This window comes from Actinoplanes campanulatus (assembly GCF_014647795.1).
GTDB classification, from domain to species: Bacteria; Actinomycetota; Actinomycetes; order Mycobacteriales; family Micromonosporaceae; genus Actinoplanes; species Actinoplanes campanulatus.
The window spans coordinates 167,650-223,814 of sequence record NZ_BMPW01000012.1; the positions used below are offsets into that span (position 1 = coordinate 167,650).

Annotated in this window: 56 protein-coding genes, 1 tRNA gene and 1 other RNA gene (2 of these 58 only partly in view); 32 read left to right on the forward strand and 26 right to left on the reverse strand. The window is 71.4% G+C overall.

Going from position 1 to position 56,165, the window contains the following annotated elements; translation table 11 throughout:
- The 5 genes from fabF to IEZ13_RS23795 form a co-directional block, all read right to left on the reverse strand.
- A protein-coding gene (fabF, locus tag IEZ13_RS23775) for a beta-ketoacyl-ACP synthase II (protein ID WP_183226130.1) crosses the window boundary here: on the reverse strand, positions 1–411 show its start. It extends 816 nt beyond the left edge of the window; 411 of the gene's 1,227 nt are visible here — the first part of the coding sequence; the start codon lies at positions 409–411; its stop codon lies off the left edge, out of view.
- Position 412: 1 nt separating this feature from the next.
- Entirely contained in the window at positions 413–655 is a 243-nt protein-coding gene (locus IEZ13_RS23780; RefSeq protein ID WP_183226129.1) for an acyl carrier protein, read from the reverse strand.
- A gap of 56 nt (positions 656–711) precedes the next feature.
- Positions 712–1,662 (reverse strand): beta-ketoacyl-ACP synthase III, encoded by a 951-nt coding sequence (locus tag IEZ13_RS23785; protein ID WP_183226128.1) that lies wholly within the window; start codon positions 1,660–1,662, stop codon positions 712–714.
- On the reverse strand, positions 1,659–2,588 hold the full coding sequence (locus IEZ13_RS23790) for an ACP S-malonyltransferase (RefSeq protein WP_183226127.1): 930 nt from the start codon (positions 2,586–2,588) through the stop codon (positions 1,659–1,661). Before IEZ13_RS23790 ends, IEZ13_RS23785 begins: the two co-directional genes overlap by 4 nt.
- 159 nt (positions 2,589–2,747) lie before the next feature.
- Positions 2,748–3,902, reverse strand: coding sequence for a PucR family transcriptional regulator (locus IEZ13_RS23795; protein WP_183226158.1), 1,155 nt, complete (start codon positions 3,900–3,902; stop codon positions 2,748–2,750).
- A gap of 326 nt (positions 3,903–4,228) precedes the next feature.
- Here IEZ13_RS23795 and IEZ13_RS23800 point away from each other — a divergent pair, with 326 nt between their 5' ends.
- Positions 4,229–4,453, forward strand: coding sequence for a hypothetical protein (locus IEZ13_RS23800; protein WP_183226126.1), 225 nt, complete (start codon positions 4,229–4,231; stop codon positions 4,451–4,453).
- Between the two features lie 68 nt (positions 4,454–4,521).
- Entirely contained in the window at positions 4,522–5,118 is a 597-nt protein-coding gene (locus IEZ13_RS23805; protein ID WP_183226125.1) for a TetR/AcrR family transcriptional regulator, read from the forward strand.
- On the opposite strand, the gene IEZ13_RS23810 is transcribed toward IEZ13_RS23805, so the two are convergent.
- From IEZ13_RS23810 to IEZ13_RS23825, 4 genes are all read right to left on the reverse strand, one after another.
- Entirely contained in the window at positions 5,099–5,761 is a 663-nt protein-coding gene (locus IEZ13_RS23810) for a hypothetical protein (RefSeq protein WP_183226124.1), read from the reverse strand. The genes IEZ13_RS23805 and IEZ13_RS23810 overlap by 20 nt on opposite strands.
- A gap of 296 nt (positions 5,762–6,057) precedes the next feature.
- Positions 6,058–7,467, reverse strand: a complete 1,410-nt coding sequence (gene gltX, locus IEZ13_RS23815) for a glutamate--tRNA ligase (protein WP_183226123.1) — start codon at positions 7,465–7,467, stop codon at positions 6,058–6,060.
- Between the two features lie 77 nt (positions 7,468–7,544).
- Entirely contained in the window at positions 7,545–10,283 is a 2,739-nt protein-coding gene (gene aceE, locus IEZ13_RS23820) for a pyruvate dehydrogenase (acetyl-transferring), homodimeric type (RefSeq protein WP_183226122.1), read from the reverse strand.
- A 169-nt stretch (positions 10,284–10,452) separates the two neighbouring features.
- Entirely contained in the window at positions 10,453–10,857 is a 405-nt protein-coding gene (locus IEZ13_RS23825) for a secondary thiamine-phosphate synthase enzyme YjbQ (protein ID WP_183226121.1), read from the reverse strand.
- Positions 10,858–11,043: 186 nt separating this feature from the next.
- On the opposite strand from IEZ13_RS23825, the gene IEZ13_RS23830 reads away from it, so the two are divergent.
- From IEZ13_RS23830 to IEZ13_RS23845, 4 genes are all read left to right on the forward strand, one after another.
- The gene (locus tag IEZ13_RS23830) at positions 11,044–13,287 is read left to right on the forward strand and encodes a transketolase C-terminal domain-containing protein (RefSeq protein WP_183226120.1); all 2,244 of its coding nucleotides are present in this window, start codon (positions 11,044–11,046) and stop codon (positions 13,285–13,287) included.
- 99 nt (positions 13,288–13,386) lie between these two features.
- Positions 13,387–13,818 carry a DUF3052 domain-containing protein gene (locus IEZ13_RS23835; RefSeq protein ID WP_183226119.1) on the forward strand — a complete coding sequence of 144 codons (432 nt, stop codon included), beginning with the start codon at positions 13,387–13,389 and terminating at the stop codon, positions 13,816–13,818.
- A gap of 78 nt (positions 13,819–13,896) precedes the next feature.
- Positions 13,897–14,361 carry a peroxiredoxin gene (locus tag IEZ13_RS23840; RefSeq protein WP_183226118.1) on the forward strand — a complete coding sequence of 155 codons (465 nt, stop codon included), beginning with the start codon at positions 13,897–13,899 and terminating at the stop codon, positions 14,359–14,361.
- Positions 14,362–14,403: 42 nt separating this feature from the next.
- A tRNA-Val gene (locus IEZ13_RS23845) sits at positions 14,404–14,478 on the forward strand.
- 6 nt (positions 14,479–14,484) lie between these two features.
- Here IEZ13_RS23845 and IEZ13_RS23850 read toward each other — a convergent pair.
- Positions 14,485–15,009 carry a ribonuclease FAU-1 family protein gene (locus IEZ13_RS23850; protein WP_183226117.1) on the reverse strand — a complete coding sequence of 175 codons (525 nt, stop codon included), beginning with the start codon at positions 15,007–15,009 and terminating at the stop codon, positions 14,485–14,487.
- Between the two features lie 286 nt (positions 15,010–15,295).
- Complete coding sequence (locus IEZ13_RS23855; protein ID WP_183226116.1) at positions 15,296–15,931, reverse strand: bifunctional DNA primase/polymerase; 636 nt, start codon at positions 15,929–15,931, stop codon at positions 15,296–15,298.
- Positions 15,932–16,153: 222 nt separating this feature from the next.
- Here IEZ13_RS23855 and IEZ13_RS23860 point away from each other — a divergent pair, with 222 nt between their 5' ends.
- From IEZ13_RS23860 to mctP, 8 genes are all read left to right on the forward strand, one after another.
- Positions 16,154–17,380 carry a helix-turn-helix domain-containing protein gene (locus IEZ13_RS23860; RefSeq protein WP_183226115.1) on the forward strand — a complete coding sequence of 409 codons (1,227 nt, stop codon included), beginning with the start codon at positions 16,154–16,156 and terminating at the stop codon, positions 17,378–17,380.
- Positions 17,381–17,396: 16 nt separating this feature from the next.
- Positions 17,397–17,975 (forward strand): flavoprotein, encoded by a 579-nt coding sequence (locus tag IEZ13_RS23865; protein WP_183226114.1) that lies wholly within the window; start codon positions 17,397–17,399, stop codon positions 17,973–17,975.
- Positions 17,976–17,994: 19 nt separating this feature from the next.
- Entirely contained in the window at positions 17,995–18,834 is an 840-nt protein-coding gene (locus IEZ13_RS23870) for a Nif3-like dinuclear metal center hexameric protein (protein WP_183226113.1), read from the forward strand.
- A complete protein-coding gene (locus IEZ13_RS23875) occupies positions 18,831–19,565 on the forward strand; it encodes a zinc ribbon domain-containing protein (protein WP_183226112.1) in 735 nt (244 codons plus the stop codon). The genes IEZ13_RS23870 and IEZ13_RS23875 overlap by 4 nt, the downstream gene beginning before the upstream one ends.
- 5 nt (positions 19,566–19,570) lie before the next feature.
- Positions 19,571–20,662, forward strand: a complete 1,092-nt coding sequence (locus tag IEZ13_RS23880) for a bifunctional RNase H/acid phosphatase (protein ID WP_221246196.1) — start codon at positions 19,571–19,573, stop codon at positions 20,660–20,662.
- 80 nt (positions 20,663–20,742) lie between these two features.
- On the forward strand, positions 20,743–22,029 hold the full coding sequence (locus IEZ13_RS23885) for a glycoside hydrolase family 18 protein (protein ID WP_183226111.1): 1,287 nt from the start codon (positions 20,743–20,745) through the stop codon (positions 22,027–22,029).
- 129 nt (positions 22,030–22,158) lie between these two features.
- Positions 22,159–22,380, forward strand: a complete 222-nt coding sequence (locus IEZ13_RS23890; RefSeq protein WP_183226110.1) for a DUF3311 domain-containing protein — start codon at positions 22,159–22,161, stop codon at positions 22,378–22,380.
- Positions 22,377–24,023 carry a monocarboxylate uptake permease MctP gene (mctP, locus tag IEZ13_RS23895; RefSeq protein ID WP_183226109.1) on the forward strand — a complete coding sequence of 549 codons (1,647 nt, stop codon included), beginning with the start codon at positions 22,377–22,379 and terminating at the stop codon, positions 24,021–24,023. Before IEZ13_RS23890 ends, mctP begins: the two co-directional genes overlap by 4 nt.
- Here mctP and IEZ13_RS23900 read toward each other — a convergent pair.
- The 3 genes from IEZ13_RS23900 to rnpB all read right to left on the reverse strand — a co-directional run bounded on the left by IEZ13_RS23900 (position 24,020) and on the right by rnpB (position 26,110).
- Positions 24,020–24,763, reverse strand: a complete 744-nt coding sequence (locus tag IEZ13_RS23900) for a DUF6301 family protein (protein WP_183226108.1) — start codon at positions 24,761–24,763, stop codon at positions 24,020–24,022. The genes mctP and IEZ13_RS23900 overlap by 4 nt on opposite strands.
- A 172-nt stretch (positions 24,764–24,935) precedes the next feature.
- Entirely contained in the window at positions 24,936–25,574 is a 639-nt protein-coding gene (locus IEZ13_RS23905; RefSeq protein ID WP_183226107.1) for a hypothetical protein, read from the reverse strand.
- 132 nt (positions 25,575–25,706) lie between these two features.
- An RNA gene (gene rnpB / locus IEZ13_RS23910) (RNase P RNA component class A) lies at positions 25,707–26,110 on the reverse strand.
- 101 nt (positions 26,111–26,211) lie between these two features.
- Here rnpB and IEZ13_RS23915 point away from each other — a divergent pair.
- The gene (locus IEZ13_RS23915) at positions 26,212–26,979 is read left to right on the forward strand and encodes a sulfite exporter TauE/SafE family protein (protein WP_183226106.1); all 768 of its coding nucleotides are present in this window, start codon (positions 26,212–26,214) and stop codon (positions 26,977–26,979) included.
- Positions 26,980–27,068: 89 nt separating this feature from the next.
- Here the strand turns inward: IEZ13_RS23915 and IEZ13_RS23920 are convergent, their stop codons facing one another.
- Entirely contained in the window at positions 27,069–27,467 is a 399-nt protein-coding gene (locus IEZ13_RS23920) for a toll/interleukin-1 receptor domain-containing protein (RefSeq protein ID WP_183226105.1), read from the reverse strand.
- 205 nt (positions 27,468–27,672) lie between these two features.
- Here IEZ13_RS23920 and IEZ13_RS23925 point away from each other — a divergent pair, with 205 nt between their 5' ends.
- The 4 genes from IEZ13_RS23925 to IEZ13_RS23940 all read left to right on the forward strand — a co-directional run bounded on the left by IEZ13_RS23925 (position 27,673) and on the right by IEZ13_RS23940 (position 30,972).
- Positions 27,673–28,731 (forward strand): type I glyceraldehyde-3-phosphate dehydrogenase, encoded by a 1,059-nt coding sequence (locus IEZ13_RS23925; protein ID WP_183226104.1) that lies wholly within the window; start codon positions 27,673–27,675, stop codon positions 28,729–28,731.
- Positions 28,732–28,740: 9 nt separating this feature from the next.
- The gene (locus IEZ13_RS23930; RefSeq protein WP_183226103.1) at positions 28,741–29,640 is read left to right on the forward strand and encodes a serine/threonine dehydratase; all 900 of its coding nucleotides are present in this window, start codon (positions 28,741–28,743) and stop codon (positions 29,638–29,640) included.
- 99 nt (positions 29,641–29,739) lie between these two features.
- Positions 29,740–30,348, forward strand: coding sequence for a GTP cyclohydrolase II (locus tag IEZ13_RS23935; protein ID WP_183226102.1), 609 nt, complete (start codon positions 29,740–29,742; stop codon positions 30,346–30,348).
- 42 nt (positions 30,349–30,390) lie between these two features.
- On the forward strand, positions 30,391–30,972 hold the full coding sequence (locus IEZ13_RS23940) for a M15 family metallopeptidase (protein ID WP_183226101.1): 582 nt from the start codon (positions 30,391–30,393) through the stop codon (positions 30,970–30,972).
- A gap of 2 nt (positions 30,973–30,974) precedes the next feature.
- Here IEZ13_RS23940 and IEZ13_RS23945 read toward each other — a convergent pair whose 3' ends face one another.
- Positions 30,975–31,772 (reverse strand): class I SAM-dependent methyltransferase, encoded by a 798-nt coding sequence (locus IEZ13_RS23945; protein WP_183226100.1) that lies wholly within the window; start codon positions 31,770–31,772, stop codon positions 30,975–30,977.
- A 102-nt stretch (positions 31,773–31,874) separates the two neighbouring features.
- Here IEZ13_RS23945 and IEZ13_RS23950 point away from each other — a divergent pair, with 102 nt between their 5' ends.
- Entirely contained in the window at positions 31,875–32,900 is a 1,026-nt protein-coding gene (locus tag IEZ13_RS23950) for an aspartate-semialdehyde dehydrogenase (protein ID WP_183226099.1), read from the forward strand.
- Between the two features lie 133 nt (positions 32,901–33,033).
- The gene (locus IEZ13_RS23955) at positions 33,034–33,240 is read left to right on the forward strand and encodes a hypothetical protein (protein ID WP_183226098.1); all 207 of its coding nucleotides are present in this window, start codon (positions 33,034–33,036) and stop codon (positions 33,238–33,240) included.
- 28 nt (positions 33,241–33,268) lie between these two features.
- On the opposite strand, the gene IEZ13_RS23960 is transcribed toward IEZ13_RS23955, so the two are convergent.
- Positions 33,269–33,469 carry a hypothetical protein gene (locus IEZ13_RS23960; RefSeq protein WP_183226097.1) on the reverse strand — a complete coding sequence of 67 codons (201 nt, stop codon included), beginning with the start codon at positions 33,467–33,469 and terminating at the stop codon, positions 33,269–33,271.
- On the opposite strand from IEZ13_RS23960, the gene IEZ13_RS23965 reads away from it, so the two are divergent.
- Together IEZ13_RS23965 and IEZ13_RS23970 are read left to right on the forward strand one after the other, a co-directional pair.
- Entirely contained in the window at positions 33,462–36,122 is a 2,661-nt protein-coding gene (locus IEZ13_RS23965) for a hypothetical protein (RefSeq protein ID WP_183226096.1), read from the forward strand. The genes IEZ13_RS23960 and IEZ13_RS23965 overlap by 8 nt on opposite strands.
- Positions 36,123–36,326: 204 nt before the next feature.
- Entirely contained in the window at positions 36,327–37,928 is a 1,602-nt protein-coding gene (locus IEZ13_RS23970) for a ribonuclease catalytic domain-containing protein (protein ID WP_183226095.1), read from the forward strand.
- Between the two features lie 57 nt (positions 37,929–37,985).
- On the opposite strand, the gene panB is transcribed toward IEZ13_RS23970, so the two are convergent.
- A complete protein-coding gene (gene panB, locus IEZ13_RS23975) occupies positions 37,986–38,816 on the reverse strand; it encodes a 3-methyl-2-oxobutanoate hydroxymethyltransferase (protein ID WP_183226094.1) in 831 nt (276 codons plus the stop codon).
- Between the two features lie 100 nt (positions 38,817–38,916).
- Positions 38,917–40,665 carry an NAD+ synthase gene (locus tag IEZ13_RS23980; RefSeq protein ID WP_183226093.1) on the reverse strand — a complete coding sequence of 583 codons (1,749 nt, stop codon included), beginning with the start codon at positions 40,663–40,665 and terminating at the stop codon, positions 38,917–38,919.
- A 112-nt stretch (positions 40,666–40,777) separates the two neighbouring features.
- Here IEZ13_RS23980 and IEZ13_RS23985 point away from each other — a divergent pair, with 112 nt between their 5' ends.
- On the forward strand, positions 40,778–42,130 hold the full coding sequence (locus tag IEZ13_RS23985) for a glutamine synthetase family protein (protein WP_183226092.1): 1,353 nt from the start codon (positions 40,778–40,780) through the stop codon (positions 42,128–42,130).
- Positions 42,131–42,331: 201 nt separating this feature from the next.
- Here IEZ13_RS23985 and IEZ13_RS23990 read toward each other — a convergent pair whose 3' ends face one another.
- The gene (locus IEZ13_RS23990; protein WP_183226091.1) at positions 42,332–43,096 is read right to left on the reverse strand and encodes a hypothetical protein; all 765 of its coding nucleotides are present in this window, start codon (positions 43,094–43,096) and stop codon (positions 42,332–42,334) included.
- Positions 43,093–43,728 carry an RNA polymerase sigma factor gene (locus tag IEZ13_RS23995; RefSeq protein WP_183226090.1) on the reverse strand — a complete coding sequence of 212 codons (636 nt, stop codon included), beginning with the start codon at positions 43,726–43,728 and terminating at the stop codon, positions 43,093–43,095. Before IEZ13_RS23995 ends, IEZ13_RS23990 begins: the two co-directional genes overlap by 4 nt.
- Positions 43,729–43,895: 167 nt before the next feature.
- On the opposite strand from IEZ13_RS23995, the gene IEZ13_RS24000 reads away from it, so the two are divergent.
- Positions 43,896–44,321, forward strand: coding sequence for a DUF350 domain-containing protein (locus IEZ13_RS24000; RefSeq protein ID WP_183226089.1), 426 nt, complete (start codon positions 43,896–43,898; stop codon positions 44,319–44,321).
- Position 44,322: 1 nt separating this feature from the next.
- Here the strand turns inward: IEZ13_RS24000 and IEZ13_RS24005 are convergent, their stop codons facing one another.
- Positions 44,323–45,471: a low temperature requirement protein A gene (locus IEZ13_RS24005; protein ID WP_183226088.1), complete on the reverse strand. Its 1,149-nt coding sequence runs from the start codon at positions 45,469–45,471 to the stop codon at positions 44,323–44,325.
- Between the two features lie 56 nt (positions 45,472–45,527).
- On the opposite strand from IEZ13_RS24005, the gene IEZ13_RS24010 reads away from it, so the two are divergent.
- On the forward strand, positions 45,528–46,244 hold the full coding sequence (locus tag IEZ13_RS24010; RefSeq protein WP_183226087.1) for a helix-turn-helix transcriptional regulator: 717 nt from the start codon (positions 45,528–45,530) through the stop codon (positions 46,242–46,244).
- Here IEZ13_RS24010 and IEZ13_RS24015 read toward each other — a convergent pair.
- Positions 46,225–46,587 carry a VOC family protein gene (locus tag IEZ13_RS24015; protein ID WP_183226086.1) on the reverse strand — a complete coding sequence of 121 codons (363 nt, stop codon included), beginning with the start codon at positions 46,585–46,587 and terminating at the stop codon, positions 46,225–46,227. The two genes, IEZ13_RS24010 and IEZ13_RS24015, sit on opposite strands and share 20 nt — an antisense overlap.
- Before the next feature lie 106 nt (positions 46,588–46,693).
- On the opposite strand from IEZ13_RS24015, the gene IEZ13_RS24020 reads away from it, so the two are divergent.
- On the forward strand, positions 46,694–47,479 hold the full coding sequence (locus tag IEZ13_RS24020; protein WP_183226085.1) for a type 1 glutamine amidotransferase: 786 nt from the start codon (positions 46,694–46,696) through the stop codon (positions 47,477–47,479).
- Positions 47,479–50,430 carry a bifunctional [glutamine synthetase] adenylyltransferase/[glutamine synthetase]-adenylyl-L-tyrosine phosphorylase gene (locus IEZ13_RS24025; protein ID WP_183226084.1) on the forward strand — a complete coding sequence of 984 codons (2,952 nt, stop codon included), beginning with the start codon at positions 47,479–47,481 and terminating at the stop codon, positions 50,428–50,430. The genes IEZ13_RS24020 and IEZ13_RS24025 overlap by 1 nt, the downstream gene beginning before the upstream one ends.
- On the opposite strand, the gene IEZ13_RS24030 is transcribed toward IEZ13_RS24025, so the two are convergent.
- Positions 50,431–51,171, reverse strand: a complete 741-nt coding sequence (locus tag IEZ13_RS24030) for a hypothetical protein (protein ID WP_183226083.1) — start codon at positions 51,169–51,171, stop codon at positions 50,431–50,433.
- A 55-nt stretch (positions 51,172–51,226) separates the two neighbouring features.
- Positions 51,227–51,667, reverse strand: coding sequence for a MarR family winged helix-turn-helix transcriptional regulator (locus tag IEZ13_RS24035; RefSeq protein ID WP_183226082.1), 441 nt, complete (start codon positions 51,665–51,667; stop codon positions 51,227–51,229).
- A gap of 66 nt (positions 51,668–51,733) precedes the next feature.
- Here IEZ13_RS24035 and IEZ13_RS24040 point away from each other — a divergent pair, with 66 nt between their 5' ends.
- Positions 51,734–51,937, forward strand: a complete 204-nt coding sequence (locus IEZ13_RS24040; protein WP_183226081.1) for a hypothetical protein — start codon at positions 51,734–51,736, stop codon at positions 51,935–51,937.
- On the opposite strand, the gene IEZ13_RS24045 is transcribed toward IEZ13_RS24040, so the two are convergent.
- Positions 51,934–53,595, reverse strand: a complete 1,662-nt coding sequence (locus IEZ13_RS24045; RefSeq protein WP_183226080.1) for a hypothetical protein — start codon at positions 53,593–53,595, stop codon at positions 51,934–51,936. The two genes, IEZ13_RS24040 and IEZ13_RS24045, sit on opposite strands and share 4 nt — an antisense overlap.
- 57 nt (positions 53,596–53,652) lie before the next feature.
- Here IEZ13_RS24045 and mptB point away from each other — a divergent pair, with 57 nt between their 5' ends.
- The 3 genes in view from mptB to IEZ13_RS24060 are tightly spaced (at most 9 nt apart) and all read left to right on the forward strand, a layout consistent with a single transcriptional unit that may run on beyond the window.
- Positions 53,653–55,038 (forward strand): polyprenol phosphomannose-dependent alpha 1,6 mannosyltransferase MptB, encoded by a 1,386-nt coding sequence (mptB, locus tag IEZ13_RS24050; protein ID WP_183226079.1) that lies wholly within the window; start codon positions 53,653–53,655, stop codon positions 55,036–55,038.
- The gene (locus tag IEZ13_RS24055) at positions 54,965–56,101 is read left to right on the forward strand and encodes a glycosyltransferase 87 family protein (protein WP_183226078.1); all 1,137 of its coding nucleotides are present in this window, start codon (positions 54,965–54,967) and stop codon (positions 56,099–56,101) included. The genes mptB and IEZ13_RS24055 overlap by 74 nt, the downstream gene beginning before the upstream one ends.
- Positions 56,102–56,110: 9 nt before the next feature.
- On the forward strand, positions 56,111–56,165 hold the 5' end (the start) of the coding sequence (locus IEZ13_RS24060) for an esterase-like activity of phytase family protein (protein ID WP_203833928.1). Its footprint extends 1,691 nt past the window's final position; only the first 55 of its 1,746 coding nucleotides appear in the window; it begins with the start codon at positions 56,111–56,113; its stop codon lies beyond the right edge, outside the window.

The window sequence follows — 56,165 nt, forward strand, 5'->3', positions numbered from 1 at the left end:
GAGCATCGGCACGGTGTGCGGGCTGACCCGCCGCGGCCCCGACTTCTCCAGGATGTCGTCCTGTTCGAGGGTGGTGATCGCACCCCCGATGCCGGTGCCGTAGCTGACCGCGAGCCGTTCCGGGTCGAGCCCCGAGTCGGCCAGGCCGGAGTCGGCCCAGGCCTCCTTCGCCGCGATCAGCGCCATCGCCTCGGCCCGGTCCATCCGGCGCAGCTTGACCCGTTCGATGACCTCGGCGGGGTCGACGGCGAGCTGGGCGGCGATCCGGACCGCGAGTTGACCGGCCCACTCCTGGGTGAGCGGACTCACCCCGGAGCGACCGGCGAGCATTGCGTCCCAGGTGGACGCGACGTCCCCGCCCAGCGGGGTCGTCGCGCCGAGCCCGGTGACGACGACGTCTACGGTGCTCATGTCAGTGGTTCGCCTCGATGTAGCTGACGGCGTCGCCGACGGTCTTGAGGTTCTGCACCTCGTTGTCGGGGATCTTGACGCCGAACTTCTCCTCGGCGGCCACCACGACCTCGACCATGGACAGCGAGTCGACGTCCAGGTCGTCGGTGAAGGACTTCTCCTCGGCGACGTCGTCCGGGTTCACCCCGGCGACCTCCTCGAGGATCTCGGCGAGGCCGGAGGTGATCTCTGTGCGAGTTGCCATTTCGGATTCTTTCCTCTCGATGGTGCGGAATTGTCGGCGGCTGGTCGCGCTGCTTCTCAGGGGCAGCGGATGACCTGGCCGGCGTAGGTGAGGCCACCGCCGAAGCCGAACAGCAGCACCGGCGCCCCGGAGGGCACCTCCCGCCGCTCGATCAGCTTGGACAGGGCCAGCGGGACGCTCGCCGCGGACGTGTTGCCCGACTCGACGAGGTCCTTGGCGACGATCACGTCCGGGCCCAGGCCGAGCCGCTTGACGATGCCGTCGATGATCCGGGTGTTGGCCTGGTGCGGGACGAAGGCGGCCAGCTCGGACGGCTCGATGCCGGCCCGCTTGCAGACCTCCAGCGCGAACGGCGCGAGGGCGGTGGTGGCCCAGCGGAAGACCGTCTGGCCCTCCTGCTTGATGTAGGGCTGCCAGCCCGCGATGGTCAGGGCGTCGCCCTTGTCCGGGGCGGAACCCCACAGCACCGGGCCGATCGCGGACTCCTCGCCGTCCGGGACGGCGCTGACCACGGCCGCGCCCGCCGCGTCGGCGAACAGGACGGCGGTGGTGCGGTCCGACCAGTCGACCACGTCGGAGAGCTTCTCGGCGCCGATGACCAGGGCGTTGCGGGTCGCGCCGGCACGGATCGCGTGGTCCGCGGTGCCCAGCGCGTACGAGAAGCCGGAGCAGGCGGTGTTCAGGTCGAAGGCGGCCGGGGCGGCGATGCCGAGCCGGGCCGCGACCCTGGTCGCCACGTTCGGGCAGCGGTCGACCGCGGAGCAGGTGGCGACGACGACCATGTCGATGTCGGCCGCGGTGAGCCCGGAGGCGGCGAGCGCCTTCTCCGCCGCCCAGGTGGCCATGTCGGCGACCGACTCGGTGCCGGCGATCCGGCGCTCGGCGATGCCGACCCGGTCCCGGATCCACGCGTCGTTGGTGTCCAGCGTGCGGGCCAGGTCGTCGTTGGTGACCACGCGCGAGGGCTGGTAGTGCCCCATCGCGACGATGCGGGAACCCGCGGTCATCGTGTTTCTCCTTCGTGGCGGGCGATCAGGTCGAGAGCGGCGGGCAGGTCGTCCGGGGTGTTGAGGGTGACGATCTCCGGGGCTCCGTCGCCCTTGAGTTCGCGCTTGACCAGGCCCGCGAGGGTGCCGGCGGGGGGCAGCTCGATGATGCCCGTGACGCCGAGCTCCTTGAGGGTGCGCATGCACAAGTCCCAGCGGACCGGGGCGGTGACCTGGCGGACCAGACGCTGGATGATCTCCGCGCCGTCCGTCACCGCCGTGCCGTCGGAGTTCGACAGCAGGGTCCGGACCGGATGATGCGCGACAACCTTACCCGCGGCGGTGGCCAGAACGGCCTCGGCGGAAGCCATGTAGGGGGTGTGGAACGCGCCCGCTACGGGTAGCGCGATGACCCGGGCCCGGGCCGGCGGCTCGGCGGCGAAATCGGCGAGCGCGGGCAGCGCGCCGGCGGCGACGATCTGGCCGGCGCCGTTGCGGTTGGCCGGGTGCAGGCCGTGCTTCTCGATCGCGGCGACCACCTCCTCGGGGTCGCCGCCGAGGACCGCGCTCATCCCGGTCGGCTCGAGGGCGCAGGCGGCGGCCATCTCCCGGCCGCGGATCCCGGCCAGGGTGATCGCGTCCTCCGGCGACAGCACGCCGGCCAGGGCGGCCGCGCCCAGCTCGCCGACGCTGTGGCCGGCGACCAGCCGGACGCCGGCCAGTGGCAGGTGCTCACCGGCCAGCAGGGCGGCGGCGACCAGCAGCGGCTGCGTCCGTGCGGTGTCCTTGATCTCGTCGGCCCCGGCCTCGGTGCCGAGATGGACCAGGTCGACGCCGGCGAGCGCGGACCAGCCACGGAGACGGGACTCCGCGTCCGGGAGGTCGAGCCAGGGAGTCAGGAAGCCGGGCTTCTGCGAGCCCTGGCCTGGCGAGAGTACGGCGAGCACGTCTTCGACTCTTCCGGATCGGAGGCCTTTGCGCGGTAGCCGGGCACGACCAAACCCTACGACCAGCGTTGTAGGTTTCCTACAAAACAGGGGTCTACTTGGGTAACTTTCACCCCATTCGTGACTACCGCCATCGTGTCTGATGGTGCGAGATCCGGCTCACGTCCCGGGGTCGAGGCGTCCCACCGTGAGGGCCATCCGCAGGGCGAAGGCGTCCCGGCCGTCCAGTGGGGAGAGGGCGGTGACCTCGGCGACCCGGCGCAGACGGTAGCGGACGGTGTTCGGGTGGACGTAGAGCTCGCGGGCCGCGCTCTCCAGCACCCCGCCGGAGGCGAAGAACGCGTCCAGGGTCTCCAGCAGGCCGCTGCCGGCCCGGGTCAGCGCCCCGAAGACGTCGTGGCGCAGCTTGCGCCGGGCGTCCATGTCCCCGGAGAGGGCGCGCTCCGGCAGCAGGTCGTCGGCGGCCACCGGGGACGGCGCCCCGGGCCAGGCCGGCGCGGCCCGGAAACCGGCCAGCGCGGCGCGCGCCGACTCGGTGGCCTGGTCCAGGGACGGCACGGCCGGGCCGACCACCACCGGGCCCTCGCCGAACCCGCCGCCGAGCGCGGACGCGGCCGCCACCGGGTCGGTGGCGCCACCGACCACGACCACCAGACGGTCGCCGTGCACGCCGGCGATCACCTCGAGCCGGGCGCGGCGGGCGGCCCGGTAGACGGCGTGCAGCACCGCGGTGACGTCGCCGCCGGGGGAGCGGCCCACCACCACGGCCACCGGCGGAGCGTCCGCCCAGCCGAGCGCGGCGGCCCGGCTGGCCAGCACGTCCGACGAGTCGCCGCGCAGCAGGGCGTCCACCAGCAGGGCCTGGAGCCGGGCGTCCCAGGCGCCCCGGGACTCGGCGGCCCGCGCGTAGACCCGGGCCGCGGAGAACGCGATCTCCCGGGAGAAACGCAGGATCGCCTGGATCAGGGCCTCGTGCTCGGCCGGCTCGGCGAATCCGGGCACCTCGGCCTCGGCCACGTCGACCGTCACCTTGATCAGCTGGACGGTGTGGGTCAGCGTGATCACCCGGGCCAGCGCCCGGGGAGCGGCGGCGAACACCTCGTCGGAGATCTCGGTGCTGGCGGCGACCGTGCCGCCGGAGCGCAGCCACTCGACGAGCGACCGGACGCCGGCCTGTGCGACGAGCATCACCCAGGAGCGCTGGTCGGCCGGGAGCGCCCGGAACCACGGCAGCGTCTCATCCATGCGGGCCACGGCGGCGCTGGCGAGTGCGCCCGCGTGCCGTTCGATCCGGCGCAGAGTGCCGGGGAGCAGCGGATTCCCCGGCGTCTCCGGTCGCCCGGAAGGCGCGGGAGTGGCGCCGGTCTCAGTTTCTGCCACTGGCACAGCGTGCCACGGGTCTCCGGGTGTCCGGCATCCGGATGACAGGTGACCGAAGCGGAGACGGCATGCATCTTAGGGGTTTTTATGACATTTGACCGGCGTAGCGGTGCGCCTCTCCCGCAGTTTCGGTCGGTGACCTGGCAAGGTGTCGGACTAGTGCGCTTCGGACCGGGGGTTAACGCCGGGCGTCACGGTGCCGATGAGGAAGCGGTGCCGGGAGCAGCCCGGTGCCGTGGGTATGTGATCGAGGAGGCGAGATGATGGAACGGGACGACGCGTTCGCGTACACCGACAGGGATCCCGCCCTCGACGACCTGCCGGCAGTGTCGCCGGCCGACGAGGAGCAGATCAGCGACCCGGGCACCGGACGGGTCGGATGCCGCACCGAACTGCGCGGCTGGGCCGGGGCCCACCTGCACGGCGCGGTCCGCCCACGCCGCCGGGCCGCCGGACGAGGGCGCCCACCCGGCCGCTGGTGCTGAGTCTCGTACGGGTGAGTGGCGGGCGCGTTTCCCCGTCCTGAGCGGCCCGGCCTGGTCAGGTGGAAACGGTGGACGACAAGAGACGGCAGATCCTCGACCAGGCCCTCGCGCTGGTCGACGAGCGCGGGCTGGCCGCCATGTCGATGCGGGCGGTGGCCGAACGGGTCGGGCTCACCTCGATGGCGCTCTACCCGTACGTCGGAGGGAAGGACGCCCTCCTCGACGGACTGGTGGATCTGCTGCACCTGGAACTGGGCGCGGCATTCGGCGACGACCTCGCGAGCATCGGCTGGCGGCAGCGGCTGTGCGCGCTGGGCCGGGCGGTCCGCTCGCTGGCCCGGGCCCATCCCAGCGCCTTCCCGCTGCTGCTGAACCGCTCCGCGGCCGGCCCGTCGGCGGCCTGGCTCACCGGAGCGCTCCAGGGCGTCCTGAGCGACGCCGGGGTGCCCGCGCCGGACGTGCCCCGGATCGCCCGGATGATCTGCGCCTTCCTGCTCGGCTACACGACCGGCGAGGTGACCGGCGGGCTGCCCGGATCGACCCCGGAAATGCTGGAGGGCGCCGCCGAGTTCGACGCCGACCTGGAGGACCTGGTCCGCCTGGTGGAGAACTCGGCAGCGCCCGCTACCGCTCAGGAGAGCGCGATCACACGCGGCGGCGAATGAGGAACGCCATGCCCGCCAGACCGGTCAGGATGACCACCAGGACCGCGCCGTTGAGCAGGAACAGCCGGCGCATCTCGGCGAACGCCTCGGACATCTCCTCGACCGGGTTCGCCTCGGCCCGGAGGTCCTCCCCGACGCCCCCGCCGATGCCGCCGTGCACCACGTCCGGTTTGGCCTCCAGCGGGGCGCCGCCGAGCCGCAGCGCCTCCGGCATGGACATCCGGCCGTAGAACCAGCCCTCGGTCTTCTTCCCGGACGGCTGCTTCGCCGGCCGGTGCGCCCGCGGGCCGCCGGCGGCCAGCGGGTACAGGTGGTAGATCTGGTTCGGCGCGTCCTTGACCAGCAGGGTCACCGTGTATTTCGGCCCCAGCTTCGCCGCCTTCGGCGCCGACGTCGACGCCGTGGCCGTGGCGAGCCAGCCGACCTCGCTGACCAGCATCTCGAAGAGCTGCGGCCGCTCGTCCTCCCGGACCAGGATCGGCTCCGGGATGTCCGTGCCGATGAGCTGCAGCGCCGTCGGCTTCGGTGGCGTCTTCGGCGCGGCCCACACCGCCCCCGGCGCCGCCCCGACCGCCAGCGCGAGCGCCACGGCAAGCGCCGTCGCCGCTGACGCCAGCCTCCTGATCGTCGTCCCCCGCACCATCCGACCTCCCCGCCCGTGGATGGACATGGCCCCACTCAACCTGCTGCTCGTGCCCGGCGGTGGAGCCGCGCACGGCCCAGGCCTCCAGCCTTCCCGGACACCGGCCCGGCCGCATCTCGAGGCAGGGTGAATTGGAGCCATGTGGGGGATGGCCGCGGAGACGGAACGGCCGTTGATCAGCGGCCGAATAGTACCCACCCCACGCAAACGGCGGGGGTGGTGGTCACCCTCGTGACGGAGAGCATCACCGATTTCGGCGACCAGCTGTGGCAGCCGGTCGCCGAATGCGGTAGACGTCAGCTCAGGCGCGCGCGAGCTGCGGAGATGCGAGCCAGCGTCCGCTCGCGGCCGAGCAGCTCGATCGACTCGAACAGCGGCAGGCCGACCGTGCGGCCGGTCACCGCCACCCGTACCGGTGCCTGAGTCTTGCCCAATTTGAGACCTCGCGCCTCACCGACCTGCTCGAGCGTGGTCTTGAGGGCCTCGGCCGACCAGTCGGTCAGGGCGGCGAAGGCGGCCGCCGTGCCGTCCAGGATGTCGTCGGCGCCGTCCTTCATCGCCTTCGCCCAGGACGCCTCGTCGTGCACCGGCTCGTCGAGGAAGAGGAAGTCGACGTTGTCGACGATCTCGGAGAGCACCCCGATCCGGGTCTGGGCGAGCGGGGCGATCGTGGCGAACACGTTCGCGTCGAAGGCGGCCGGCGACCACGGCGGGGCCGGGATCGTGTCGGTGCCGGTCAGCCACGGCGCGCACACCTGGGTGAACTCGCTCACGGTCAGCGCCCGGATGTACTCCCCGTTGAAGGCGCGCAGCTTCTTGACGTCGTAGAAGGCCGGGGCGTGGTTGACGTCCTCGATCCGGAACTCCTCCTCGATCACCGACCACGGGACGATCTCCCGGTCACCGGTGGGCGCCCAGCCGAGCAGCATCAGGTAGTTACGCATGGCGGCGGCCAGGTAGCCCTCGTCCCGGTACTGCTCGAGAGCGACCTTGTCGCGGCGCTTGGACAGCTTCTGCCGCTTCTCGTTGACGATCACCGGGACGTGGCCCCAGACCGGCGGCGTGGCGCCCAGCGCCTCCCACAGCAGCTGCTGCTTCGGCGTGTTGGGCAGGTGCTCCTCGGCGCGGAACACGTGGGTGATGCCCAGGCTCATGTCGTCGACCACGTTGGCCAGCAGGAAGACCGCCGAGCCGTCGCTGCGGGCGATGACGAAGTCCTCGATCAGCCGGTTCTCGAAGGTGGGCTTGCCGCGGACCAGGTCCTCGACCACCGTCTCGCCCTCGTCGGGGGTCCGGAAACGCAGCGCGCGACCCTCACCCGGGCCGAGTGCCCGGTCCCGGCAGAAGCCGTCGTAGCCGGTGTGCTTGTTGCCCGAGCGGGCCACCACGTCGTCGCGGGTGCAGTCGCAGTAGTACGCCCGGCCCTCGCCATACAGCCGGGTGGCGGCGGCGGTGTGATCGGCCGCGTAGGACGACTGGAAGTGGGGACCCTCGTACGCCCCGCGTTCGATGCCGATCCAGTCGAGCGCCGAGATGATGCCCTCGGTCCACTCGGGCCGGTTACGGGCTGCGTCGGTGTCCTCGATCCGGAGCACGAAGACACCGCCGTGCTGCTGGGCGTAGATCCAGTTCTGCAGCGCGGTGCGGGCGCCGCCCACGTGGAACATGCCGGTCGGAGAGGGAGCGAAGCGTACGCGAACAGTCACCGCCCCAGACTACCGACGTGGACGAGTGAGTTACGGGGAAGGGCCCGCGCTCGGAACCGAACGCGGGCCCGGCCCTCTTAGGAGTCGCCGCCGGTCTCGCCGACCGGAGCCGCGTTGACGTCGTCGATCGCGTACTTCTTGGCCGCCTCGGCCGGAACGTGCGCCGGCACCAGGCCACGCAGCGCCAGCTCGCGCAGCGTCGCCACGGTGACCGACTCGCCGTCCACGTGGAAGTGGCGGCGCAGGGCGTGCCGGGTGTCGCTCATGCCGAACCCGTCGGTGCCCAGCGAGGTGTAGCCGTTCGGCACCCAGCGGGCGATCAGGTCGGGCACCGCCCGCATCCAGTCGCTGACCGCCACCGACGGACCCTCGGTCGCCTCCAGCTTCTGCTGGATGTACGGCTTGCGCGGGGTGTCGCCCGGGTGCAGCAGGTTGTGCTCCTCGGCCTCGATGGCGTCGCGGCGCAGCTCGGTCCAGGAGGTGACCGACCAGACGTCGGCGCTCACCCCCCAGTCCTGGGCGAGCAGCTCCTGAGCCTTGAGCGCCCACCGCATGCCGGTGCCGGAGGCGAGCAGCTGCGCCTTCGGGCCCTCCTTGAGCGAGCTCTCGCTGAACCGGTAGATGCCCTTGAGCAGGCCCTCGGTGTCGAGACCGGCCGGCTCGGCGGGCTGGATCGCCGGCTCGTTGTAGATGGTGAGGTAGTAGAAGATGTTCTCCTGCTTCTCGCCATACATCCGGTGCAGGCCGTTTTCCATGATGTGCGCGATCTCGAACCCGAAGGCCGGGTCGTAGGACACCACGGCCGGGTTGGTCGCCGCGATCAGCAGCGAGTGACCGTCCTCGTGCTGGAGGCCCTCACCGTTGAGCGTGGTCCGGCCGGCGGTGGCGCCGAGCAGGAAGCCGCGGGTCATCTGGTCGGCGGCCGCCCACAGCTCGTCGGCGGTGCGCTGGAACCCGAACATCGAATAGAAGATGTACAGCGGGATCATCGGCTCGTCGTGCGTCGCGTACGACGTGCCGGCCGCGATGAAGCTCGCCGTGGAACCCGCCTCGTTGATGCCCTCGTGCAGGATCTGGCCGTTCGTGGCCTCCTTGTAGGACAGGAACAGCTCCCGGTCCACGGAGGTGTACGTCTGGCCGTGCGGCGAGTAGATCTTCTTGGTCGGGAAGAGCGAGTCCATGCCGAAGGTCCGGGCCTCGTCCGGGATGATCGGCACCCAGCGGGCCCCGAACTCCTTGTCCTTCATGAGGTCCTTGAGCAGGCGGACGAACGCCATCGTGGTGGCGACCTTCTGCTTGCCGCTGCCGCCCTTGAGGCCGCTGAACGCCTTCGAGTCCGGGATCGCCAGCGACTTCGCCTTGGTCCGCCGGGTCGGGATCGACCCGCCCAGCTCACGACGGCGCTCGACCATGTACTGGAACTCGTCGGACTTCTCGCCGGGGTGGTAGTACGGCGGGAGGTACGGGTTCTCCTCGAGCTGCTTGTCGCTGATGTCGAGGTAGAGGCGGTCCCGGAAGCCCTTCAGGTCCTCCAGGGTCAGCTTCTTCATCTGGTGCGTGGCGTTGCGGGCCTCGAAGTGCGACCCGAGCGTCCAGCCCTTGACCGTCTTGGCCAGGATCACGGTCGGCTGGCCGGTGTGCTCGGTGGCCGCCTTGTACGCCGCGTACAGCTTGCGGTAGTCGTGCCCGCCGCGCTTCAGGTTCCAGATCTCGTCGTCGGTCATGCCCTCGACGAGCTTGCGGGTCCGCGGGTCACGGCCGAAGAAGTGCTCGCGCACATACGCCCCGGACTCGCCCTTGTAGGTCTGGTAGTCGCCGTCGGGCGTCACGTTCATCAGGTTGACCAGGGCGCCGTCGGTGTCGCCGGCGAGCAGGCCGTCCCACTCGCGGCCCCAGACCACCTTGATCACATTCCACCCGGCGCCGCGGAAGAAGGCCTCCAGCTCCTGGATGACCTTGCCGTTGCCGCGCACCGGGCCGTCGAGGCGCTGGAGGTTGCAGTTGACCACGAAGGTGAGGTTGTCCAGCTCCTCGCGGGCGGCCAGGCCGATCGCGCCCAGCGACTCGACCTCGTCCATCTCGCCGTCGCCGAGGAACGCCCAGACGCGCTGCTGGCTGGTGTCCTTGATGCCGCGGTTGTGCAGGTAGCGGTTGTACCGCGCCTGGTAGATCGCGTTCAGCGGGCCGAGACCCATGCTGACCGTCGGGAACTCCCAGAAGTTCGGCATGAGACGCGGATGCGGGTACGACGGGAGGCCGCCACCCGGGTGCGACAGCTCCTGCCGGAAACCGTCGAGCTGGTGGGTGGTGAGCCGGCCCTCGAGGTAGGCCCGTGCATACATACCCGGGGAGGCGTGGCCCTGGTAGAAGATGTGGTCGCCACCGCCCGGGTGGTCCTTGCCCCGGAAGAAGTGGTTCATGCCGACCTCGTAGAGGCTGGCGCTCGACGCGTACGTCGAGATGTGACCGCCGACGCCGATCTCCGGGCGCTGCGCCCGGTGCACCAGCATCGCCGCGTTCCACCGGATGTAGGCCCGGATCCGCCGCTCGACGAACTCGTCGCCGGGGAACCAGGGCTCACGCTCCGGCGGGATGGTGTTGATGTAGTCGGTGGACGTCAGTGGCGGAACGCCGACCTGTCGCTCCCGGGCCTTCTCGAGAAGGCGCAACATCACATAACGGGCTCTCTTGGCGCCCCGTTCGTCGATGACTCCGTTGAGCGACTCGACCCATTCGTTGGTCTCTTCAGGGTCGATGTCGGGAAGCTGGCTCGGCAGGCCATCGCTGATCACCGGGCGCTTGCGCTCCGTGGCCACAGGCAATCCTCTAGGTGTGAGTGACGGGATCCGTGCGACCCAAGGTGGCGAATCGCTCGGAATAGGTCTCCATCCTGCCCCCTCACGGTGTGACTCGTCACGCCTACCGGCCGTCTCAGCGATGCTCGACACACGTACTGACCAGTAACTTTGTGACCCGGCGGGGACGTCAGCCCTTGACGAACGAGAAACGCACCTGACGGGACGGATTGTCGCCGTTCGGGTCGACCAGGCAGATCGACTGCCACGTGCCGAGCGCGATCTGGCCGTCGATCACCGGCAGGGTGGCGTACGGGGCGATCCACGCCGGAAGGACGTGGTCGCGGCCGTGCCCCGGCGAGCCGTGCCGGTGCTGCCACCTGTCGTCGGTGGGCAGCAGCTCGCCGATCGCGGTCAGCAGGTCGTCGTCCGAGCCGGCCCCGGTCTCGATGATCGCCACCCCGGCGGTCGCGTGCGGGACGAAGACGTGCAGCAGACCGTCCTTCTCGGACTGGACGAACCGGGCCGCCTCCCGGGTGATGTCCGTGACGCTGGGGGAGCGGCCGGTCCGGACGGTGATCACTTCAGTGCGCATCCGCCGACCCTATGCGTAGAGATCGAGCACCAGGAACACCGCAGCCGTGCAGAGCAGCCAGCCCACGCACCGGGCGACGGCCAGGGTGGCGGCCGACAAGATCATGTCACTGAGTACACCATCGGGTGACGCCATGTGTGCGTAGATCGAACTTTCTCGCAGTGGCACGGCTGGCGCGGGTCGGGAATGCTGAACTCCGTGACCACTCCGCAAAGCCTCGACGAGCGGTTCCGCGATGCGGTCTCGGCCCTTCGGCCACCGGAGTCCGGGCGTGCCCCCGGCGATCCGGTCCGCGACGGCAGCACCCTGACCGGCGCCCGTGCCCGGGACCTCTTCGACGCCCAGCTCACCAGCCGCCACCTCGACCTCGCCGCGCGCTGGCTGCGCAGCTTCAACGAGGGCTTCCACACCGGCGGGTCGGCCGGCCACGAGGGCAACGCCGCGGTCGCCGCGGCGCTGCGCGCCGACGATCCGGCCCTCCTGCACCATCGATCATCGGCCTTCTATTGCGTACGGGCGGCGAGCACCGCCGGGGGAGGCGCCCCGGACGCGTCCCGGCGGCTCGAGGAAGCCGCCCGCGACATCCTGCGGGGTGTGGTCGCCTCGGTCCGCGACCCGATCACCGGCGGCCGCGACAAGATCTTCGGCAACCCGGCGCTGCACCTCGTCCCGGCACTCTCGGCCGGCGGCGGCCACCTGCCCCGGGCGGCCGGCCTGGCGCACGCCCTCACCCGGCCCGGAGGCGCCGCCCCGTGGCCGGCGGACGCCATCGTGGTGGCCTCCTTCGGCGACGGCGCGACGGCCCGCCCCGGCGCGTCGGCCGCCCTCGACACGGCCGGCCGGCTCGGCCACGCCGGGCAGCCGGCGCCGCTGCTGCTGATCTGCGAGGACGACGCCCCCGGCGGGGCCGGCCCGGACGGCTGGGTGGCCGGCGTGCTGCGCGGCCGACCAGGCCTGCGGTACTCGTTCGCCGACGGATGCGACCTGGCGGCAGCGTACGACGCGGCGGCCGAGGCGGCCGAGTTCGTCCGCCGCGAGCGCCGCCCCGCCGTGCTGCACCTGGCCACCCTGCACCTGCTCGGCCTGCCCGGCGACCCCGATCCCGGCGACAGCCTGGACCGCGACCCGCTGATCGGCACCGCCCGGCTGCTCGTCGAGGCCGGCCTGCTCGGCCCGGACGAGGTGATCACCCGGTACGACGAGGTCGGCTGGCAGGTCCGCAAGGCCGCCGAGGAGGTGCTCGGCGAACCGAAACTCGCCTCGATGGGGGAGATCGTCGCCTCGCTCGCGCCGCGCCGTCCGCTGCGGGTCGCGCACGCCGTCGCCGAGGCGGCCGGGCACGCCCTCGGCGCCGGGGCGCCCACCCGCCTGCGGGCCTTCGGCGGCCGCCTCCCCGAGGACACCGGGCCGATGACCCTGGCACAGACCATCGGCGCCACCCTCACCGACGCGCTGCTGGCCGGCCCCGGCACGCTGGTCTTCGGCCCCACGGTCACCCGCGGCGGACGGCACGGCGTCACCACCGGGCTGTCCGAGTACGCCGCCGACCGGGTCTTCGACAGCCCGCCGGACGCCACCACGATCCTCGGGCTGGCCCTCGGCGCCGGGCTCGCCGGGCAACTGCCGGTGCCCGAGCTCGACTGCCTGGCCGCCCTGCACAGCGCCATGGAGCAGCTGCGGGCCGAGGCGGCCACCATGGCCTACCTGTCGGCCGGCGCCTACCGCAACCCGCTGGTGCTGCGCGTGCCCGGGCTCGCCCAGCCGTACGGGATCGGGGGTCACCTGGACAACGACAACGCGCTCGCCGCGCTCCGGGAGATCCCCGGCCTCGTGGTCGCGGCGCCCGCGCGGGCCGCCGACGCGGCGCCGATGCTGCGCTCCTGCATCGCCGCGGCGGAGGTCGACGGCAGCGTCTGCGTCTTCCTCGAGCCGGCCGCCCTCTACCAGACGAGGGACCTCTATCAACAAGGCGACAACGAGTGGCTGGCGCCCTATCCGGCCCCCGGCGGATGGGCCGAGGAGCACGTGCCGATCGGTCGCGCGCGGATCTACGGGCTGGGCACCGCACAGGACCTGACCATCGTGACGTACGGCAACGGCGTCCGGATGTCGCTGCGGGTCGCCGCCCAGCTGGCCGCCGACGGATACGGCTCCCGGGTGGTCGACCTCCGGTGGCTGAACCCGCTGCCCACGGCCGATCTGCTGCGTGAGGCCGCGGCCACCGGGCGGGTGCTCATCGTCGACGAGACACGGCGCTCCGGAGGGGTCGGCGAGGGAGTGCTGGCGGCCCTGGTGGATGGGGCATTTGTCGGTTCCGTGCGGCGGGTGGCGGCCGCCGACGTGCCGGTTCCGCTGGGTCCCGCCGCCCAGCAGGTCTTGGTGGGAGAGGATGCCATCACACAGGGTGCCCACGCCCTGCTGGCACGGTAAATTGCCACACACTCGGTGCGCCACTTGCGTACCGGCCCCGGAATGTGTGGACTACCCCCAGGTTCCGGAACATTTTTGACGGCTAGGAGGATTTGGACAGTGAGCGCGACCGCGGGTCAGGCCGACGGCGTACGCAGCCTGGCGGACCGGTTCGGCTTCGAGCCGAACATGGTGGTCATGGAGATGGGTTACGACGAGGACGTCGATGAGGATCTCCGTGACGCCCTGACCGAACGCGTCGGAGAGCTGGTCGACGAGGACACCGACGAGGTGGTCGACGCGGTGCTGCTGTGGTACCGCGACGGCGACGACGACCTTTTCGAAATCTTGACCGACGCACTCGGCCCCCTCGCCGACAACGGCGTGGTGTGGCTGTTGACCCCGAAGGCCGGGCGTGACGGGCACGTCGAGCCGAGCGAGATCAGCGAGGCGGCCCCCACCGCGGGCCTCCAGCAGACCTCGACGGTGAACGCCGGCAAGGACTGGACAGGCGCACGCCTGGTCTCCCCACGGGGCGCCAAGAAGAAGTAGCTCACTGCCCTCACCCCTCTCTGGTCGGCGCCCGGCGGGCGCCGACCATGCGGCGTTCGCCTGGTCTAGGCTGGGCGGATGCCGATCGAGCTGGGCGTGCCGGCGCCGGACTTCGTCCTCAAGGACCAGAACAATCAGGAGGTCCGCCTCAGCGACTTCCGCGGTCGCAAGGCGGTCCTGCTGGTGTTCTACCCGCTGGCGTTCAGCCGCCGTTGCCACGGCGAGCTCACCGAGATCCAGGAGAACCTTCCGGCGTACGTGAACGACCACGTCCAGGTGCTGACGGTGAGCGTCGACTCGGTCTACGGCCACAAGGTCTGGGCCGAGCAGGAGGGCTTCGACTTCCCGCTGCTCGCCGACTTCTGGCCGCACGGCGAGGTGGCCCGCGCCTACGGTGTCTTCGACGACGAGCGCGGCTTCGCCAACCGCGGCACCTTCCTGGTCGACCCGGCGGGCCGGATCGCCTTCGCCGAGATGAACGGCCCCGGCGAGGCCCGCGACCAGGCCCCGTGGCGCGCCGCCCTCGCCACCCTGAGCCGCTGATCCCCGGCAGGGTACGATGGCGACTCCGGCTTTCGCCGAGCCGGGCGCGTAGCTCAGTGGGAGAGCACTCGCCTTACAAGCGAGGGGTCGTAGGTTCGAAACCTACCGCGCCCACCAGTCGGTTTACGTCCGTGGGGGCGTTGCGCCCAGGCGAGTCATCCAGGTCAGGGCATGTGTGCCGAAGGGCTCGTCCGCTCCGGTCAGCGCGTCGCGTAGGTAGGTCGCCGCGGCGGTGGCCCGGGTGACCACCTCGGGCGGGTAACCGAGTGTCCGGCGGTGGGCCTCGAACTCGTCCTCGTCCTCGATCAGGACCCGGCCGTCGGGGCGGGAGCGGGTCACGTCGATGTCCAGGTCGACGACCGTGATGCGGCCGGGGGAGTGTTCGGCCGGGGTGGTCACGTCGCAGTAGACCTCCTGGGTGGAGGGCTCGGCCAGGAACATCGCCATCCACCAGCCGTCGTGCGGGATCAGGCGGACCGCGTCGTGGCGGGTGTGCTCGACCGGGCTGGCGCCGTAGCTGAAGCGGACCACGCTGCCCCTCGGGGTGCCGATCCAGGTGCCGTGCTCGTCGTCGCCGAGCAGCAGGCCGGTGACGCTGCGGTGCGGGCGGCCGTCGTATTTGCGCAGCACCAGCTCGACCCTGTCCACGACGGCGAGACTAGCCGCAACCGGGGCGCAACGGGGTGGGTGCTCAAGCGGGGACGGTCCGGACCGATCACTGTTGGTGTCCGCGGGGAACACCCGCGGTGGGCGGGTCCCGGCCGGTTTCCCCTTGGCGGCCAGGGCCCGCCCGGACGCACCAAGGCCGTGATCATGGCCTGCCGGGATCTCGCCATTTGAATTCACTCACGAGTCTCACCCCTTCGGGGGACGCGCGGACCACCCCGGTTCGGGCTAGGGTTGTCGAGTGACATGTGTACCCGTGCAAAGAGCCTCAGGCGGCCCGGCGAGCGGTGGACAGCTGCCGGGGGATGTCCGGTTGTCCCGGCCGGCGAGCCGGGCCCTGCGCGATCACCAGTCGCTCCTGTACCCGGGCCGAGTCTGGCAGACGCCACTGTGAGCGGCCGGGCGGCACTTCCCAGCGGACCGGTCCGTCGGCCGTCCGGCTGGGCGGCGCCGGGATCCACGAGCCGGTGCCGTGCCGCACCACGTCGAGGCGCCGTTCCAGTTCGGGTCGCAGTGCGGTGCCCGGCTCGACGAGGAACATCCAGCTCCCGGCCGGGGTCACGGCGACCGGTCCGGCGTCCGGGCCGTGCCGGCCCAGCGACGCGGGCACCTCCAGGACGTCGAAGGCCGTTCCCGTGGTGAGGAGAACGGTGTAGGGGTGCCGCCGCCACCAGTCGGTGATCCGGGCCGGATCGTCGGTGGCAGAGGTGACCCAGGAGTCGATCGCCGGATGGCATCCGGTGATGGGACAACCCGGCCGTCCGCAGTCGAACCGGTTTCCGGTCAGGAACGAGCCGGGCATCACGGGCCACCCGTGTGCCGCATACCGCAGGGCGGCGCGGCGCAGGAGTGGCCGGTCGAGGATTGACGGTGGGACGAACGGCTGACGGCTGGTCCACTGCATAGCTCGATACCCCCGGGATCGGGCGGGAGCGCCGTTACCCGTCACGACAACCATCGTTGGGCTCGGCGGATCCACCCTTTGCAACTTGCAGGAAAACTACGAGCATCGGTGAGCAGGCGATCACACACGCTGTGCGATCTGTGCACACGTGAGCGGTCCACACTGCGAGTGACACCGGATTGCTCGCCGGCGGAAAGACCGCCGGTTGAGTGGGGAGGCACCGTGGACGAGCTGCCGATCGGCCGTCGCGTCGCCTACTGGCGGGGCCGACGCAAAATGTCACAGCAGGTCTTCGCGGACCGGCTGGGTAAATCGAAGAGCTGGGTCGACAAGGTGGAACGCGGGGTTCGCCGGCTCGACAAGTTCTCAGTCGTGTACGACATCGCCGACGTGCTCCAGGTCGACGTCCAGCTGTTGCTGGGCAAAGAGGTGGAGCGCAAGCCGGAGACCCAGAACTGCATAGACCAGGTCGAGGTCGAGGAGATCCGCGCCGCTCTCGAGCGGTACGACCAGATGAGCGCGTTCTTCCAGGCGGTGCCGCATTCGCCGCCGCTCGCGGAGATGCGCAAGGCCGTCAGCCACGCCTGGCTGACCTATCAGCACGCCAAGTACGGGGTCCTGGCGCGCGCCCTGCCCAAGCTGCTCCGTGACGCCCAGGCGGCGGACAGCGCCCACGCCAGCAGCGACGAGGCGTCGCACGCCGCGCACCTGCTCGGCCAGGTCTACCAGATCGCCTCGTCGGCGCTGCGCAAGGTCGGCGAGCACGAGTTGTCCTGGCTGGCCGCGGACCGTTCGATCGCGGTCTCCCAGCGGGCCGGTGACCAGTTGCTGGCCGGGCTGGCCAGTTACCGGGTCGGCAGCGCCCTGCTCGCGCTCGGCCGGGTCCGGCCGTCACTCGAGGTCAACGTCAACATCGCCAACCGGCTGGCGCCCGGCCCGGAGCGGGCCAACCAGGATCGCCTCTCGGTCTACGGGATGCTGCTGCTCAACGGGGCCATGGCGGCCGCCCGGATCGGGGACAGCGCGACCGTGCGCGACCTGCTCTGCGGCGCCGACCAGGCCGCGCTGGAACTGGGTGGCGACTTCAACCACTACTGGACCAGCTTCGGGCCGACCAACGTGCAACTGCACCGTTGCGCGACCGCGGTCGAGCTCGGGGACGGGAAGCATGCGGTGGAGGTGCATTTGGGCATGGACCAGATCGGGTTCCACGCCCTGCTTCCGGAGCGGCGGGCACACCACTTCCTCGACATCGCGCGTGGTTACACGCAGATCGGCGATGTGGAGAAGGCGGGCGAGATGCTGCTGGAGGGCGACCGGCTCGCCCCTTCCGAGATCCGGTGCCGGCCACTCGCCCACGAAGTCCTTTCCGACGTGCTCCGGCGGACCCGGGGCACGCCACCCGCTCCGATCGCGGAGCTGGCTGAACAGATGGGAGTCGGTGTATGAGGTGGGTCTGCGAGTGATGACGGGTAACCCCTCACCCGGTGTGCTGTACGTGCTGGTGTGCGGCTCACCGATGGCCCGGGACGTCGGGATCCTCGTCACCCTCGCCCAGAACGAGGGCTGGGACGTGTGCGTGATCACCTCGCCGGACGGCCGCAAGTTCGTCGACGTGGCGGCGCTCCAGGCGCAGACCGGACATCCGGTTCGATCCGCGTACAAGAGTCCCGGCGACCCGGACACGTTGCCGCAGGCGGACGCGATGATCGTCGCGCCCGCCACGGTCAACACGGTCAACAAGTGGGCGGCCGGGATCACCGACACGTTGGTGCTCGGCCTCCTCGTCGAGGCCTACGGGTACGGCGTCCCGATCGCCGTGGTGCCGTACACCAACAAGGTCATGGCGCTGCATCCGGCGCTGCACGAGAGCCTCGCGAAACTCCGCGACTGGGGGGTGCACGTCCTCTACGGGGAGGACGTGTGCCGTCTCGGCCGCCCCGGTGAGACCGACCGGTTCCGGGGGCAGTTCCCCTGGCGGCGGGCCCTCCAGGCGGTCAGCAACCCGGTCGCCGCCCGAGTCGAGCCGGGGGCGGTCACCTAGCGGTATAGGCTCAGCCCTCGTGACCGACTCAACCGTCCGGACCGTGGTGGACGCCCTAGACACGCGATACCCGCGGAACTGGGCGGAGTCCTGGGACCGGGTCGGGCTGGTGCTCGGCGAGTTCGACCACCCCGTCGCCCGTGTGCTCTGCGTCGTCGACTGCGTGCCGGAGACCGTGGAGCAGGCCGTCGACCTCGGCGCCGACCTGATCGTGGCGCACCATCCGCTGTTCCTGAAGCCGGTGTCGTCGATCGCCCCGGACACGTTCAAGGGCCGCATCGTGCACCGGCTGATCCGTGCCGACGTGGCGCTCTACACCGCGCACACCAACGCCGACGTGGCCAACCCCGGCGTCTCCGACGCCCTCGCCGCCCGTCTCGGCCTCACCGACCTGCGCCCGCTGGCGCCCGCCGAGGGCGCGGCCGCCGGCGAGGGGCGCGGTCTGGGCCGGATCGGCGTGCTGCCCGGGCCGCTCACGCTGGCGGAGTTGACCCGGCTCGCGGCCGAGCGGCTGCCGGCCACCTCGGCCGGTGTGCGCTCCGCCGGTGACCCGGACCGCCCGATCCGTACGGTCGCCGTCTGCGGTGGCGCGGGCGACTCGTTCCTGCGGGACGCGACCCGGGCCGGCGTCGACGCGTACCTCTGCGCGGACCTGCGGCATCATCCGGTGAGCGAGCATCTCGCGGCCGGTGGCCCGGCGCTGCTCGACGTCGCACACTGGGCGAGCGAACGCCCCTGGCTCGACGACGTGGCGGCCTGGCTGCGCGAGGTCTTTCCCATTGAAGTGGTGGTGTCAGACGTGGACACCGACCCCTGGACCGTCCATGCGAACCGCGACGATTTGGAGATCCGCCCGTGAAGGCCGCCCCGGAAGCCCAGCGCCGTCTGCTCGACCTGCAGGCCGTCGACACCACCCTGGCCCAGCTCGCGCACCGGCGTAAGTCGCTGCCCGAGCTGGCCGAGATCGACGCGGTCGCGCGGGAGATCTCCGCGCTGGAGGACGAGCGGGTCCGCGCCCAGGTGGTCGTCGACGACCTGGACCGGGACATCGCCCGCCTGGAGAAGGACATCGACCAGGTCCGGCAGCGCAAGGACAAGGACCAGAAGCGGCTCGACGCGGGTGGTTCGCTGCGTGAGGTCGAGGGCCTCCAGCACGAGCTGGCCACGCTGAACCGGCGGCAGTCCGAGCTGGAGGACGCCGAGCTGGAGCTGATGGAGCAGAAGGAGACGGCGGAGGCCACCCTGGCCGAGGTGCAGGGCCGGCTGTCGGCCGCGGTCGGCCGGCGTACCGACGCCGAGCGCCGCCGCGACGAGGCGAACGGGGAGATCGCCAAGGAGCTGGAGTTCAAGACCCAGGCCCGGGTGCCGCTCGCCGCCGATCTGCCGTCCGACCTGGTCACCCTGTACGACAAGATCCGCACCGATACCGGGATGGGCGCGGCCCTGGTGTACGCCGGGCGGTGCGGCGCCTGCCGGATCGAGCTGTACGGTGCCGACCTGAACCGGGTGAAGTCGGCCCCCAAGGACGACGTGGTCCGCTGCGAGGAGTGCCGCCGGATCATGGTGCGCACGTCGGAGTCCGGCCTGTGACCGGTCTGCGGGTGGTCGTCGAGGCCGATGGGGGTTCCCGTGGCAACCCGGGCCCGGCCGGGTACGGCGCGGTGGTCCGGGACGCCGCGACCGGCGAGGTCCTGGCCGAGCGGTACGACTCCCTCGGTGTCGCCACCAACAACGTGGCGGAGTACTCGGGCCTGATCGCGGGTCTCGCGGCGGCCGCCGAGCTGAACGCCGAGCGGGTCGCCGTCAAGATGGACTCCAAGCTGGTCATCGAGCAGATGTCCGGCCGCTGGCAGATCAAGAACGCGGGTCTGCGCCCGCTCGCCGCCGAGGCCGCGGCACTGGTCGGCAAGTTCGTCGCGGTGACCTACGAGTGGATCCCGCGGGAGCGCAACAAGGCGGCCGACGAGCTGGCCAACCGGGCGATGGACGAGGCGGCCGGCGCTCCGGTGAGGCAGGCCCCGGTCAGGGCGGAGTCACCCAAGTCGTGGGCGCCGCCGGCCAGCCTGGAGGAGGCCACCCGGATCATCCTGGTCCGGCACGGCGCCACCCCGCTGACCGCGCAGGGCCGCTACTCGGGGCGGGGCGACGTGCCGCTCACCGACGAGGGCGAGGCGCAGGCGATGGCCGCGGCCGGGCGGGTGGCGGGCATTTCCCGCGACATCGCGGCGGTGCTGTCGTCACCCCTTTCCCGGTGCATGCGTACGGCGGAGCTGATCGCGGCCGAGGCCGGTGGTGTGCCGGTGACCGTCATGGACGACCTGATCGAGTGCGACTTCGGCCAGTGGGAGGCGAAGACCTTCGCCGAGGTGCAGGAGCGGTGGCCGGACGAGATGGCCGCGTGGCTGGCGTCGACGAGTGTGGCGCCGCCGGGTGGGGAGTCGTTCCAGGCGGTCGCGAAACGAGTGCGTGGTGCTCTTGCGTCGGTGCTCAGCGCGTACCCGGGAAAGGTCGTCGTTCTTGTCTCTCACGTGTCGCCGATCAAGTTGATCCTGAGGGACGCGCTGGCGGCGGGGGATGCCTTCCTGCACCGGTTGTTCCTGGACGCGGCGGGTGTGTCGACGATGGACGTGTGGCCGGACGGGAACATCGCGGTCAGATCGGTCAACGAGACGGCCCATCTTCGATGAGTAGATATTGACCCTCGCAGGGCGGACGTTTAGCTTCCTCGATTAGGAAACTTTCTTCAACGTTTCGCCCTGGAGGGCTCATGCGCGGTTTCACCCGCCGCCTCGTCGCCGGGGTGGCTGTAGCCTCGGCCGTCGTGGCCGCAGCACCCGCTCCCGCACAGGCACATCCGGACGACTCATATGCCAAGGTCGCGTACTTCACGCAGTGGGGTATCTACGGCCGCAACTTCCAGCTCGCCGACGTGCAGAGCTCCGGTGCGACCGCCCGGCTGACCCACCTCAACTACGCGTTCGGCCCGGTCACCGCGGACGGCGTCTGCGCCTCCGCCGACCCGTGGGCCGACTGGCAGACGCCGTTCTCCGCGGAGAACAGTGTGGACGGTGTCGCCGACGTGGCGGGCCAGCCGTTCGCCGGGAACCTCAACCAGATCGCCGAGATCAAGGCGAAGAACCCGAAGCTCAAGGCGCTCATCTCGCTCGGCGGCTGGTCCGGTTCCAAATACTTCTCCGACGCGGCCCTCACCGACGCCTCCCGGAAGAAGCTGGTCAGCTCCTGCCTCGACCTGTGGATCAAGGGCAACCTGACCGGCCTGCCCGAGGGTGTGGCGGCCGGTGTCTTCGACGGCGTCGACCTGGACTGGGAGTGGCCCGGCTCGGCCGGCGAGGTGGGCAACGTCATCCGGCCCGAGGACAAGCAGAACTTCACCCTGCTGGCCGCGGAGTTCCGGGCCCAACTCGACAAGCTCGGCAAGGTCAACCGGAAGAAGTACCTGCTCACGGCGTTCGTCCCGGCGGCGCCCGCGAAGATCACGGCCGGTTTCGAGGTCAACAAGATCTTCAAGTACCTGGACTTCGCCACCGTGCAGGGATACGACTTCCACGGCACCTGGGAGCCGGTCACCAACCAGCAGTCGGCGCTGCGCGTACCGGCCGGGGCGCCGGACAACCCGGACTTCTCGGCGGAGAACACGATCAACGCCTGGATCGCCGGCGGCGCCCCGAAGCGCAAGCTGGTGCTCGGCGTGCCCTACTACTCGCAGGGCTGGACCGGGGTCACCGGCACCGGTAACGGCCTGTTCCAGCCGGCCGCCGGCCCGGCGCCGGGCGTCTTCGCCAACGGCACCGAGGACTGGAAGACGCTCAAGAAGCTGCCCGCGCAGGGCTTCACGGTGCACCGGGACCTGCGCAACGGTCACGCCTGGCTGTTCGACGGCACCACCTTCTGGACGTACGACGACCCGGCCGTGATGGTGCAGAAGGCGCTCTACATCCGGGTCAAGGGCCTGGGCGGCGCGATGATGTGGTCGCTCGACGGTGACGACGAGAACGCATCGCTCACCAAGGCCATCTCGGCCGGTCTCCGCTAGCGGAAACGAGGCGGTGCGTCCCTTTCGGCGCACCGCCTCGCCCGTTCGGCGCATGGGGGATCGCCCGATCTTCCGATGTCTCGTTAGCGTGACGTAACGCACACGCAACGGAAGTGACAGAGGTGACCCATGGCTGAGCCGGAACGTCCCCGAACCGATAGAAGTCCCTGGAACTGGCTGCTCCTGGTGCCCATCGTGGTGCCGCTGCTGACCTTCCTGTACAACCACGACGAGCCGCGGCTCGCCGGATTCCCGCTCTTCTACTGGCTGCAGCTCGCCTTCATCCTGCTCGGCGTCGGCACCACGACCCTCGTCTACCAGATGACGAAGCGGAACCGGGGCCGGTCATGAGCGACCACATCACCGAGATCGTCATCTTCACGATCCTGTTCCTGGTGGTCAGCGGGATGGGCTTCGTCGCCTCCCGGTGGCGGGCGCCGCAGGACATGGCCCACCTCGACGAGTGGGGGCTGGGCGGCCGCAGCTTCGGCGGCTGGATCACCTGGTTCCTGGTCGGTGGCGACCTCTACACGGCGTACACCTTCGTGGCGGTGCCCGCGCTGATGTTCGGCGCCGGAGCGGCCGGGTTCTTCGCGGTGCCCTACACCGTGATCATCTACCCGCTGTTCTTCCTCATCCTGATCCGGCTCTGGTCGGTGTCGCACCGGCACGGCTTCGTGACGCCGGCCGACTTCGTCCGCACCCGGTTCGACTCGCCGACGCTGGCCCTGGTGGTCGCGATCACCGGGATCATGGCGACGATGCCCTACATCGCCCTCCAGTTGATCGGCATCGAAGCGGTGCTCAAGACGATGGGCGTCACCGGCGAGAGCGCCCTGGCCCGGCACCTGCCGATCATCATCGCGTTCGCGATCCTGGCCGCCTACACCTACCAGTCCGGACTGCGGGCGCCCGCGCTGATCGCCTTCGTCAAGGACACGCTGATCTACATCGTGATCCTGGTGGCGGTGCTGTGGCTGCCGTACAAGCTGGGCGGCTGGAACGCCATCTTCGACGCGGCCGACGCCAAGTTCCAGGCGTCACCGGCACCCAACGACGGCATCCTCCTGAACGCCAACAACCAGGTGCAGTACATCACCCTGGCACTCGGGTCGGCGCTCGCGCTGTTCCTCTACCCGCACAGCATCACCGGTGTGCTGGCCAGCCGGAACCGCGGCGTGATCAAGCGCAACATGTCCGCGCTCCCGGCCTACAGCCTGCTGCTCGGCCTGATCGCGCTGCTCGGTTACATGGCCATCGCGGCCGGGGTGAAGCCGCTGCCCGGCGCCAAACCCGGCACTGTGGACAGCAACACGGTCGTGCCGATCCTCTTCGACCAGCAGTTCCCGGCCTGGTTCACCGGCGTCGCGTTCGCCGCCATCGGCATCGGCGCGCTGGTCCCGGCCGCGATCATGTCGATCGCCGCGGCCAACCTGTTCACCCGCAACATCTACAAGGAATACCTGCGCAAGGACGCCACCCACGCGCAGGAGGCGAACGTCGCCAAGATCACCTCGCTGGTGGTGAAGATCGGGGCGGTGGCCTGCATCGTCTTCCTCGACCCGCAGTTCTCCATCGACCTCCAGCTCATCGGTGGCGTGATCATCCTCCAGACCGCACCCTCCGTGGTCCTCGGCCTCTACACCCGGTGGCTGCACCGCGGCGCGCTCGTCGCGGGCTGGGTGGCCGGCATGGCACTCGGAGCCTGGATGCTCTGGCAGATCCCGAACGCGGCCACCGGGCGCAAGCACTTCGGCGGCTCGGCGTTCCCGCTGTCCGAATTCGGGTTCGACAGCACCAGGACGATCTACGTGGGCTTCGTGGCGGTGCTGGCCAACGCGCTGGTCGCGGTGCTCGTGACGCTCGCCCTGCGGGCCGCCAAGGTGGCCGAGGGTGTCGACGGCACCGTGCCCGACGACTACCTCGCCGACGAGGGCGACCCCCGCATCGAACGGGAACGCGCCGGCACGGTCGACAACATCTCGTCGACCTAGGCGCGTCGCAACGGTAGATGCGGGACCTCACGGTCCGATCGGTAGCTGAGCTCCCCGGCCTCGTCACCCCAGCGGTTGGCGAGGCCGGCGGCCATTTCCCGGTACGCCGTCCCGGCGGCCGGCCAGGGAAGGACCAACTCGTCGCCCCCGGCGGTCACGGTGAGGGTGCCGTCCGTCTGCCGCAACTCCGCCCGCACCCCGCCCCGCGCGTCCAGCAGGGTCACCACCGCACCGGCCGGAAGCGACGCCGCGGCGGCGGCCAGCCCCACCACCAGGGCCGTCCCGTCCGCGACCGGGGCCACCGGGGAAGCCGGCACCCGGCGCGGCGCCGGCCGCAGCCACAGATCCAGCACACCCGGCCGGTCCACGATCTCCAGCATCCCGGCCGTCACCCGCCAGCCGGCGCTCGGATCCGGGCCCGGGCACCGTGCCTGCGGCGGCCCGAGCAGCTCCGCCACCTGATCGACGGCGGCCCGGAACCCGTCCCGCCGGGCCAGCACCGCCTCCGGCCCGGCCGCCTCGTCCCGCTCGGCCAGGCTCAGGAACAGCGCGGTCACCTCGGCGCCGAACAGAAACGCGCCCGCGTTGCCCGGGTCCGCGTCGAAGCGGCAGCTCACGGTCCCCTCCGACGGGGTACGCCACACCCAGCCGACGGCCGCGACCAGATCCGGCAGCTCGTCCACCGACCAGCTCCAGCCGATCCGGGCGAGCGCGGCCACGGTCCGCGCCAGAACGCTCACCACGACCCCCGTTCCACCAGCACCGGCGGTCATTCTCGCGCATCAAGGTCACATCGTCGCGCAGCCGCGGATGCGGGAGAATTATCAGCATTCAGCCGACTCGAATGGGTTGTTGGCCAACATCGGATTTTAGGGGCGCTCACGTCGTACCCCGGCTTGGTCTCGGCCGTGATTACGCAGGCAAGCAGGTTCCGTCCGGCCCAGCGGCCTGGTCGTAGATGTCGGGCGTGTAGTCGATCATCCTGACGATCACGCAGCCGGGCCCGTGCCGGATGCCCACGAAAACGGTGCCGTTGGGAGCGGTTTGCTCCGGCCCTGTCGTCCGCATCTCGAAATGCGGGATCCCGGCAGCGGTGAGCGCCTGCCGGATTTCTTCTGCCGGTGGCGGCTTCGCGACGCAGGTCTCGTCGTCGAAGCCGCAGGCCGTTCGCTTGTCGGGATTCTCCGGGAGAGCGGCTTCGACCTGGGGGACGAACTGCCGGGTGTCACCAGCAGGTCCTTGAGCCGCCAACTTGTCGGCGAGCGCCGGATCGTCGAGGAGCCGCTGGCACGTCGCCGCATCGTCCTGGCAATACAGGTCGCTCACGTGGAGGGTCTGCGAGCCCGGGAGATCCCGAGTCGGTGCAGGCGCGGGATCGGCGGTCCCGGGTTCCGATCCCGCACGGGCCTGGATGACGCCAACCGCCATCGCCGCACCCAGTACCAGGAGGAACGCGACCACGACCGACTTGGCCCTGCCTGCCTGGACCGGCCTGCTCGTCGGTTGTTCCGACGCACGCTCGGGCAGTTCAGACGAGGGCTCGTCGCTCACGCCATCCTCCGGTCAACCCAGATGTAGACGCATACCGACAACCACCCGACCTGTTCGAGCGCGGCGCGCCATGTCCGCGTTCGGATCGTCGGACCAAGGCCCGACCTGAGCGAAACGTGACCTCGAGGGCGGCGGACGAGTCGGCCTGTACGCCGGATTCTGTGGCCGGTGACCCTGGGGTCGCCGGTGGCGGCCATCCATCTAGGCCTGCCGTTGCCGGCAGGCTCGAGCAGCCTACCCGCAGGCTCGGGCGAGCAGCCCTCGAACGCCTGCGCCGGCCACCGCCTTGCGGCAGTGGCCTTGCTTGGCCTTGCTCCGGGTGGGGTTTACCGAGCCACCCCGGTCACCCGGGGTGCTGGTGAGCTCTTACCTCACCGTTTCACCCTTACCCTCCCCGAAGGGAGGGCGGTCTGTTTTCTGTGGCACTTTCCCGCGGGTCGCCCCGGGTTGCCGTTAACAACCACCCTGCTCTGCGGAGTCCGGACGTTCCTCGGCGGCGCCCCTGCGGGCGCCGACGCGGCCGCCCAGCCGACTCGTCCGTCGCGCCGCCATCCTACGTGCCGGGGAGGTCGTGGGCCGGGCGGGGAGCAAGATCACCGGGCCGGGTGGGCGGGAAGCACGTAGATTCACTGCCACCATGGATTTCACGCACATCCTGCTTCTCGCCGCGGCCGGCGTCGCGGCCGGGGCGGTGAACGCGATCGCCGGCGGTGGGTCGCTGATCACCTTTCCGAGCCTGATCGCGACCGGGCTGCCGACGGTGGACGCGAATGTCACCAACTCGGTCTCGGTCTTTCCGGGGTATGTGTCCAGCGTCGTGGGCAGCCGGGCCGACCTGGCCGGTCAGGGGCGGCGGGTGCGGGCCGCGCTGCCGGCCGCGGTCCTCGGATCGGCTGCCGGGTGTGCGCTGCTGCTGCTCACCCCGGCGCGGGCGTTCGAGATCGTGGTGCCGTTCCTGGTGCTGGGGGCGGCGGCGACGCTGGCCTTCCAGGAGCGGCTGCGCGGGCTGGTCGGGCATCCGCGGGCGATGTCACCGCGGCGGGCCGCGGTCACCTTACCGACCGTGGTGTTCGCCGGTGCTGTCTACGGTGGGTATTTCGGCGCCGCGCTCGGGGTGATGTATGTGGCGGTGCTGGCGCTGATCCTCGACGAGTCGCTGAAGCGGATCAACGCGCTGAAGAACGTGCTGTCGGCGACGGTCGGGTTCGTGACGCTGGTGGTGTTCGCCGCGTTCGCGGACGTGGACTGGGGTGCGGTGGCGATTCTGGCGCCGGCCGCGATCGTCGGGGGTTACGTTGGGGCGCGGCTCGCACGGCGTCTACCACAGCGGGTGCTGAAATACGTCATCGTCACGTTCGGTACGACGGTGGGCCTCATCCTGCTCTACCGTGCGGTCACCGGCTGACCGTCGGTCATCCCAGGAAGCAGCACCGTTACCGGAATCGGCGTGCTTCGGCCGTACAAAATGGGGGTTTAAGAGAGGGTGACCGGAAATCACCGGCCGGCGGCGCGCGGGAACTGATGGCGGCGGATGCCGCCGGCCAGGTTGAGCAGCAGCTCCAGAGCGTCCTCCTCGTCGAGGCCGTGCAGGCTTCGGCAGGGCAGGGCGCGTAGCGCGCGAGGGAGTTCGGCGGCGTCGAGTCGCAGAACGATCAGCCGGCCGACGATCGCCGGCGCCCGTAGCAGGGTGGCCCAGTCGGCGGCGGTGGCCCGGTGTTCGGCGGAGATCAGCAGGAGCACCGGGGTGGTGCCGCCGAGGCCGCCGGCGAGGCGGCGCACGAAGCCGGGGCCGGCCGGGTCGAGGTGGACGTCGTGGCCGGCGGCGCGCAGCTCCAGAGCGATCCATTGTGCCCAGGGTTCGTCGGCGACGGCGTGGGAGACGAGTACGGGCACGCCCCCAGAATGCCGGACCGGGGTCCACAGTGCTGTCCGCGGTTCGACGTCCGTCGTTGGAGGGGTGTGAGAATGTCGTCCGTTGACGTGCAACTTGCACAACTCATAGTGTCGAAGCCGTGACTGCGGGTGGATCCTGGGGGAAACAGGTGAGCCTGGTCACGGGGGAAATCCTGGCAAAGCATCCGAAATCGAGGAGCGCTCGATGACTGTCGCGATCGGGATCAATGGGCTCGGGCGGATCGGCCGAAGTGTGACCCGGATCGTGGCTTCCGCCTCGAACCCGGGCGTGCAGATCGCCGCGGTCAACGACGTCGCGTCGACCGACAAACTGGCCTACGGGCTGCGCCGGGACAGCGTCCGCGGCGCCTTTCCGGGGACGGTGACCGCGAGCGGGGACTACCTCGTGGTGAACGACCACGCTATTCGGGCATTCCACCACGAGCGCCCGGAGCGGATTCCCTGGGCGGACGAGGGCGTCGACGTGGTCATCGAGGCCACCGGCCGGTTCCGCGCCGGGGCGGCGGCCCGGTTTCACATCACCCACGGTGGCGCCCGCAAGGTGGTGATCAGTGCTTCCGCCGACGATCCGGACGCGTTCCTGGTGGTCGGCGCGAACCACAAGAGCTACGACCCGGCGCTGCACGACGTCGTCTCCCCGGCCTCGTGCGGGGTGAACGCGCTCACCGTGATGGCGAAGGTGCTGCTCGACCGGTTCGGGCTGCGGTCGGTGAACACGTCGGTGATGCTGGCCGCCCAGAGCTGGCAGCGGGTGCAGGACTCGCTGGTCGGCACGTCCCGGGAGGATCCGCGGCTGGGCCGGGCCACCGGCGAGAGCATCATCCCGCACAACTATGTGGTCGGTGACCTGGTCCGGGTGGCGCTGCCGGAGATCGGCGAGATGCGGTACAGCTACTACTGCGTACCCACCCCGATCGGCTCGCTCGCCGAGCTGTCCGGGCAGACCGACCGGCCGGTGACCGCCGACGAGGTCAACCGGGCGATGGCCGAGGCGGCGGCCGGGCCGCTGCGCGGCATCCTGGCGTACGACCCGGACCCGACCGTGTCGATCGACGTGAAGAACAATCCGGCGTCCTGCCTGTTCGATCCCTCCGGCACGCAGACCACCGCGGACGGTGGGGTGAAGGTGCGCGGCTGGTTCGACAACGAGTGGGGCTTCTCCAACCGGTTGCTGGATCTGGCGAGGCTGGTGGGCGACCGTTTACCGGTTCCGTCCAGCCGGGTGACGTGGAGCGTCGCCTAGGCTTTCCCCGTGATCGACCTGTCTGACGTGCGGGCCGCGGCGAAACGTGTCGAGGGCCGGGTCCGGCGCACCCCGGTGCTCGCGGCCGGGCCGGATCTCTGGTTCAAGCTGGAGTTCCTCCAGCACGCCGGGTCGTTCAAGACCCGGGGCATGTTCAACCGGATCGTCGATCCGCCGGCGGCCGGGATCGTCGCGGCCTCCGGCGGCAACGCCGGCCTCGCCGCCGCCTACGCGGCCCGTGAGCTCGGCGTCGCGGCCGAGGTGTTCGTGCCGGTCACCGCCCCGGCGGTCAAGGTGGCGAAGCTCGGCAAGCTGGGCGCGCGGGTGGTCCAGGAGGGCGGGGAGTACGCGGAGGCGTACGCCGCGGCGACGATCCGTGCCGGGGAGACCGGCGCCCTGTTCTGCCACGCCTACGACGATCCGGAGATGGTGGCCGGGAACGGAACCATCGGGTTGGAGCTGCTGTCGCAGGTGCCGGACGGGTTCGGCACCGTGCTGGTGGCGGTGGGCGGTGGCGGCCTGATCGGCGGGCTTCGTGCCGCTCTTTCGCGAGATATCCGGATCGTCGGAGTGGAGCCGGTCACCTCGTGTGCCTTCCATGCCGCGCAACAGGCCGGTCACCCGGTGGACGTGCCGGTCTCGGGTGTGGCGGCGGATTCGCTGGGCGCCCGCCGAATCGGGGACGTCGGGTTCGCCCTGGCGCGTGACGCGACCTCCGTGCTGGTCGAGGACGACGCCATCGTCGAGGCCCGCCGGAGACTGTGGGACGACTACCGGATCGTGGTCGAGCACGGCACCGCCGCCGCGTACGCCGCCCTGCTCACCAAGGCCTATCAGCCGGAACCGGGCGAGCGCGTGGTGGTGCTGCTCTGCGGGGCCAACACCGATCCGGCCGACCTGACCACCTGACCGGGCCTGTGATCCGCGACCCACAGACAAGCGTGGCCACCTCATGAACCGCCGCGTACGGTCGATCCGTACTTGAAGTATCAAGTGCAGGGAGAGGGCATGCAGGTTCGTACGCGCGTCATCGTTCCGCTGGAGTTCCCCGACGGGTACCACACCACCGCTGAGGTGATCACCTTCACCGGCCTCGCCGACGGGAAGGAGCACCTCGCGCTCGCCCTGGGCGACGTCGCGGAGGCCGGGGTGCCGCTCGTCCGCATGCACTCCGAGTGCATGACCGGGGACGTCTTCGGCTCACAGCGCTGCGACTGCGGCCCACAGCTGCGGGAGGCCGTGGAGCAGATCGCCGAGACCGGCGGCTACCTGCTCTACCTGCGCCAGGAGGGCCGCGGCATCGGGCTGTACGCGAAGCTCGACGCGTACGCCCTCCAGGACCTCGGGATGGACACGTACGAGGCGAACCGGGCACTCGGCCACGGCGATGACGAGCGGGACTACACCGCCGCCGCGCAGATGCTCCAGGCGCTCGGCGCGCCCACCGTCGACCTGCTCACCAACAACCCGGACAAGTCCCGCCAGCTACGGGATCTCGGTGTCGAGGTGCGGGCGGTCCGGCGCACCGGGGTGCACGCCTCCCCGGTGAACGTCCGCTACCTCCAGGCGAAGGTGACGCACACCCAGCACACGATCGATCTGGCCCCGGCGTCCTGAGGTTTTCCCTCAGTTTTCCCCGGGCCCGCCGAACCAGGGAACGTGGGAATCGAGGGAGTGAACTCGCGCATCGCGGAGATCCAGAGCCGGATCATCGCCTTGCAGACTCAGCGGGCCGGGACCACGTCGGCGAGCGCCACGTCCGCCCAGGGCACCTTCGCCAGTCATCTCCAGGGCGCGATCGCGTCCACCGCACCGACCGCCCAGACCTACAAACTCAACAGCAAGGGCATTCCGGAAGATCTTGCCGCGTACGGGAACGGCAAGATCCCGGAGACCGCCCTGGGCCGGGTCGGCAACACCGGGCACAAGCTCTGGGCGCCGGCGGCCCAGTCGCTGAACGGGATGATCGAGGACGCCCGGCGGGACGGCGTGGAGATCGGCATCACCGACTCCTACCGCCCCTACGCCGAGCAGGTCGACCTGGCCCGGCGTAAGGGCCTCTACTCGCAGGGTGGTCTGGCGGCCAAGCCCGGCACCAGCGAACACGGCTGGGGCATGGCCACCGACCTGGACCTCAACGCCAAGGCGCTCTCCTGGATGCGGAAGAACGCCGGCAACTACGGCTTCGTGGAGAACGTGGCCCGGGAGTCGTGGCACTGGGCGTACCGCCCCCCTACCTGATGTCAGGCGCGGCAGGTGATCTCCCCGTGCGGGATGATCAGCCACCCGTCCGGATCGGCGGCCCACTGCCGCCAGCCGGCGGAGATCCGTTCCAGATCGGCCTCGGTGGCCGCCCCGGTGCGCAGCGCCGTGGCGGCCATCTCCGACTTCAGCACCCGCTCCTCCCACATGCCGCCCCACCACTGCCGGTCCTCGTCGTCGGCGAAGCACCACACGCTCGCCGTCGCCGTGACGTCGGTGAACCCGGCCGCCCGCGCCCAGGACAGCAGCCGCCGCCCGGCGTCCGGCTCGCCACCGTTGCCGCGGGCCACCCGCTGATAGAGGTCCAGCCACTCGTCCAGCCCGGGTGTCAGCGGGAACCAGGTGAAGGCCGCGTAGTCGCTGTCCCGGGCCGCGACCACGCCGCCCGGCCTGGTCACCCGGCGCATCTCACGCAGCGCCCGCACCGGGTCGGCCACGTGCTGGAGCACCTGGTGGGCGTGCACCACGTCGAAGCTGTCGTCCGGGAAGTCCAGGGCGTGCACGTCGCCGACGGCGAAGTCGACGTTCGCCAGACCGCGCCGCGCGATCTCGGCGCGGGCCAGGCCCAGCGCCTCGCCGGTCTGCTCGAGGGCGGTCACCCGGCCGGGCGCGACCAGCTCCGCCAGCTCGGCCGTGATGGTGCCCGGGCCGCATCCGACGTCCAACAGGGAAATTCCGGAGGAAAGATGCGGCAGCAGGTACGCCGCCGAATTCTCTGCGGTGCGCCAGCGGTGCGAGCGCAAGACCGACTCGTGGTGTCCATGGGTGTAGGTCGCCATGGACCTCACGCTAGGCCCGTCGTCCGATAATGTGGGACAGGCATCCCACATATTGAGCAACAGGATTTCAGGATCAGCAGTTCAGAACGTATTTTGGTGGCCATGAGGATCGGTATCGTCGGTGCGACGGGGCAGGTCGGTGGCGTCATGCGCCGCATCCTGGCCGAGCGCCAGTTTCCTGTGACCCAACTCCGGCTCTTCGCCTCCGCGCGCAGCGCGGGCCGCACGATTCCGTGGGGCGACGGCGAGGTGACCGTCGAGGACACCGCCACGGCCGACTACTCCGGCCTCGACATCGTGCTCTTCTCCGCAGGTAAGGGCGGCTCGAAGGAGTTCGCGCCGCGCTTCGCCGAGGCGGGCGCGGTCATCGTCGACAACTCGTCGGCGTACCGGATGGATCCGGACGTCCCGCTCGTCGTCGCCGAGGTCAACCCGGATGCCGCCCGCGTCCGCCCGAAGGGCATCATCGCCAACCCCAACTGCACCACCATGGCGGCAATGCCGGTGCTGCGGCCGCTGCACGACGAGGCCGGACTGGTGTCCTTCATCGCCACCACGTACCAGGCGGTCGGCGGCGCCGGCCTCGCCGGTGTGGCCGAGCTCGACGAGCAGATCAAGAAGGTCGCCGACCGGGCCACCGAGCTCACCCACGACGGCTCGGCGGTCGAGTTCCCCGAGACCAAGGTCTTCCCGAAGCCGATCGCGTTCAACGTGATCCCGCAGGCCGGCTCGTTCGTCGACGACGGCAGCTTCGAGACCGACGAGGAGCAGAAGCTCCGCAACGAGAGCCGCAAGATCCTCGACCTGCCCGGGCTGCTGGTCTCCGGCACCTGCGTGCGCGTCCCGGTCTTCACCGGGCACTCCATCCAGCTGAACGCCCGGTTCGCGCGGCCGCTCAGCGTCTCCCGCGCGCGGGAGATCCTGGCCACCGCGGCCGGCGTCGAGCTTTCCGACGTGCCCACCCCGCTCCAGGCGGCCGGTCGCGATCCGTCCTACGTGGGCCGTCTCCGGGTCGACCCCACCGCGGAGAACGGGCTGTCGTTCTTCATCTCCAACGACAACCTGCGCAAGGGCGCCGCGCTCAACGCCGTCCAGATCGCCGAGCTGGTCGCCGCCGAGCTTCGCTGACGACCCACTTTTCTCGAACCGCACCGCCCCGGCCGAACCCTCGGCCGGGGCGGTCCTTCTTCCACAATGGAAATCCGGGGACATTTTGCCCGAATCGGTAGCGCTTGGCCGGTTTTAGCGGCACAGTGATGGGATGAACGACAGTGGGCTGGGCGGATCAGGCTACTTCTGGTGCCTCCGCGACCACCGGGTGGAGAGCGGCGACGACGTGTGCCCCGCTCAATACCGGCTCGGTCCCTACGCCACGGCTGACGAAGCGACGCGGGCACTCGAGACGGTCGAGAAGCGCAATGCCGAGTGGGATGCCGAGGACGCCCGCTGGACAGGGGAAGCCAGCTGACGTCAAGCGCCGTACCGCGCGTCTGCAGTCATTCCGCAAGGAGGAACACCTCGATGCCCGCTGCCAAAAAAGCCCCAAATCCCAAACCCCCTTCCGGTACGGGCAATCGCACAGCCACCGGCACCACCCGATCCACGCCGGCACCCCGGTCCGCTGTGGCCGCGAGTTCTCCCCGGGCGGCGAAGGGCGCGGCCGCGGCGAGCAGCACCGTGCCGGCGCGGGTGGTCACGGCTCGCACCACGATCACGGCCCCGGTAGCTCAGCCGGCCGCCACGGCGGGAAAGACGCCGAGGGCGAAGAGCACGGCCAAGGCGTCCGGAACCGAGAACACCGGCACGGCCAAGACACGTGCGACGAAGAACGCCGGCGGGGGCAAGGCGGTCGTGGCCAAGATTCCCGGCGCGGGGAAGACGCCCGGAACCAAGGGCGCCGGCGCGAGGAGAGTGGTTGCGGCCAGGGGCGCAGGCTCGGGGAAGACGACCGGTACGCGGCGGGTCGCCGCCGCGCTGGGCAACATCCCGAAGAATCAGGTGACCGTTTCCACGGGGAAGGACGAGGAACACTCGGAGGATCCGGCGCGCGGCCAAGGCGACGTGCCGGTCGATGAGGTGCCGTTCGTCGGTGACTGGTTCCGGCCGGATCGTGGCCCCGCCCAGCCGGCCCGCACCTCCGACCAGTGGGGCGCCGACCGGCCCGACCTGGAGGCGCTCGGCACCGAGACCAGACCGGGCCGAACCGGGCCCGGCGCCGCTGCCGGCTCCGGGCAGACCGGACCTGGCACCGAACCCGTCCGCGAGACCGGCTCCGGGCAGACCGGACCCGGCACCGGACCCGGCCGCGAGACCGGCTCCGGGCGAACCGGACTCGGCAGCGAGGACGGCTCCGACGGCGAGACCGGGGATGCCGTGGGCAGCGGCCCCACCGGGGCCGGTCGGGTCTCCGGCGCGGACGCGCGAGAACTCAGCCCCGCCCACCGGGCCGATGACGAGTTCGAGGACCGGGACGACGACGCCCTCACCCCGGCGGCGGACGCCGCCTCTGAACTCGCTGAGGTGACGGACCGGCCGGTCATCGAGCCGGCTGCGGGCAGGAAGGCCGGAACGGCAACTGGACTGCGGTCCGGCAAGAGCCCGGCTGCGATGACCGCCGGGAATCTGAACGGAAAGGCGAGCCCCGCCGGGACCGAGGCGGCGCCCGATTCCCCGGCATCCGGGTCGGCGGTCGGCACGGCCGCCCCGGCGAAGAAGGCGGGGGCCAGAGCAACCAGGGCAGGCACCAAGTCGGCTGGCGCCAAGGCGACTGCGGCCAAGACGGCTGCGGCCAAGGCGACTGCGGCCAAGGCGACTGCGGCCAAGGCGACTGCGGCCAAGGCGACTGCGACCAAGGCGACTGCGACCAAGGCGACTGCGACCAAGACGGCTGCGGCCAAGACGGCTGCGACCAAGGCGACTGCGACCAAGACGGCAGCCGCCAAGACGGCAGGCAAGGCGGCGGCAAAGTCCGTCGGTAAGAAGGCGGCTGGAGCAGCCAAGACGACCGGTGCCAAGACCGCCGGGACAACGACGGCCAAGAAGGTTGGCGCGGCGAAGGCCGCTCCGGCCAGGGGCAGAGCGGCTGCCGAGGCGACCGCGGCAAAGGCTGCCAAAGCCACGAAGAAGGCCACAGCCGTCAAGGCCGCCCCCGCCAAGACGACACCGGCTAAGGCGACCGCCGCGAAGATCGCGGCCAAGAAGTCCACAGCGGCCAAGACCGTGGGCACCAAAGCTACAGCGGCCAAGGCTGGCGGTGCTAAGGCCACTGCGGTGAAGGCTGGTGCTAAGGCCACCGCGGCGAAGGCTGGTGCTAAGGCCACCGCGGCGAAGGCTGCCGGTGCGAAGGCGACTGCGGTGAAAGCTGGTGCAAAGGCCACTGGGGTGAAGGCGGCTGGTACTAAAGCCACCGCGATGAAAGCTGGCGCTAGGACCACGGGGACGAAGGCGATTGGTGCCAAAGCACCTGCGGCCAAGGCTGCTGGCGCGACGGCCACCAAGACCAGATCGGCCGGGGCGAAAGCCACTGCGGCGAAGGCTACTGGGACGAAACAGGCCGCGACCAGGACCGCTGGAGCGAAAGCCAGCGGATCTCAGGCGGCGGGTGCCAAGACGCCGGCAGGTACCAAAGCCAGCGGGGCGAGGGCAACTGGGGCGAAGGCCGCTCCGGCCAAGTCGACCGCCGCCAAGTCGACCGCCGCGAGGTCAACGGCCAAGTCGACGGCTGCCAAAGCAACGGCGACCAAGTCGACGGCAACTAAGTCGACGGCAGCTAAGTCAGCGGCGGCTAAAGCGGCGGCCGTCAAATCGACTGCCGCCAAAGCGACTGCGAGTAAGGCGGCGGCCAAGACGACGGCGGGCAAGGCGGCTAAGGCCACCGCGGTGAAGGCGACGGCGAGCAGAGCGGCCAAATCCACCGCGGTGAAGACGACGGCGGGCAAGGCCGGTGGCACGACTGGTTCCGGGAGGTCGGCGGCCGCGAAGGTGTCGGTGGGCGGAGTGGCGGCGGCCCGGACAGCGGGTACCAGAGCCGCCGCCGGGAAGTCGGCGGCACGACCCTCCACCCGGGCAGGAGCGGCCTCGACCGGGGGAGCGGTGACGGCAGGTCGCTCCTCCGGTGCGAAGGCCACAGCTGCGAAGGCTGCGACTGTGAAGGCCGGCAAGAGGATCAACGAATTGGGTACGACCGGAGCGGGCCGAGCTACCGGGAACGCGGCCAAGGCGACGCGGGTGTCGCGTGCTTCCGGGGCCAACTCGATGGCGGACGGCGCCCCCGGTGGCGGCCGGAGTGCTCGCAACACTGCCAAGGCCGTACCGGCGAAAGCCTCGCGAGCGGCCACCCACCGCCGGTGAGCGGAATAGCGCGGGCCCACGCCGATCGGCGTGGGCCCGCGCTATTCCGGCCCTTCGCCCGCTGCCCGGGGAGTGATGGGCGGTGGGTGGATCGGGGGATCTTCGGCGTGGGATGGGGACGGCGGGGGTATGCCCTGGCGGGGCTTCGTCGTGGGGGAGCGATGGAGCCGGGCTTGAGGATCGCCGGCCTGATAGGAATGTCGCGTGCCGATCAAAGTGGTGGTGGCTCCGCAGATCGACTTCTCGGGGCTGCGGCGGGAGCTGGGGTTGCCGGGTGAGTTCCCGGCGGCGGTGCTGTCCGAGGCCGAGGAGAGCGCGCGGGTCACGCCGCTGCCGGGGGTGGACCGGACCGGGGTGGAGTTCGTGACTCTCGATCCGGCCTCTTCCCGGGATCTCGATCAGGCGGTTCACCTGAGCCGGCGGGCCGGGGGCGGCTATCGGGTGCGGTATGCGATCGCCGATGTGGCGGCGTATGTGCGGCCCGGTGGGGTGCTGGAGGCGGAGAGCTGGGCTCGGGGGCAGACCGTCTACCTGCCGGACGGGCGGATTCCGCTGCACCCGCCGGTGCTCAGCGAGGGGGCGGTGAGCCTGCTGCCGGACGGGGACCGGGCGGCCGTGCTCTGGACGATCGATCTGGACGGCGACGGGGAGACGGTCGCGGTCGAGGTGGAACGGGCCCGGGTTCGCAGTCGCGCCAAACTGGACTATGTGACGGTGCAGCGGCAGATCGACGCGGGCACCGTGCCGGAGCCGCTGGCGCTGCTGCCGGAGATCGGCGCCCTGCTGGCCCGGCGGGCCGCTGAGCGGGGCGCGGTGAATCTGCCGCTGCCCTCGCAGGAGGTGGAGCGGGACGGCGACGGCTGGCGGCTGGTGCTGCGGGCGCCGCTGCCGGTCGAGGAGCACAACGCGCAGATCTCGCTGCTCACCGGTATGGCCGCGGCCCGGATCATGCTGGCCGGTGGGATCGGGCTGCTGCGTACCATGCCGGCGCCGAAACCGGAGGCCGTGCAGACGTTGCGGGCCGCCGCTGGGCCGCTCGGCGTGACGTGGGCGGCCGGCGCCTCGGTGGGTGAGGTCGTCGCGTCGGTGGACCCGTCCGGCCCGCGCGGGGCCGCCTTCCTGGACCAGGCCGCCGACCTGCTGCGCGGTGCCGCTTACACCGCCTTCGGCGCTGATGCGCCGTCGACACCCGGCAGCGGCACCGGCGCGCGGCCCGAGACCGGAGACGGTGGCGCCGGGCCTGGGCGGGGTGAGCCGGCGGAGGCCGGGAGCGGTGGGCCGCGGGGTGGCCGGGCTGGGCGGGCCGAGTCGGCGGAGGCCGGGAGCGGTCGGCCGCGGGGCGGCCGGGGCGGGGCGGGCGTGCCCGCGGAGACCGGGCACGGCGGGGTGGGTGCGCCGTATGCGCATGTCACGGCACCGCTGCGGCGGCTCGCGGATCGGTATGCCACGGAGATCTGTCTCGCGCTGCACGCCGGAAGAACCGTCCCGGACTGGGCGATGGAGGCTCTGACCCGGCTACCGAAGGCGATGTCGTCCACGGACCGGGTCGCCTCGGCGGCCGACCGGGGCGCGATCGACCTGGCCGAGGCGGTTCTGCTGCAGGGCCGGGTCGGGGAGGTCTTCGAGGCGGCGGTGCTGGACCGGGACGAGCCGTCCGGCAAGCGCCCGGCCGGCGGCACGATCGCGCTGGACGATCCGGCCGTCCGGGCCAAGTGCCTGGGTGACCTGCCGCTCGGCAGCCGGATCGACGTCCGGCTCACCGCGGCCGACCCGGTGACCCGCACGGTCCGTTTCGAGCGCGCGTGACAGAACGGGGCCCGCGGCGGAAACGTGCGCGGACCCCGTACCGGAAATGGGTTTGATCTAGAAGGTGTGCTCCGCGGCCGGGAACTCGCCGCCGCGGACCTCGGCGGCGAATTGTCGCGTGGCCTCGGTGAGGGCGCCGGCCAGGTCGGCGTAGCGCTTGACGAAGCGCGGCGCCTTGCCGGTGCGGAGGCCGGCCATGTCCTGCCAGACCAGCACCTGGGCGTCGGTGTCGGGGCCGGCGCCGATGCCGACCGTGGGGATCGGCAGTTCCTTGGTGACCTGCTTGGCGACGTCGCCGGGGACCATCTCCAGGACCACGGCGAAGGCGCCCGCGTCGGCGACCGCGCGGGCGTCGGAGAGGACCTCGGCGCCCTCGTTCTCCCGGCCCTGGACGCGGTAGCCGCCGATGGCGTGCTCGCGTTGCGGGGTGAAGCCGATGTGCGCCATCACCGGGATGCCGGCGCCGGTGATCGCCTCGATCTGCGGGGCCATCCGCCGGCCGCCCTCGAGTTTGACGGCGTGGCAGCCGCCCTCCTTCATGAACCGGACGGCGGTGCGCAGGGCCTGGGTGGGGCCCTCCTCGTAGCTGCCGAACGGCAGGTCGCCGACGATCAGGGCGGTCTTGGTGGCCCGGACGACGGCGCGGACCAGCGGCAACAGTTCGTCGATGGTGACCGGGACGGTGGTCTCGTACCCGAAGACGTTGTTGGCCGCCGAGTCACCGACGAGCAGGACCGGTACGCCGGACTGGTCGAAGATCTGTGCGGTGTACATGTCGTAGGACGTGAGCATCGGCCAGCGATCGCCGCGGACCTTGGCGTTGAGCAGGTCGCGGGTGCGGACCCGGCGGGTGGGCGGGCCGCCGTACAGGGTCGGAATCTCCGACATCGTTCAACTCCTCCCTCGAGGCCGCGTGGATGCGGTCCCCGGGTCCGCACATCCTCGCACTTTCCATCCGACCACCCCAGCCCTCGCCCTTGAAAAGGAACTAAAATCCTCGTCCCTCACGAAACAGGTTGGTGATGGGGAGGCGACGATCACGGCCGAACGCCTTCCCGGAGATCTTGGTCCCCGGGGCGGACTGGCGCCGCTTGTACTCCGCGAGGTCGATCATGCGGAGCGTCCGGTCGACCAGGGCCGGGTCGTTGCCGGCCGCGATCAGCTCGTCGCGGCCCAGGTCGCGGTCCACGTACCCCTTGATGATCGGGTCGAGGATCTCGTAGTCGGGCAGCGAGTCGGAGTCCTTCTGGCCGGGGCGCAGCTCGGCGCTCGGCGCCTTGGTGATCGAGTTCTCCGGGATCGGGGGCGTGCCGGGCTGCGTGTTCCGCCATCGTGCGAGCTGCCACACCATGGTCTTCGGCACATCCTTGAGCGGATTGAACCCGCCGACCGAATCGCCGTAGAGGGTCGAGTAGCCGACCGCCAGCTCGCTCTTGTTCCCGGTGGTCAGGACCAGGTGGCCCTCCTGGTTGGAGAGCGCCATCAGGACCACGCCGCGGACCCGGGCCTGGAGGTTCTCCACAGCGAGGCCGGAGAGCGACATGTTCGCCAGGAAGCCGTCGACCATCGCCTGGATGGGCTCGGTGCGGTAGTCGAGGCCGGTGCGTTTGGCCAGGTCGGCGGCGTCGTCCCGGGAATGGTCCGACGAGTGGCCGCTGGGCAGTGAGACGCCGACCACCCGCTCCGGGCCGAGGGCGTCGACGGCGATGGCGGCGACCACCGCGGAGTCGATGCCGCCGGAGAGGCCGAGGATCACCGAGCGGAAGCGGTTCTTGTCCACGTAGTCGCGCAGGCCCAGGACCAGGGCGGACCAGATCTCGGCCGCGTCCTCGATCCGGTCGGCGACGCCGCCGCTGCGACGTTGGTGCGGAATGTCCGTCTTGAGGGCGATCTCCCGGCGGCCGATCCGCATCCCGTCGCCGTGCTCCGGGGCCGGCGGCCCATCGACCGCCCGCGGAAGGTCCAGGTCGTGGACCAACAGCTCCTCGACGAACTGACCGGTACGGGCGAGCAGCTCCCCCTCCGCGGACACGATCATCGAGTCGCCGTCGAAGACCAGCTCGTCCTGCCCGCCGACCATGTTCACGAACGCGACCGTGGCGCCCGCCTCGACGGCGCGCCGCCGGACCAGCGCGAGCCGGACGTCGTCCTTGTTCAGCTCGTACGGCGAGGCGTTGATGTTGACGACCAGCCCGACGCCGGCCCGTCGTGCCGCGGTGAACGGCCCGCCGGCCTGCCAGATGTCCTCGCAGACGGTGAGCGCCACGTCCACCCCGCCGAGCCGGACCACGGTGAGCGTGTCGCCGGGTTCGAAATACCGGTCCTCGTCGAAGACGCCGTAGTTGGGCAGGTGGTGCTTGTAGTAGGTGGCCACCACCTCGCCGCGGTGCAGCAGCGCGGACGCGTCCCGCCGGCCGGCGCCGGGCTCGGCGTCGGAGCTGATCGCGGCCGGGCCGTCGGCGTCCACGTAGCCGACCACGACGGCCACCTCGCCCAGCCCGTCGGCGGCGAGATCGGCGGCCAGCGATCGGAGCGCCCGCTGGGAGGCCTCCACGAAGGAGTTGCGGAAGACCAGATCTTCGATGGGGTAGCCGGTCAGCATCATCTCCGGGAACGCCACCAGGTGCGCGCCGGCGCCGGCCGCCTCCCGTGTCCAACGGCGCACGGCGGCCGCGTTTCCGGAGATGTCACCGACTGTCGAGTTCACCTGAGCGAGGGCGATGCGCAGCGTGGGCATGCCCTCATTCTTCCCTGGAGAACCGGGAATGGATCCTGACCCGGGCCGACGTCACAGGGGGCGCGCAGCGTAGTCTCACCTCGATAGGTAGACATCCGGACGAGGGGTGGCAGTGGACCGACAGCAGGAGTTCGTGCTTCGCACGCTCGAGGAGCGCGACATCCGTTTCGTCCGGCTCTGGTTCACCGACGTCCTGGGCACGCTGAAGAGCGTCTCGGTGGCTCCGGCCGAGCTCGAGTCCGCCTTCGAGGAGGGCATCGGCATCGACGGCTCGGCGATCGAGGGCTTCGCCCGGGTCTACGAGTCCGACATGATCGCCATGCCGGACCCCACCACGTTCCAGGTCTTCCCGTTCGAGGGCGGCTCCAGCGGCGAGAGCGCCCGGATGTTCTGCGACATCCTCATGCCGGACGGCAGCGCCGCCTGGGCCGACCCGCGCCACGTGCTGCGCCGCGCCCTGGCCAAGGCCGCCGAGAAGGGCTTCACCTTCTACACCCACCCCGAGGTCGAGTTCTTCCTGATCCAGGACGGGGCGAACGACGGCTCGGTGCCGGTCCCGGTGGACAGCGGCGGCTACTTCGACCACACCACCCACGCGGTGGCCCGCGACTTCCGCCGCCAGGCCGTGCTGGCCCTGGAACGGATCGGCATCTCGGTCGAGTTCAGCCACCACGAGGTCGCGCCCGGCCAGCAGGAGATCGATCTGCGGTACGCGGACGCGCTCACCACGGCCGACAACATCATGACGTTCCGGCACGTGGTCAAGGAGGTGGCGCTGTCGCAGGGCGTCAAGGCCACCTTCATGCCGAAGCCGTACACCGATCAGCCCGGCTCCGGCATGCACACCCACCTGTCGCTGATGGAGGGCGAGCGCAACGCCTTCTTCGACAGCGAGGACCCGCAGCGGCTCTCCAAGACGGCACGCGCGTTCATCGCCGGTCTGCTGGTGCACGCCCGGGAGTACACGGCCATCACCAACCAGTGGGTGAACTCCTACAAGCGGCTCTTCCCGCTCCAGCTGCCGGACCGGATCACCGAGTCCCCGGCGTTCGTGAGCTGGGGCCACCTGAACCGGTCGGCGCTGGTCCGGGTGCCGGCGTTCGGCAAGCCCAGCTCGGCCCGGGTCGAGGTCCGGTCGATCGACTCCGCCGCGAACCCGTACCTGGCCTTCGCGGTCATGCTCGGCGCCGGCCTCAAGGGCATCGAGGAGGGTTACGAGCTGCCCCCCGGCGCCGAGGACGATGTCTGGTCGCTGTCGCCGGCCGAGCGCAAGGCCGCGGGCTACGACGCCCTCCCGGAGAACCTGTCCGAGGCGATCGAGGTGATGGCCGGCTCCGAGCTGGTCGCCGAGGTGCTCGGCGAGCACGTCTTCGACTTCTTCCTCCGTAACAAGCGGGCCGAGTGGGAGCAGTTCCGCCGCGAGGTCACGCCGTACGAGCGGCAGCGGTACCTGGGCGCGCTCTGAGCCTACGGAACGAGAGAAGGGCCGGGAGTGTGCGCTCCCGGCCCTTCTCTGTAGGCGCCAGACGGCGGCGGTGTCCGAGCCGCCGCCGTCTGGCTGGTGCAGCCGCCGGGCGCAGGGTGGGGGCGACCCATAACCGGCAACTGACCGATAAGGCACCCGGTGGACCGCCCGTTCCCCAGATCCGGTCCACCGGGTGCCGGCTCATTCGCGGCGTGGCCCCATGCCGCCGTGTGTCCTCGGCCGGTTCGGCGGCCTCCGGTCGCCGTCCCAGGTGGGGCGGGTGCTGACCGAACCGCTGGGGCGGGTGCTGACCGAACCGCTGGGGCGGGTGTTGACCGAACCGCTGGGGCGGATGCCGCAGAACCCCTCCACCCGGGCACGGTCCTTCTCGCCGGCCCGCCGGACCAGTTCGCGGAAGCGCTCGTCGTCCAGCGCGCGGCGGCGGTTCTCCCGGTCGTGGCGGGTGAACTCGCGGCAGAGGTCGGCGACCCGGTCCGGGCCGGCGCCCGGCGACCCGGACGACCGGGGGCGGGCCGGCGCGGACGGTGTGGGCGACGCGGACGGTGTGGGCGACGTGGACGGCGACGGCTTCGGCTCGGGCGCCGCGCTCGGTGAGACGGACGCCGCCGGTGCGCTGACCGGGCCGGGAAGGGTTCCGTTGTTCGCGGCCAGGGCGACCCCGCCGACCGTCGCGGTCGTCGCGAAGGCGGCCGCCGCCACCTTGACGGTGAGCAGCTTCGACAAGGCCGACCAGACGACCGGGAATCTGCGGGTGCGCCCGGCGGAGGACGCGGTGGCCGCCCGGAACGCCGCCACGGCGGCGGCCTCACCGGCCAGCTCCCGGGCGGTGGCGGGAGCCTTCGCGGCGGCCAGCACCCGGTCCAGGGGCAGCCCGGTCCGGTCGCCGCGCAGCAGGCTCTCCGCGGTCGTCCGGTCCATCGGGGTCCACTCCTCGTCGCTGGTCATCTCATCTCCTTCAGCGCCGCGGCTGCCGAAGTCGTCACAGCGGGTTTCCAGGAGGGGGATCGGGGCGGCTCGGGTGGGTGCCGTGGGTCCCGCTGGGCGAGCTTGGCGGCGAGCTGGCGCAGCCCCCGGTACGCGGCGGTCCGGACCGCCCCGGCCCGGCGCCCGAGGATCCGGCCGGTGCTCGTGGCGTCCAGCCCGACGACCACCCGCAGCATCACCGCCTCGGCCATCTCCGGCGGCAGCGACGCGATCAGGGCCACCGCGTCCTCGGTGGTGACCAGCTCCAGGGCCCGGTCGGCGGTGTCGTCGCCGGCGCTCATCTCGGCCAGGAACTCGACTGGGACACCGACTTGCGGCCGGCGTCGCTGGGCGCGCAGCAGATCCATGGCCCGGTGCCGGGCGATCGTCGCGGTCCAGCCCCGGAACCCGTCCCAGTCGCCGGAGAACTTCCGCAGGTCCCTGGCGATCTGCAACCACGACTCGGAGGCGACGTCCTCGGCGTCGTCGCTGACCAGCACCCGGAGGTAGCGCACCAGCGCCGGTTGCTGGGCCCGGTAGAGCCGGCGGAACGCCTCCTCGTCCCCGGCCTGCGCCGCGGAGACGACGGCGTCGAGGTCCTCCGATGCCACCATCCAAAGACCTCCGAGCCTCTCGTCGGCCACACCCCGGCATGCGGCCTCCTCTGGTACAGCGCCTCCTGACCGAAAAACGTCACCACCATGATCGATACGGCCGATCGACGTGGTAGATCGGCTCCGATACGGTCTGGGTCGACGATTTCGGGACAAGGGAGTTTGCCGTGCTGGAGGAACTGCTCGAGGGCGCCGGGCGCAGCATAGTGTTCGGGCTGATCGGCATCGGGTTGATGGCGGTCGGGTTCGTTTTGATCGATGTGCTCACGCCGGGCAAGCTGCGCGACCTGATCTGGGTGGAGAAGAACCCGAACGCCGCGCTGCTGCTGGCCTCGAATCAGCTCGGCATCGCCGCCATCGTCTTCACCTCGATCTTCACCACGTGGGACTCGTTCGGTGAAGGGCTGGCCTCGACCGCGCTGTTCGGCCTGGTCGGCATCGGCATCATGGGCCTGGCCTTCCTGGTGCTGGACTGGCTGACCCCGGGCAAGCTGGGCGAGGTCATCTGCACCCAGGAGAAGCACCCGGGGGCACTGGTCAGCGCCGCGTCGCACTTCGGCGCCGCGCTTATCGTCTGCGCCTGCATCGCTTGATCTAGCCCGCGTTACGGCCGAAGTCACCGATGGCTTCGGCCATGCCCAGACGACGGATCCGGGGCAGATCCTCCGCGATCGCCCCGGCGGCCATGATCAGTGGGATCGCGGCCAGCTGCGCCACCGCGACCAGATGGCCGAGCGGTGTCACCGCGAGCACCAGCGCGGCCCCGGCCACCCGGTGCCACACCCCGGAGAGCCGCAGCAGCCGCAGGAAGGCGGCGTGCCCCAGCAGATAGAGGGCCACGCCGCCGCTCAGCGCGAAGGCCGGCCCCCAGTGCAACGGCTCGAACGCGTGCCCCACCGTCTTCTTGACGCCCACCGCCGTGACCACGATGCCGAGCAGCATCGGCACGTGCCCGTAGCCCCAGGCGTTCAGTGCCAGCCGGGCCCGGCGCAGCGGGTCGGACATGCCGGCCAGCACGTGCTCGGCCCGCTTGTCGTCGCCCGCGAAGTAGCACCACCACAGGTAGTAGGCGATGCCCAGGCCGAGAACGGCGACCAGGATCGCGCCGCCGTCCAGGTGCACCTCCCGGAAGCCCAGCCCGATCGCGATGATCGACTCACCGATCGCGATGATCATGACGAGGCTGTGCCGTTCGGCGAAGTGGCCCGCGGAGATCGAGTGCATCTCGGCCGGGTGCACGTAACCCGCGGTGATCTGCACCAGCGGCGCGGCGATCCAGCACAGGTGCCGCCACGGCTCCGGCAGCAGGCCGCCGGCCAGCACCAGGGCGGCGGCCAGCAGGTTGAGCGGGCCGAGAGTGCGCATCATCCGGACCGCCGCCGGGCCCGCGTGCAGGAACAGCACCGAGTGGACGACGTTCACCAGCAGGTAGCTGACGCCGAAGATCCAGCCGTACGCCCCGAACGCCTCCGGGATGGCCAGCGCCATCACCAGGAACCCGGCCATCCCGGCGAGCAGCAGGGTGCGCCGGGTGGTGGTCGGCGCCACCGCGTTGGTGAGCCAGGCGTATCCCGAGTACATCCACCAGACGACGGCCAGGATCAGCGTGGCGTCGATCAGGCCGCGCGGCGACAGATCGTGGGCGAGCGCGTCGGCGAGCTGGGTGACGGTGAAGACGAAGACCAGATCGAAGAACAGCTCCAGTGTGGACACCCGGATGCCGGCGGACTCGCTCGTCGTCATGCCGGCAGCGTAGGCGAGAACTGTTTCTGTCGTACCCCCGCTCTAGCGTGCGAGGGGTGAACCGAACGGATCGGCTGTACGCGCTCGTCGAGGAGCTGCGGGCGGTGGCGCCCCGCCCGCGCAGCGCCCGCTGGCTGGCGGAGCGCTTCGAGGTCAGCGTGCGCACGGTGGAGCGCGACATCTCGGCACTCCAGCAGTCCGGCACCCCGGTCTACGCCGAGACCGGCCGCACCGGGGGCTACTGCCTGGACCGCTCGCACACGCTGCCGCCGGTCAACCTGACCCCGGAGGAGGCGGTCGCCATGGCCCTCGCCCTGCGCTCGATGGGCGGGACTCCGTTCCGGCAGCCCGCGGTCACCGCGCTGCACAAACTGGTCGCCGCCATGCGCCCGGAGGACGTGGCGGCCGCGCGCGCCCTGGCCGAGCGGATCCACCTGGCCGGCGACCCGCCACCGACTCCGGTGCCACGGCTGGCCGGCCGGGCCGTCGGAGTGGACCGGGTGCTCCGGATCGGCTATTCCGACCGCCACGGCGCCGTGACCGAGCGGGAGGTGGAGCCGCTCGGCTACGCCGGGATCGGCGACCGTTGGTATCTGATCGCCTGGTGCCGGCTGCGGGACGCGGTGCGGGTGTTCCGGCCGGACCGGATCACCACGGCGACACCGACCCGGGAGGCGGTGCGGCACCGGCCGCTCAGCGAGACCGGCCTGGACATCCCGCACCACCTGTCCCCGTTCAGCCTGACCGGCGATCTCAGCCCGCGGGCGGGGTGAAGATCTGGAACTGATTGCCCGACGGGTCGAGCACGTGGGCGAGGGTCAGCCCGTCCGCCGTGGTCCGCTTCACCAGCACCTTGCCGCCGGCCGCCTCGGCCTGCCGGCAGGTGGCCTCGGTGTCGGCCACCACCACCGAGAAGACCGCGTGGTTCGGGCCCCCGCTGTTCGCCAGGCCGCCCTGGAGGCCGCCCTCACCCGGCGTGGTGATGATCCGGTAGGCGGCGCCGGCCGTCTCGTCGTCGGCGAAGGTCCATCCGAACAGCTCGCCGTAGAACCGCTCGGCCGCCTCCGGCTGGTCGGTGCCGATCTGGAACCACCCGATCTGGTTGACCGCTGTCATCGTCTTCTCCTAGGAACTCGTGGTCGGAACCAGGGACCACTCTGGTCAAGCGTCCCGACAGCGTCCTGTCGGTGTTTCCGCGGGCGGCAACGGTTAGCCTCGACGGGTGGCCACCGCTCTAGTCATCGAGAACGACCCCAGTGACGACGCCCGGCGCCTCGGCGACTGGCTGACCGAAGCCGGCCTGGAGCTCACCGTGCTCCGGCCGCACGCCGGTGACGAGCTTCCCGAGATGCTCGACGGCTATCTCGCCCTGATCGTGCTGGGCGGCGAGCAGAACGCCTACCCGGCGGCCGACGGCACCCCCGGCGCCCCCTGGTTCCCGGCCCTGGAGGGGCTGCTGCGCAAGGCGGTCCGGCACCGGGTGCCGACGCTCGGCGTGTGCCTCGGCGGGCAGTTGCTGGCCATCGCGCACGGCGGCCACGTCGAGCGCAGCACGGCCGGGCCGGAGATCGGTCCCGGGCTGGTCGGCAAACGCGACGCCGCCGACAACGACCCGCTGTTCAAATGGGTGCCGCTACTGCCCGACGTGACCCAGTGGCACCGTGACGAGATCACCGAGCTGCCGCTGAACGCGACCCTGCTGGCCGCCTCCTCCCGCTACCCGAACCAGGCGTTCCGGATCGGCGACCGCGCCTGGGGCCTGCAGTTCCACATCGAGTGCGACGCCGACATGATCGCCGACTGGGTGCGCGCGGACAGCGCCACCCTGGCCGAGCTCGGCTACGACCCGGAGGCCGTGGTGCTGGCCACCGCCGGGTCGCTCGCCGACGTGGAGGAGGTCTGGCAGCCGTTCGCGGTCCGCTTCGCCTCCCTGGCGCTGGGCACCCTGCCCGACGCCGACATCCCGAACCAGGTCGTCGGCCGGACCCTGCCACTGCTGGGGCAGTGATGACCAGGCCCACCCGCCTGGCCCGCTACGGGTTCGCCGACAACGGCGCCCGGGCCACCGACCTGCTCGGCCCGCAGGGGCTGCGGCTGTGGGACACCGAGGCGCAGGCGCCGGTCGACGAGCAGGCCGCCGGGCTGCTCGAGGCGCTCTCCAAGGCCGCCGACCCGAACCTCGCGCTGCGCCAGCTGCACCGCATCGTCGAGTCGGTGGAGCGGCGCGGCGACGACCCCGGCGAGCTGCTCGGGGCGCTGGCCGACGACCACGGTCTGCGGCGGCGGCTGCTCGCCGTGCTGGGCGCGTCGTCCACCCTCGGCGACCTGCTGGTGGCCAACCCGGGGGAGTGGCGGATGCTGGCCACCGGGACGAGCGGCGGGCCACCGGACGCCGACGGGGGGCTGGCCGACTTCACGGAGCTGACCGTTCCGGCACTGCGTACCGCGTACCGGATCTCGCTTCTGAGAATCGCGGCAGCCGACCTGACCGGCGGCAGAGGGCTGGAACCCACTATGGCCGCCCTCTCCCGCCTGGCCGATGAGACGCTGGCCGCCGCCTACGCGATCGCGGTGGCCGCCCTGCCGGAGAGCGTGGCGGAGCCGCGTCTCGCGGTCGTCGCGATGGGCAAGTGCGGCGGCAACGAGCTGAACTACGTCTCCGACGTCGACGTGATCTTCGTGGCCGCGAGCGACGAGGATCTGAGCGCCGGCACCACGATCGCCGCCCGGATCATCGAGATCGGCGGCCAGGTGGCCTGGCCGGTCGACGCCGCGCTGCGCCCGGAGGGCAGTCGCGGCCCGCTCGTGCGCACCCTCGCCAGCCACCAGGCCTACTACCGGCGCTGGGCCCGGACGTGGGAGTTCCAGGCGCTGCTCAAGGCCCGTCCGGCGGCCGGCGACCTGGCCCTGGCACAGGAGTGGATCGCCGATCTGGCGCCGCTGGTCTGGCACGCGGCCGAGCGGCCCGAGGCGGTCGCCGACGTCCGCGACATGCGCCGCAAGATCATCGACAACGTGCCGAAGAAGGAACTGGACCGGGAGATCAAACGCGGTCCGGGCGGGCTGCGCGACATCGAGTTCGCGGTGCAGCTGCTCCAGCTCGTGCACGGCCGGGTGGACGAGACGTTGCGCGGCGGCGGCACGCTTCCGGCGCTGCGCGCCCTGGTCGCCGGCGGCTATGTGGGCCGCGAGGACGGCGAGACGCTGCTGCGCGGCTACCGGTTCCTGCGCGGCGTCGAACATCGACTGCAACTGCAGAACCTTCGGCGTACGCACACCGTGCCGGACGATCCGGACGGACTGCGCTGGCTCGCGGCCGCCCTGGGGTACACCGCCGTGCCCGGCCGGGACGCCGTCGAGGCCTTCCGGTCCGACTGGGTGGGGCACGCCGCCAACGTCCGCCGCCTGCACGTCAAGCTGCTCTACCGGCCGCTGCTGGAGGCGGTCGCCCGGGTGCCCGCCGAGGAGCTGCGGATGACCCCGGAGTCGGCCCGCCGCCGGCTGGAGATCCTCGGGTTCGCCGACCCGGCCGCCGCGCTACGGCACCTGGAGGCGCTGACCGGTGGCGTCACCCGCACCTCGGCGATCCAGCGCACCCTGCTGCCGATGCTGCTCCAGGACTTCGCCGACGCCCCGGAACCCGACCGTGGCCTGCTCAACTACCGGCAGGTGTCGGACAAACTGGGCAGCACGCCGTGGTATCTGCGACTGCTGCGCGACGGCGGACCGGTGGCCCGCCGCCTGGCCCGGGTGCTGAGCCTCTCCCGGTACGCCACCGACCTGCTCACCCGCGACCCGGAGGCGCTGCGCCTGCTCGCCGAGGACGCCGAGTTCCAGCCCCGGCCGCGGGAGACGCTGCTGGACGGGTTCGCGGCGGCCGGCGACCGGCACACCGACCCGGTGAACGCCATCGGCGCGGTCCGGGCGCTGCGCCGCCGGGAGCTGTTCCGGCTGGCCAGCGCGGACATCCTGAGCCACGGCGGCGACCTGGCCCCGGACCGCCCGCTCGGCGTCGACGCCATCGGGGTGGCCCTCTCCGACGTCACCGACGCCACCCTGAACGCGGCGCTGCGGATCGCCCGGCGCGCCAAGCCCGGCCCGGCCGGGCTGCGGTTCGCGGTCATCGGCATGGGCCGGCTCGGCGGGTACGAGATGAGCTACCCCTCCGACGCCGACGTGCTGTTCGTCTACGAGCCGCCGGCCGGCTGCCCCGAGGGGGAGGCCAGCGCCGCGGCGCACGCCATCGCCGAGGAGATGCGCCGGCTGCTCAACGCCCCCGCCCCGGATCCGGCCCTGGGCGTCGACGCCGACCTGCGCCCGGAAGGCCGGCAGGGCCCGTTGGTGCGCAGCCTCCAGGCCTACCGGCAGTACTACGACCGCTGGTCGAAGGTGTGGGAGGCGCAGGCGCTGCTGCGGGCCCGGTTCGTCTGCGGCGACGTGGAGTTGGGGCAGCGGTTCGAGGCGCTGGCCGACCGGATGCGCTACCCCTCCGGCGGCCTCACCCGCGAGCAGGTGGTCGAGATCCGCCGGATCAAGGCCCGGGTGGAGACCGAGCGGCTGCCCCGCGGCGCCGACCCGAACACGCACACCAAACTCGGCCGGGGCGGTCTCGCCGACGTCGAGTGGGCGGTCCAGCTCACCCAGCTTCGGTACGCCCACGACCTGCCCGGGCTGCGCCGCACCCGGACCCTGGAGGCGCTGTCCGAGGCCGCCGGGGCCGACCTGGTCAGCGAGCCGGACGCGGCCGAGATGGCGGCCGGCTGGACGCTGGCGGCCCAGGTCCGCAACGCCCTCACCCTGGTCCGCGGCCGCCCCACCGACCAGCTTCCCCGGCACGGGGTCGAGCTGGCGGGCGCGGTGCTCCTGCTGGGCGGCGGCGACCCGGGTGAGTTCGTGGACCGGTACCTACGGTTGACCCGGCGGTCCCGGGCCGCGATGGAGCGGGTGCTGGAGTCCTGATCAGCACGGCTCGTTGGTGGCGTCCCCGCGCAGCATGCGGTAGGTGTTCCCGGCGGTGCTGAGCACGTAGACGGCCCGCCAGCGGGTGCAGGTCTCGTCGAGCCGTTCCGGTGGCCCGTGCCCGTCCTTCTGCTCGCTGCGGAAGGTCACCTCGGCCCGCAGCCGCCCGGACGCCGCCTCGGCCAGCCGGACCAGGACGACGTCCGAGTCCCGGGTCGTCGACGTGCCCTCGGCGAACGCCGCCATCTGCCGGGCGTCCGCCGGGTCGATCTCACCGGCCGGGTCGAGCACCCCGGCGACGGCCCGGTAGTCCCGTTCGTTGATCCCGGTGAAGTACGTCTCCAGCATGTCCGCCACGTCGCCGGCCCGCGGATCGGTGACCGCCGCGGCCACGGTGACCAGGTCCACCGTGTCGTCCTCCAGGATCGGGGTGGTCGGCGCGGCGCTCGGGATCGGTGCGGCCCGTGGGGCGGGACGGTCCGGGCCCAGCAGCCGCGGTCCGCCCATGACGGCGGCCGTCACCAGCGCCGCGATCAGGACGGCGATCGGCAGAGCGGGAATCAGCCGGCTGCGGGCCGGCGGCCCGTTCGGCTCCGGATCGGCCGGTTCCGGAATCCAGAGCGGCGGTGGCTCGGGCGGCTCCCAGATGGCCGCCCGCGGCGCCGGGCGGGGGCGGTGACAGACCGCGCACTCGTCCGGCGTGCCGGTGTTCCGTTCCCCGCAGTCGATACAGACCCACATGCATCTGCCAACGAGCCCGGCCCATCCAAGGCGGCGGATGTCACGCCTGCGGGTGTCAGCCGGTCGCGGCCGCTATCACTCTTGTCAGTGCGGTATGCACCTGACGAAGGTCCTCGATCGGCATGCCGAGCCGCTCGACCACCGCGGGCGGGATCCGCTCCGCCTCGGCCCGCAGCTCCCGGCCCCGCCCGGTCAGCGTGATCGCGAGGCTGCGCTCGTCGGCCCGGTCCCGCTCGCGCCGCAGGTAGCCGATCGCCTCCAGCCGCTTGAGCAGCGGGGACAGCGTGCCCGGGTCGAGTTGCAGCAGCTCGCTGAGGCGGCGCACGGAGAGCGGGGCGTGCTGCCAGAGGGCGAGCATCACCAGGTACTGAGGATGGGTCAGGCCCATCGGCTCCAGCAACGGGCGGTAGATCGCCACGACACTGCGGGCGGCCACCGACAGCGCGAAGCAGACCTGCTGCTCCAGCGCCAACGGGTCTTCCACGGGTTCGCTCATCACCGGCTACTCTAGCAATCGTTGGTGCACCAATGATTGGCCTGCAAACTGTTTGAGGAGCGCGTCGTGTCGAGGTTCTCGGAGTGGTTCCACCGGACGTTCGACGACTGGGCCTTCCGGTCGTTCATCGGCCCGGCACAGACCAGGGGCGCCGTCCAGGGGTGCGACGAGCCCGCCCGCGAACAGTGGAAACGCGACCTGGAGAACCGGAAGCGCTACACCCGCGAGCAGCGCGAGCGCAAACGCGCCGAGAGGGGCGCCCGCTCCTAGGCCCGGACCAGGCGGCTGGTCAGTGTGTAGCGGCCGGCGGCCGGGACCCGGACCCGGGTCCACTCGCCGTCGGCGGTCACCGTGGCGCCGCCGGAGGCGGTCAGCCAGCGGTGGTGCCGCACCCGGACGGCAACCTCGCCGGCCGCGGGCGCGTCGAAGACGATCGTCGCGCCGTCCTGCCGGACCAGTGTCGCCGGGGCGGCCACGATCGGGCGCGGATCGGCCACCTCGTAGAGCCGCCAGTGGGCGTCACTCCAGATCAGCGACAGGTACGGCAGACCGGCGGTGACCATCTCCGCCTCCGTCCGGCCGGGCCACGCCAGCTCCACGTCGGGGACGGCCACGAACTGGACCGCCTCGTCGTCCAGCCAGGCCCGGTAGGAGTCGGGGGTCAGCGTTACACCGGTCCCGGAAGCGCCCGGAACCGTGGTGAAGAACAGCGGGTTCCGGTCGATGTCGGCCTGCCGCAGCCAGCCCCGGGCCAGCGGGATCCCGCCCATCGAGGCGGCCTCCCAGTAGGACCGGGTGGTCGGGATCTCCACCCGCCCGGTCAGCGTCCCGGCCGCCAGCCGCTCCCGCAGCGGCCGGAAGTAGGCGTCGTCCGCCGACGGGTTCCCGATGTCGCGCACGTCACCCGGCACCACCATCGGCTGCCACCACGCCACCGCGACGAGCAGCGCGAGCAGCGCGAGCGCCGGCCTCCAGCGGCGAGTCGTGGCCGAGGTTTCCGCAAACCCCTCAGCGGTACGAGGAACCGCGCGCTCACCCGCATGGGAAACGGCGCCTATCGGGGTACGGAGCATCGCGCGCCGGGGCCACGTCGCGTAGGCGGCCAGCACGGGGAGGGCGAACATCGTCGCGAGGCGGGTGGCGTTCAGGCCCACCGGGGTGTGGATCAGCGCGGCGGCCAGCACCCCGGCCGACGCCAGCAGCGCCCCGATCCGGACCGGCCGCAGCGGCACGAGCAGCGCCACCAGCAGCCCGGTCACCACGGCGTGCAGGGTGTCGGTGCGGCTGATGTTCATCCATCCGCCGTCACCGAAGAGCAGCGCGGTCACCGCGAGCGGCACCGCCGCCGGCACGGCGAGCAGCAGCCCGTCCCGGAGCCGGCGGCCGCCGCCGGGGAGGGCGGAGAGGATCAGGGCGGTTCCGGCCAGGCCGGTGAACAGGCCGGCGACCGGGCTGGTCGCGCCGGCCAGGAACGCGGGGACAGCCGCGAGGCGGCGCCAACGGGGGAACGTGAGCAGGGCCACGGCGGCGAGGCCGAAGCAGACCCCGAGGCCGTACGTCACCCGGCCGCTCACCAGGTTTCCGGCGAACCCGGCCACCCCGAGGAGGGCGCCCAGCAGGGGCCGGGCCGCGCCGGTCCGGCGGAACAGCACCGCCAGCAGCACCGGTCCGGCGACCAGGGTGAGCACGCCGGTCAGCCGCACCCCGAGCAGGGCCATCACCGGCTGTGACACCAGGCTGTAGCCGAACTGCTCGACCCCGGCGTACCAGCGCAGATCGACCGGGGTGACGCCGTGTTCGGTGAAGAAGCCGGCCCGGGCGACCTGGGCGGCGAGGTCCGAGCCCATCGGGGGAAGCAGCAGGTAGACGGCGCCGAGGAGCACCGCGGCCAGCGCGGTGATCCACTCCACCCGGTGCCGGACCCACATCCCGCCGACCCTACCGCCACCATCCTGGTAGCAGCCTGTCACGGTAGGGTCCCTGTCATGCCCCGTCCCCGTCTCGTCCGTTACCTGGGCCTGGCAGGGAGTCTGTTCCTGGCGGGAGCGGCCTGGCTGGGCGGCGCGAGCAGCCCGTGGGAACCCACGGTGACGCCGCGCACCATCCTGGCCGGGCGCGAGGGCGTGCTGCTGCCACTCTGCTGGCTGCTCGGCACGGCGCTGCTGATCGTCGCGTGGTGGGCCGGGCGACGGGCGGTCCCCAGCCTGCGGTGGGCCTACGTCACGGCCGGGCTGTGGGCACTGCCACTGCTGCCGTTTCTGCCGCTGGGCAGCTACGACGTCTACTCGTACGCCTGTCAGGGTTGGCAGCAGGCGGCCGGGCTCAACCCGTACGCCGGTGGTGTCGATCTTCTGGGTTGTCCCTGGGCCGACGCCGTGGCACCGACCTGGCGCACCTCCCCGGCCCCGTACGGCCCGGTGTTCCTGGTCCTGGCGGCGATCGCCGCGAAGCTGGGCGGCTCGCTCACCGGGACCGTCGCCCTGCTCCGTCTGATCGCCGTGCTCGGCGTCGTGGCACTCGGCTGGTGTCTCCCGAGGATCGCGCGCCGGGCCGGAGTGCCGCCGGAGCGTGCCGTGTGGCTGGTGCTGGCGTGCCCGCTCGTACCGATCCATCTGGTCTCCGGCGCCCACAACGAGGCGGTGATGGTGGCGCTGATGGTCGGTGGGCTGACCGCGGCCGTCGCCCGCCGGCCGCTGCTGGCCGGGGTCCTGCTGGGGCTGGCCGTCGGGGTGAAGGCGACCGCGGTCGTGGTGCTGCCGTTCGTGGTGCTGCTGTTCCCGGGGCTGTCCCGGAAGGCGATGGTCGCCGGGGGAGCGGCGGGTGCGCTGGCGGCCGTCTCGTTCGGCTCCGGGCTGGGCCTGGGCTGGGTGTCCGGTCTCGCGGGCAGCGGGGTGTCGGTGCAGTGGACCGCGCCGCCGACCGCGATCGGCATGACGCTGGAGCTGTTCGGCGTGCCCGGCGCGGTGGCCGTCACCCGGATCCTGGGGATGATCGCGCTGGCCGGGGTGCTCATCGTGCTCTGGCTCCGCGCCCGGACCGGCGACCCGCTGGTGTCGGCCGGGCTGGCGCTGGCCGCGACCGTGCTGCTCGCGCCGGTGTTCCATCCGTGGTACGCGCTGTGGCCGCTGGCCGTCCTGGCCGCCACCGTCCGGCGCGACACCCGGTGGCTGGTGGCGCCGCCCGCGGTGGCCGCCGCCCTGTGCCTGCCGGACGGCTACAACCTCGCCCTCGCCACCAAGGCGCAGGGCGCGATCGTGATGACCCTGCTCGCCGGTTACCTAGCGTGGAAAGTTATGCATGAAGCGAAAAGCGATAGTCGCCGTCCTGGCGTTGATCACGGTGACGCTGATCGTCATCGCCGGGTTCCGTAACACGTACTTCGACTCCCGGGTCTACTACGGGGCGATCGTCTACTGGTTCCGTGACGGCGGCATGGTCTACGACTTCCTGCGGCCGGGGACCCCGTACGGGTTCACGTACCCGCCGTTCGCCGGGCTGGTCATGTACCCGATGGCGCTGCTGCCGCTGCTCGGCGTGATGACCGTCGCGACGATCATGACGGTGGCCACCACGGCGCTGCTGGTGCACTGGCTGGCCGGCCCGGAGATCGAGCGCCGGGGCTGGACGCGGTGGTTCGCCCTGTCGGTGGCGGTCTGCCTGGCGCTGTCGTTCGAGCCGGTGCGCGAGACGATCACCTTCGGTCAGGTCAACATGCTGCTGCTGGCGCTGGTCGCCGGGGACATGCTGTTCGGGCTGGCCCGCGGCCGTAGGTGGGCCGGTATCGGCATCGGCCTGGCCACCGCGATCAAGCTGACCCCCGGCGTCTTCATCCTCTACCTGCTGGTCACCCGGCGCTGGCGGGCCCTCGGTACGGCGATCGGCGCGGCGGCCGGGGCCACCCTGCTGGCGGGGGCGATCTTCCCGGACGAGTCCCGGGAGTTCTGGACGTCGGCGCTGTGGGACACCAACCGGGTCGGCCTGCTCTACTTCCTGTCCAACCAGTCGGAGCGCGGCCTGCTGGCCCGGCTGCCGATCGAGGTCGTCGAGTCACGGGTGTGGCTGGTCTGCGTGCTCGCGACCATGGCGGTGTGGGCCTGGCGGGTGGCGCGGAGCCGCGACGACGTGGTCGGCGGCCTGGCGCTGACCGGCATCCTGGGCTGCCTGATCAGCCCGGTCACCTGGATCCACCACTGCGTGTGGCTGATCCCGGCGCTGGTCCTGTGCATTCTCCACGGTCGTCCCTATCTGGGCTGGTCGGCGTACCTTCTGATGACTTCGCACGTGACGTGGCTGTGGGAGAAGCGGCCGCGGCCACCGCTGGAGCTCATCGGCGGCAACATTTATGTCTGGTTCAGCCTGGCTCTGCTCATCTGGACACCGGTCGGCACGCGTCGTTCGTCTGACGTCCACGAACCGGACAAGATCATCGCGTAGTCAGGGCGCATGTCCATTCGCCGTACCACCTCGGCGGTCGTGTCCGTCGCGGTCCTGGCAGTGC

Bases quoted from the DNA above. Each gene is read 5' to 3' on its own strand.
- IEZ13_RS23830 (WP_183226120.1), top strand. From the start codon at position 11,044: ATGCTGAACTCCGTGACCACTCCGCAAAGCCTCGACGAGCGGTTCCGC.
- IEZ13_RS24005 (WP_183226088.1), bottom strand. From the start codon at position 45,471: ATGACGACGAGCGAGTCCGCCGGCATCCGGGTGTCCACACTGGAGCTG.
- IEZ13_RS23800 (WP_183226126.1), top strand. From the start codon at position 4,229: ATGATGGAACGGGACGACGCGTTCGCGTACACCGACAGGGATCCCGCC.
- IEZ13_RS23785 (WP_183226128.1), bottom strand. From the start codon at position 1,662: ATGACCGCGGGTTCCCGCATCGTCGCGATGGGGCACTACCAGCCCTCG.
- IEZ13_RS23980 (WP_183226093.1), bottom strand. From the start codon at position 40,665: ATGCCCACGCTGCGCATCGCCCTCGCTCAGGTGAACTCGACAGTCGGT.
- panB (WP_183226094.1), bottom strand. From the start codon at position 38,816: ATGTCGGAGATTCCGACCCTGTACGGCGGCCCGCCCACCCGCCGGGTC.
- IEZ13_RS23890 (WP_183226110.1), top strand. From the start codon at position 22,159: ATGGCTGAGCCGGAACGTCCCCGAACCGATAGAAGTCCCTGGAACTGG.
- IEZ13_RS23955 (WP_183226098.1), top strand. From the start codon at position 33,034: ATGAACGACAGTGGGCTGGGCGGATCAGGCTACTTCTGGTGCCTCCGC.
- IEZ13_RS24035 (WP_183226082.1), bottom strand. From the start codon at position 51,667: ATGAGCGAACCCGTGGAAGACCCGTTGGCGCTGGAGCAGCAGGTCTGC.
- IEZ13_RS23840 (WP_183226118.1), top strand. From the start codon at position 13,897: ATGCCGATCGAGCTGGGCGTGCCGGCGCCGGACTTCGTCCTCAAGGAC.
- IEZ13_RS24030 (WP_183226083.1), bottom strand. From the start codon at position 51,171: ATGTGGGTCTGTATCGACTGCGGGGAACGGAACACCGGCACGCCGGAC.
- IEZ13_RS24015 (WP_183226086.1), bottom strand. From the start codon at position 46,587: ATGACAGCGGTCAACCAGATCGGGTGGTTCCAGATCGGCACCGACCAG.
- IEZ13_RS23945 (WP_183226100.1), bottom strand. From the start codon at position 31,772: ATGGCGACCTACACCCATGGACACCACGAGTCGGTCTTGCGCTCGCAC.
- IEZ13_RS23780 (WP_183226129.1), bottom strand. From the start codon at position 655: ATGGCAACTCGCACAGAGATCACCTCCGGCCTCGCCGAGATCCTCGAG.
- IEZ13_RS23825 (WP_183226121.1), bottom strand. From the start codon at position 10,857: ATGCGCACTGAAGTGATCACCGTCCGGACCGGCCGCTCCCCCAGCGTC.
- mctP (WP_183226109.1), top strand. From the start codon at position 22,377: ATGAGCGACCACATCACCGAGATCGTCATCTTCACGATCCTGTTCCTG.
- IEZ13_RS23950 (WP_183226099.1), top strand. From the start codon at position 31,875: ATGAGGATCGGTATCGTCGGTGCGACGGGGCAGGTCGGTGGCGTCATG.
- IEZ13_RS23925 (WP_183226104.1), top strand. From the start codon at position 27,673: ATGACTGTCGCGATCGGGATCAATGGGCTCGGGCGGATCGGCCGAAGT.
- IEZ13_RS24045 (WP_183226080.1), bottom strand. From the start codon at position 53,595: ATGTGGGTCCGGCACCGGGTGGAGTGGATCACCGCGCTGGCCGCGGTG.
- IEZ13_RS23865 (WP_183226114.1), top strand. From the start codon at position 17,397: ATGACGGGTAACCCCTCACCCGGTGTGCTGTACGTGCTGGTGTGCGGC.
- IEZ13_RS23935 (WP_183226102.1), top strand. From the start codon at position 29,740: ATGCAGGTTCGTACGCGCGTCATCGTTCCGCTGGAGTTCCCCGACGGG.
- IEZ13_RS23885 (WP_183226111.1), top strand. From the start codon at position 20,743: ATGCGCGGTTTCACCCGCCGCCTCGTCGCCGGGGTGGCTGTAGCCTCG.
- IEZ13_RS23810 (WP_183226124.1), bottom strand. From the start codon at position 5,761: ATGGTGCGGGGGACGACGATCAGGAGGCTGGCGTCAGCGGCGACGGCG.
- IEZ13_RS23990 (WP_183226091.1), bottom strand. From the start codon at position 43,096: ATGACCAGCGACGAGGAGTGGACCCCGATGGACCGGACGACCGCGGAG.
- IEZ13_RS23855 (WP_183226116.1), bottom strand. From the start codon at position 15,931: ATGCAGTGGACCAGCCGTCAGCCGTTCGTCCCACCGTCAATCCTCGAC.
- IEZ13_RS24025 (WP_183226084.1), top strand. From the start codon at position 47,479: ATGACCAGGCCCACCCGCCTGGCCCGCTACGGGTTCGCCGACAACGGC.
- mptB (WP_183226079.1), top strand. From the start codon at position 53,653: ATGCCCCGTCCCCGTCTCGTCCGTTACCTGGGCCTGGCAGGGAGTCTG.
- IEZ13_RS23995 (WP_183226090.1), bottom strand. From the start codon at position 43,728: ATGGTGGCATCGGAGGACCTCGACGCCGTCGTCTCCGCGGCGCAGGCC.
- IEZ13_RS24055 (WP_183226078.1), top strand. From the start codon at position 54,965: ATGAAGCGAAAAGCGATAGTCGCCGTCCTGGCGTTGATCACGGTGACG.
- IEZ13_RS23915 (WP_183226106.1), top strand. From the start codon at position 26,212: ATGGATTTCACGCACATCCTGCTTCTCGCCGCGGCCGGCGTCGCGGCC.